The sequence below is a fragment of the Domibacillus sp. A3M-37 genome, from assembly GCF_024213455.1.
GTDB lineage: Bacteria > Bacillota > Bacilli > Bacillales > Domibacillaceae > Domibacillus > Domibacillus tundrae.
The window spans coordinates 1-57,185 of sequence record NZ_JANAVL010000016.1 but is presented as its reverse complement, the minus strand read 5'-3'; the positions used below and the strand labels follow the sequence as shown (position 1 = coordinate 57,185).

The window sequence follows — 57,185 nt, the reverse complement described above, 5'->3', positions numbered from 1 at the left end:
GAGGCAAAACAAATATCTTCAATCAGCCGGAATTTCGTGATGTGGAAAAAGTGCGTCTTGTCATGGATATGATGGAAAAAGAACATGATATGTATGAGTTGATCCGTCCGACTGAATCCGGTGTGCAAGTTAAAATCGGTACGGAAAATGCAGAGCAGGCAATGGAAGACTGCAGTTTAATTACGGCGTCCTATTCTGTCGGCAATGAACCGGTTGGTACTATTGCCATTCTCGGTCCAAAACGAATGGAGTATTCTCGTGTCATTACACTTGTTGATTTTTTAAGTCATGACATGACCAATGTACTGACACGTCTTTACAATACGCGAACTTAAATTGATGACTAGAAATGTTGGAGGTGGCATCAGTGGCAGAAGAGCAAAAGCCATTGACGGAAGAAAAGCCGATTGATCAAACGGCTTCTTCCGAAGAAGAAAACGGATCCATTGAAATGGAAGAAACGATTATTGAAGAAGTAATTGAGGAATCGAAAGAAGAACAGCTTCAAAAGCAGCTGGATGAATCAGAAAACCGCTATTTGCGCTTGCTAGCGGATTTTGATAATTTCCGGCGCCGGGCAAACCTGGACCGGGAAGCGCTGGAAAAATATCGCGCACAAAAATTAGTAACCGAACTTTTGCCGGTGCTTGATAATTTTGAGCGGGCGCTGCAAGTAACGCCTGAACACGATGAAACAAAATCAGTGCTTCAAGGCATGGAAATGGTCTACAAAACACTCGTAACGGCTCTTGAAGGAGAAGGGGTGGAAACAATTGAAACGGTGGGTAAGCCGTTTGATCCGACAGTCCATCAAGCAGTTATGACAGACAGTGATGAATCGGCAGAACCTAATTCGGTTTTAGCTGAGCTTCAAAAAGGATATAAGCTAAAAGACCGGGTGATCCGCCCATCTATGGTAAAAGTGAATCAATAATATTTTGATAAGCAATGATTTCAGGAGGGAATTTTAAAGATGAGTAAAATTATCGGTATCGACCTTGGAACAACAAACTCTTGCGTAGCAGTACTTGAAGGCGGAGAAGCAAAAGTCATCCCAAATCCGGAAGGCAACCGTACAACGCCATCTGTTGTCGCATTTAAAAATGAAGAGCGCCAAGTAGGGGAAGTAGCAAAACGCCAGGCAATTACAAACCCGAATACAATTATTTCGATTAAGCGCCATATGGGGACAAACCATAAAGAAACAATCGAAGGCAAAGACTATTCACCGCAAGAAATTTCTGCAATGATTTTGCAACATTTAAAAGCGTATGCGGAAGATTATCTTGGGGAAAAAGTCGACAAAGCGGTTATTACAGTACCTGCTTATTTTAATGATGCAGAACGCCAAGCAACAAAAGATGCTGGTAAAATTGCCGGTCTTGAAGTAGAGCGCATCATTAATGAGCCAACGGCAGCAGCGCTTGCATATGGAATGGATAAAACAGACCAAGATCAAACGATTCTCGTGTACGACCTTGGCGGCGGTACATTTGACGTGTCTATTCTTGAGCTTGGCGATGGTGTCTTTGAAGTGCTTTCAACTGCCGGTGACAACCGTCTGGGCGGGGATGACTTTGATGAAGTGATCATTGATTATCTTGTCAATGAATTCAAAAAGGACAACGGCATCGACTTGTCAAAAGACAAAATGGCCATGCAGCGTTTGAAAGATGCGGCTGAAAAAGCGAAAAAAGATTTGTCTGGCGTGACATCGACGCAAATTTCGCTTCCATTTATTACAGCAGGAGAAGCAGGACCGCTCCATCTTGAAACAACATTATCACGCGCAAAGTTTGATGAATTGTCATCAAGCCTTGTCGAACGTACAATGGGTCCTGTCCGCCAAGCGCTACAAGATGCGGGCAAATCAAATGCGGAAATTGATAAAGTGATTCTTGTTGGGGGCTCTACACGGATTCCAGCTGTACAAGAAGCAATTAAAAAGCAAACTGGCCAAGAACCGCATAGAGGCGTGAATCCAGATGAAGTCGTTGCGATGGGTGCAGCGATTCAAGGCGGCGTACTTACAGGCGATGTGAAAGACGTTGTTCTTCTTGACGTTACACCACTTTCACTCGGTATTGAAACAATGGGCGGCGTGTTTACGAAGCTGATTGACCGTAACACAACGATTCCAACTTCGAAGTCGCAAGTGTTCTCAACAGCTGCAGATAACCAGCCTGCTGTCGACATTCATGTGCTTCAAGGGGAACGCCCAATGTCAGCAGACAACAAAACACTTGGCCGTTTCCAGCTTTCAGACATTCCACCGGCGCCACGCGGCATTCCGCAAATCGAAGTAACGTTTGATATCGATAAAAACGGAATCGTGAATGTAAAAGCAAAAGACCTTGGCACACAAAAAGAACAAAATATTACGATCCAGTCTTCTTCAGGCTTGTCAGATGAAGAAATCGACCGCATGGTAAAAGAAGCGGAAGAAAATGCGGATGCCGATAAGCAGCGCAAAGAAGAAGTAGAACTTCGCAACGAAGCGGACCAGCTTGTTTTCACAACAGAAAAAACAGTGAAAGAGCTTGAAGGAAAAGTTGATGAAGCAGAACTTCAAAAAGCGATGGAAGCGAAAGATGCCTTGAAAGAAGCGATTGAAAAAGGCGATCTTGAGGACATCCGTGCAAAACGGGATGCGTTAAACGAAATCGTGCAGGCTTTATCTATGAAACTGTATGAAGAAGCGGCGAAAGCAGCCCAGGAACAGCAAGGAGCAGAAGGCGCACCAAAAGATGACGGTGTGGTTGATGCGGAATTTGAAGAAGTCGACGATTCAAAAGATAAAAACTAAGCGCCAGCTACACGAAAAAGTCAAAGTCAGCGGTTTTCCGGCTTTGGCTTTTTTCGTGAAACAATTTACCATCTAAAGGCCGATGTATGTTAAAATAGCGGTTATGTGAATGAAACGGGAGTGAAAACGGTGAGCAAACGGGATTATTATGAGGTATTAGGTATTGAGAAAAGTGCGCCTAAAGATGAAATTAAAAAAGCATATCGGAAGCTGTCAAAAAAATTTCATCCAGATATTAATAAAGAGCCAGGTGCAGACGAAAAATTCAAAGAAATCTCTGAAGCATATGAAGTGTTAAGTGACGATTCAAAAAAAGCCCAATATGATCAATTTGGCCACGCAGGTCCTCAGCAGGGCGGTTTTGGCGGCGGTGGATTCTCTGGCTTTGGCGGCGGATTTGATGATATTTTCAGCACATTTTTTGGCGGCGGCGGCGGTGGACGCAGACGCGATCCGAATGCGCCGCGTCAAGGAGATGATCTTCAATATACGATGGCATTGTCATTTGAAGAAGCGGTTTTTGGCGTGGAAAAAGATATTACGATTCCAAAAGAAGAAGAGTGCGGAACATGCCATGGCAGCGGTGCAAAACCAGGAACGTCTCCTGAAACGTGCTCGCATTGTGGCGGTGTGGGCCAGGTAAATGTGGAACAAAACACGCCATTTGGCCGTGTAGCGACACGCCGCACATGTCATCATTGCAGCGGTACAGGCAAAATGATCAAAGAAAAATGTTCAACATGCGGCGGTGACGGCCGTGTAACAAAAAACAAGACGATTAATGTAAAAGTTCCAGCAGGTATTGATGAAGGACAGCAAATTCGTTTATCCGGACAAGGTGAAGCCGGCATAAATGGTGGACCAGCAGGTGATTTGTACGTTGTTTTCCGTGTGCGGGAACATGAATTGTTTGAGCGGGATGGCGATGATATCTATTGTGAAATGCCAATCACATTCGTCCAGGCAGCGCTTGGTGATGAAATTGAAGTACCGACCGTTCACGGCAAAGTGAAGCTGAAAGTGCCTGCGGGTACACAAAGCGGAACGAGATTCCGTCTTCGCGGCAAAGGCGTGGCAAACGTCAGAGGTTTCGGAACAGGCGATCAGCACGTTCATGTCAAAGTAATCACACCGGTTAAATTAAATGAAAAGCAAAAGCAGCTTCTTCGTGAGTTTGCGGAAGTAAGCGGTGAACAGCCAAGCGAAGAAGATGGCTTTTTCGATAAAGTCAAACGCGCGCTCAAGCGTGACTAAATGGCATGATGGGAGCTGACACAAATGAAGTGGTCAGAAATTTGCATTGAAACCGTAAACGATGCAGTCGAGCCGATTTCGAATATTTTACATGAAGCGGGTGCAAGCGGCGTTGTCATTGAAGACCGTGCTGAACTGGACAAAAAACGAGAAAGCGGCCTTTTTGGCGAATTGTACGAACTGAATCCCAGTGATTATCCGGATGAAGGCGTGGCCGTTAAAGCGTATTTGCCGGTAAATAGCTTTTTACAGGAAACTGTTGATGATATTACAGCGGCTGTGAAAAATTTATCTGTTTATCAAATTGATACGGGAAAGCTGGGTGTATCAGTCAGTGAAGTGCATGAAGAAGACTGGGCAACCGCGTGGAAACAATATTACAATCCGGTTAAAATTTCTGAAAAATTCACGATTGTTCCAACATGGGAAGATTATGAACCTTTTTCAACGGACGAACTGATTATTGAACTAGACCCAGGCATGGCGTTTGGGACGGGCACTCATCCAACAACGGTTATGTGCTTGCAGGCACTTGAGCGGTTTGTACAGCCGAATCAACATATTGTAGATGTCGGAACCGGCTCCGGTGTGTTAGCCATTGGCGCCGCGCTGCTGGGTGCTTCTCGTGTCACAGCGCTTGATTTAGATGAAGTAGCGGTATCGGCGGCTCGTCAAAACGTTGCGTTAAATCATGTAGAAAATATTGTATCTGTTTCTAAAAATAATTTAATTGACGGAATTGATGAGCAGCCGGACGTGATTGTATCGAATATTTTGGCGGAAGTGATCATTTCTTTTACAGATGATGTTGCCTCTATTTTGCGGCCGGGTGGATTCTTCATTGCATCAGGGATCATCGGGCAGAAAAAAGACGACGTCCGTAAAGCGATGACAGCTGCCGGCTTGGTTATCGAAGAAACCGTCGTGATGGAAGACTGGGTATGCATCGTCGGCAAAAAAGCGGAATAATTGAGGTGCAAACATGCAGCGATATTTTTTAACAAACGAGCAGGATGAACAAAATATCCTATTTTCAAAAGAAGATATCCACCACATCCGCCGCGTTATGCGCATGGAAGAAGGCGATCATGTTTATACCGTGTTTCCAGATGGCAGGGCGGCTGTGGCTGTGCTGACAAATGTAACGGATACGTCTATTGTTGCGAAAGTGGAAGAGTGGCTGGCACACTCGGCTGAATTGCCGGTAGAAGTTGTTCTGGCGTGCGGTCTTGTGAAAGGCGATAAATTCGATTATATTATACAGAAAGGAACAGAACTCGGCGCTGCCGGGTTTGTTCCATTTGAAGCCGAACGTTCGATTGTAAAGTGGGACCTTAAAAAAGGAGCCAAAAAAATAGAACGATGGCAAAAGATTGCTAAAGAAGCAGCTGAACAGTCTCATCGAAATCGGATTCCGGCTGTGGCAGAGCCGATGTCAGTTACACAAATTATTGAGCATGGAAACATGTTTGATGTAAAACTATTTGCTTATGAAGAAACTGCTAAATCCGGGGAAATGCCTGCTTTTTATGAGGCAGTCAGCGGCTTGAAATCCGGCAGGCGCATGCTCGCTGTTACCGGTCCGGAAGGCGGATTTTCTGAAAAAGAAGCCGCTCGGCTGCAGGGAGCGGGATTTATTCCATGCGCACTTGGGCCGAGAATTTTGCGGGCGGAAACCGCTCCTTTATATGTGCTGTCAGCAGTTTCTTTTTACTTAGAATTGAAGAGGTGATTTACATGCCAACAGTGGCATTTCATACGTTAGGCTGCAAAGTAAACCATTATGAGACAGAAGCAATCTGGCAGCTGTTCGAGCAAAATGGCTACGAGCGGACGGATTTTGAAAAAACATCGGATGTATATGTCATTAATACATGTACGGTGACAAATACAGGAGATAAAAAAAGCCGGCAGGTTATTCGCCGTGCTGTGCGCAAAAATCCGGATGCGGTCATTTGTGTAACAGGCTGTTATGCGCAGACGTCTCCAGCTGAAATTATGGCGATTCCGGGTGTAGATGTCGTCGTCGGCACACAGGACCGAATCAAAATGCTTGAGTATATTGAGCAGTTTAAACAAGTGCGCCAGCCGATCAATGCAGTGGGCAATATTATGAAAAACCGTGTGTATGAAGAATTAGATGTTCCTGCATTTACAGACCGGACACGGGCTTCACTGAAAATTCAGGAAGGCTGCAACAACTTCTGCACATTTTGCATCATTCCTTGGGCGCGCGGCTTAATGCGGTCGCGTGATCCGGAAGAAGTCATCCGCCAGGCGAACCAGCTTGTTCGGTCCGGTTATCAGGAAATTGTCCTGACAGGCATTCATACAGGCGGTTATGGATCTGACTTTAAAGATTATAATCTGGCCATGCTGCTTCGTGACCTGGAAACAAAAGTGCCGGGTTTAAAACGGATTCGTATTTCATCGATCGAAGCGAGTCAGTTAACGGATGAAGTCATTGACGTCATCGACAAGTCCAATATTGTTGTCCGCCATATGCATATTCCGCTTCAATCTGGATCGGATACCGTTTTAAAACGTATGCGCCGTAAATATACAATGGCTGCCTTTGCAGACCGGATCAATCGCTTAAAAGAAGCACTGCCAGGTCTTGCTGTCACGTCAGATGTCATTGTTGGATTCCCTGGTGAAACGGAAGAAGAATTTATGGAAACGTACAATTTCATTAAGGAGCATCAATTTTCCGAGTTGCACGTATTCCCTTATTCCAAACGGACAGGCACACCAGCAGCCCGGATGGACGATCAGGTTCATGAAGAAATCAAAAATGAACGTGTCCACAAACTAATTGCGTTATCAGACCAGCTTGCGAAAGAGTACGCGGCACAATTCGAAAATGAAGTGCTTGAAGTTATTCCGGAGGAACCTTTTAAAGAAGGCGGCGAAGGGCTTTACAGTGGTTATACTGATAACTATTTAAAAGTGGTTTTCCCGGCAACAGAAGACATGATTGGGAAAATTGTAAAAGTGAAAGTAACAAAAGCAGGCTACCCATATAATGAAGGGCAGTTTGTTCGCGTGCTTGAAGCAGCAATAGTGTAAAACCGGCGAATCCGCCGGTTTTTTTCGTCTATTTTCTCGCATACCGCTTTGAATGGTGGTAAAATGAAGAGGTACGGACAACTAACTGAAAGGGGATCATTTTAATGATTACCGATACATTTGGAAATATCGCAAAAACAATTGATCATACACTCTTAAAAGCAGATGCAACAAAAGAAGAAGTAGCAAAATTATGCGAAGAAGCAAACCGGCACGGATTTGCTTCTGTCTGCATCAATCCGGCCCGCGTTAAGCAAGCGGCAGAATTGCTTCGTGGATCTGAAGTAAAAGTTTGTACGGTCATTGGGTTTCCGCTGGGTGCAACGATTACCGAAGTAAAGGCGTTTGAAACAAAAACGGCCATTGAGCATGGCGCGACAGAGGTCGACATGGTCATCAACATCGGTGCGTTAAAAGATGGCGCTATAGAAGTGGTTGAAAAAGATATTAAAGCGGTTGTTGCCTCCGCACAGGGAAAAGCACTGGTGAAAGTTATTATTGAAACGAGCCTTCTCACAGAGAAGGAAAAGAAAACAGCTTGTGAATTAGCAGTAGCAGCAGGTGCGGATTATGTAAAGACATCTACAGGTTTTTCATCTGGCGGTGCAACTGAAAGTGACATTCGTTTAATGCGTGAAACAGTCGGACCAAAAATCGGTGTAAAAGCATCAGGCGGTGTCCGCACACAGCAGGATGCGATGACAATGGTTAAAGCGGGCGCAACACGAATTGGTGCAAGCTCCGGTATTGCGATTGTGACAGGAGTTGAAGGAGAAGCAGGCTACTAATTGTGTATCTTTTGTAAAGAAAGTTTCTTGACCGGGCTGGGAGCATGTATTATAATAGTTCAGTACATGGAATTTCCATCGTAATGTGTTCGGAGGGAGGGAAAAAGAAATGTCAAAAACTGTTGTTCGCAAAAACGAATCGCTTGAGGATGCTCTTCGCCGTTTCAAGAAAACTGTTTCTAAAACTGGCACCCTGCAGGAGTACAGAAAGCGCGAATTTTATGATAAACCAAGCGTGAAACGCAAAAAGAAATCTGAAGCAGCTCGTAAACGTAAGTTCTAAGAGGAGGTTTTTTATGAGTCTTCTCGGACGTCTTAATGACGAGATGAAGCAAGCGATGAAGAACAAAGAGAAAGAAAAACTGACAGTCATCCGCATGCTGAAAGCTGCATTGCAAAATGAAAGCATTAAAGCAGGCGGCCGCGACCTGACGGAAGAGGAAGAACTGACAGTCCTTTCTCGCGAAGTGAAACAGCGCAAAGACTCCCTCCATGAGTTTGAAAAAGCCGGCCGTGAGGATCTTGTGGCCAAAATTCAGACTGAACTGACTTACGTGAACGAATATATGCCGGAACAGCTTTCAGAAGAAGATGTGTCGGCCATTGTTGATGAAACAATCGCTGAAACCGGTGCTTCTGCGAAAGCGGACATGGGAAAAGTGATGGCTTCGCTTATGCCGAAAGTAAAAGGCAAAGCGGATGGATCGCTTGTAAACCGTCTTGTCCAGCAAAAGCTTTCTTAAAAAACTGCCGTCCAATTAGGACGGCAGTTTTTTATTTTAAATTAACAAAGTACATATTTTTGGACAATATTCAGCTCCAGGCGCCTTACGCTTTAATTATTATGAAACTTTTTGCCTGTTTATTCCGTATAAATGAGAAAGAACCTGCAGAAAGGCGGTGAGACATATTCCAATGAAAAAATGGGCGGGATTGCTTGCAGGCGTTCCATTCCTATTCGCATTTGATGGCAGTGGAAGATTTGTCGATTTTGCCACAAACCCAATTGTTGTTATGATTCTTTTATCGGCTATGCTGACAGGATTTATTTTAGAATTGTTTACGCCGGGCTTTGGAATACCCGGGGCTGTCGGCACGCTTGCATTGATCATTTTTACTGCAGGTCACTTCATGTCAGGGGATGCCGGTATTTTGACAGTGCTGCTCATTGTGACTGGGGTCGTCTTTATCTTGGCAGAAGTTATTTTGCCGGGTGGAATCGTTGGCTTTATTGGCTTCTTGCTTTTTGCGGCAGGCGTTCTTTTTGCTGGAGCAAGTTTGCTTTGGACAGCCATTTCCCTTTTGATCGCCTTTATGATCGCAACAGCAGCACTGATTTTAATGGTAAAGGTGTTGGGGAAAGAAATGAAATTTTTCAAGAAATTCATTTTAAGCGATTCGACGGATACAGAACGCGGATATGTATCAAACGTTACACGGACAGACTTAATTGGGAAAGTAGGAAGAGCTAAAACGGCACTGCGCCCATCTGGAACGGTTGTGATTGATGGAGAGCGTGTTGATGCTGTCGCAGAAGGTGTTTTCATCGCAGGTGGGAAAGAAGTAGCTGTCGTTAAAACAGAAGGCGTCCGAGTTGTTGTAAGAGAGATTGAATCATAAAGGAGGAATTATTGTATGTTTGCAGGTAATACCATTCTTTTGATTGCAGCCATTGCCGGCGCGATCATTTTACTAAGTATTTTGTTAACTCTCGTCCCGGTTGCGCTTTGGATTTCAGCGCTCGCGGCTGGCGTTAAAATCAGTATTTTCACGTTAATCGGTATGCGTCTTCGCCGTGTTATACCAAATCGAATTGTGAATCCGCTTATTAAAGCATCTAAAGCAGGACTTGGTTTAAATATTAATCAGCTTGAAAGTCATTATTTAGCCGGAGGAAATGTTGACCGTGTTGTCAATGCTTTGATTGCGGCGCACCGTGCAAATATTGAGCTGTCATTTGAACGTGCCGCTGCGATTGACCTTGCAGGCCGTGACGTGTTGGAAGCTGTTCAAATGAGTGTAAATCCGAAAGTGATCGAAACGCCATTTATTGCGGGTGTGGCGATGAACGGAATTGAAGTAAAAGCAAAAGCGCGGATTACTGTAAGGGCCAATATTGACCGCCTTGTCGGTGGTGCAGGTGAAGAAACAATCGTTGCGCGTGTCGGCGAAGGGATCATTAGTACAATTGGTTCCAGCGAACATCATAAAAAAGTACTTGAAAATCCAGATATGATTTCACAAACTGTCTTAAATAAAGGTCTTGATTCCGGAACGGCTTTTGAAATTTTATCCATTGATATTGCAGACGTGGATATCGGCAAAAATATCGGCGCAGAACTTCAGACGGAACAAGCGGAAGCGGATAAAAACATCGCTCAGGCGAAAGCGGAAGAGCGTCGTGCGATGGCTGTTGCGAAAGAGCAGGAAATGAGAGCGCGCGTTGAAGAAATGCGGGCGAAAGTTGTTGAAGCGGAAGCGGATGTCCCGCTTGCAATGGGTGAAGCGCTTCGTGCCGGAAATATCGGAGTCATGGATTACTTGAACATTCAAAACTTATCCGCGGATACGGACATGCGTGGTGCGATCAGCAGTCTTGGCGACAAGAAAAAAGACCATAAGAATGACTAATTTAACCGTAAGGGGGTCATTGCAATAGAAGCGCTAATATTTGCCGTTATTGCCGGTTTGATCTCGATGTTTCTTAATAAAAATGAGAAGCAGGAAAAATCTAAAAAAAACAAACAAAAAGTAGAGCGGAAAATAAAAGAAATGGCCGGACAAATGGAGCGTAAACCGGCAGAAAAAGCTTCAACTGTTATGTCCTCCATAGAACAAAAGGAGCCATTAGGACCGAAATCCGCAAAGAATGAAGAAAAGCCCACTCGGTCTACACGACCGAAAAGAATAAAGAAAAAAGAACCGATATCTGTTATTGACACGTGGACGGGTGAAGACATGATTAAAGGAATTGTATTGTCAGAAGTGCTTAGACCACCGAAGTCAAAACGCAAAAAGTGATGAGTGCCCCTTTTTTTTCATACATATATGAAAAAGAAAGGGGCGTTTTTTATGAAGTGGATGGGAAAGATGGCCGGTCTGCCGGAAGACGCTGTCGGACGGATTCCGAGGGTTGTCATGATTGGTAATAGCAAAGTAGTTGTTTATAATGCCGAGAAACTAGAACAGTTTACCAATCAGTTCGTACGCATTCAACTGTCGAATGCCACGCTTGAAATACAGGGGAAATCACTGGAAGTATTAGAACTAATGCCTGCTGAAGTGGTGATTGAAGGGGAAATTACGTCGGTTTGTATGAAGGAAAAGAAACGTGGCTGACTTTTTTTTCACTGGTGCAGTAACCGTGTTGATTAGAGGAGAAGAAGCCCCTTTATTTCCAGGCAGACTACATCAACGCGGTGTCACATTAAAAAATCTTCAATACAACCGCCAGAATGAGGTTCGATTTTGCCTGTCCATCCGGGATCTTGGACAGCTCAGGCAGGAAGCAAGGCATTTTTCCGGCACAATTCGATTTGAAGAACGGACAGGTTTTCCATTTTTAAAAAAGCGTCTTTTCCAATATGCCCCATTTTTTTTGGCGAGTATCTGCTTTTTTATTATAATGATTCTTTTGTCTGCGATGATCATTCGAATTGATATACAAGGAGCAGATGCGGAATTGAAAGAGGACGTTCGAGTATTTTTGAAAAAAGAAGGTATTCGTGAAGGGGCAATTCGTTTAAATGATTTAGATGCGGAACAGATTTCCAGGCGTGCCGTTCAAGAAATCCCTGGAATCGTGCGTTTTACAATTGAAAAAAAAGGTGTCGTTTATATCGTTGATGTTTCTGCTGAGAAAAAAGCGGAAAATTCTTTAGCTGGAAGCCGTCATTTAAAAGCATCAAAATCGGGTGTTGTGCATGATTTATTTGTAGAGTACGGGGTATCGAAGATTCGGCGAGGAGATTTTGTGGAGGCTGGGAGCCGATTGATCACGGGGACAAAAAAGAAACCGGCTGCTGGAACAGTAACAGCAGAAACGTGGTACAAGGCAACCGTTACCCTTGGAAACAAGTCATTGAAAACACGAAATGGGGAAAAAAGAAAAAGTATCTTTTTTTCATTTGGAGAAAAAGAATTTAGTTTTTGGACAGCTTCTCCGTTCCAAAAGCCTGTTCAGTCAGAAGAAAACCGTTATTCCCTTCATTTTTTTTCTTATCGATTGCCGGTTTCTTTGCGGACCGAAACATTTTATCCATTAAAGTCAGTTACAACCATTGAATCTGAGGCAGAACAAGAGAAAAGAGCGATTCAGGCAGCGAAAGCCGCCTTAATGGCCAAACTGCCTAAAAAGGCAGTCATAATAGGCGAAAACGTTTTACAGAAGCGGGTTGAAAGTGGTAAAGTAAAGGTGATTATACACTTCCAAGTACTAGAAAATATTGCAATTAACTAATCGTGGCAGCTAAGGAGAATGATTGAATGCAGGAAGAATTGAAGTCAGCAGCCGTCGCTCTTGGCGACCAAAACGAAGCCGTCTTATTATTCGGCGTTTCTGATCGCCATTTAACGATCTTGGAAGAAGAGTTCCACGTATCAATGGTTACACGGGGAGAAGCAGTCCATATATCCGGATCTGCCCAAAACGTTGGAAAAGCACGTGTTGTGGTGGAGCAGCTGCTTGGGGTCATTCGCAAGCAAATCAACATAAGTGAACGCGATGTCATTAATGCGGTTCAAATGGCTAAAAATGGCACGATCGAATATTTAGATGAATTATATGAAGAAGAAATAACAAAAAATGCTAAAGGCAAGTCCATCCGTATTAAAACGCTTGGTCAGCGGGACTATATTGAAGCAATTCGAAGCAAAGACCTCGTTTTTGGTATTGGACCGGCAGGAACTGGTAAAACATATCTTGCTGTTGTGATGGCAGTGCGCGCGTTAAAAAACAGTCGGGTCAAGCGTATTATTTTAACACGTCCGGCAGTTGAAGCAGGCGAAAGCCTTGGGTTTTTGCCAGGAGATTTGAAGGAAAAAGTGGATCCTTATTTGCGTCCGTTATATGATGCACTCCATGACGTTCTCGGGGCAGAGCATACGGACCGGATGATCGAACGCGGAACAATTGAGATCGCGCCGCTCGCCTACATGCGCGGCCGTACACTGGATGATGCTTTTGTTATTTTAGATGAGGCACAAAATACGACCAAAGCACAAATGAAAATGTTTTTAACACGTCTCGGTTTTGGTTCCAAAATGGTTATCACCGGTGACCGGACACAAATTGATTTGCCTAAAGGGGCTGTTTCAGGTCTCGTTTCAGCCGAGCGAATCCTTGAAAATACGCATGGGATTTCGTTTGTACATTTAAATCAAACTGATGTCGTCCGTCATCCACTTGTGGCAAAAATGATTACAGCATATGAAAAAGCAGAAAAAGGAGATGACGGGAATGGTACTCGTCGTTGATTTTTTAGACGAAACAAACCAGCTTGACGAAGGAGCGGAAAAGCTTTCGGGAGAATTGCTGCAGCTTGCGGCAGCGAAAGAATTGGTGCCCGATGGCAGTGAAGTGTCTGTTACGTTTGTGACAAACGACCGGATTCAGGAAATGAACCGAGACTACCGGGAAAAAGATGCACCGACTGACGTCATTTCATTCGCACTTGAGGAAATGGGTGAAGATGAAGTAGTCATTACCGGGGCAGATTCGCCGAGGATTTTAGGCGACATTATCATTTCGATTGATCGGGCAAAAGAGCAGGCAGAAGAGTACGGTCATTCCTTTGAGCGGGAACTCGGTTTTTTAACGGTTCATGGCTTTTTGCACCTGCTTGGTTATGACCATATGAATGAGCAGGATGAAAAAGAAATGTTTGGCCGTCAAAAAGACATTTTGGATGCGTATGGACTTGAAAGATAATCAAACGTTTAATGTAAAAAGACTTTTCTCTTCATTAGGTTTTGCCGGAAATGGTTTGAAACTCGCGTTGCTTGAACCAAATATACGTGTTCACGCTGCTGCAGGTATTTTCGTATCTGCAGCTGGTTTTATTTTTGGGCTGACACGGCTCGAATGGTGTGTGCTTCTTTTAACAATAGCAGGCGTTATTACGCTTGAAATGATGAATACAGCCATTGAAAAAACGGTGGACCTGGTGACTGAGGAATACAGGCCGCTCGCTAAAATGGCGAAGGATCTTGCGGCAGGAGCAGTCCTTGTTTTTGCTTGTGCGGCGATTATAATTGGATGCATTTTATTTATTCCGAAATTTTAACGAGGTGGACAAGATGAATCAACAAAAGCTTATGGAAGCCGCAAAAGAGGCACGTGAAAGAGCGTATGTTCCATATTCGAACTTTAAAGTTGGCGCTGCGCTGTTAACGAAAGATGGACAAATCTTCGGCGGCTGCAACATTGAAAATGCAGCATACAGCGTTGTGAACTGTGCGGAGCGTACAGCCATTTTCAAAGCTTGGTCAGAAGGCGCGAATGAATTTGCGGCTATTGCCGTTGTAGCTGATACAAAGAGACCAGTGCCGCCGTGCGGTGCTTGCCGGCAAGTAATAGCCGAGCTCTGTCCGCCGGATATGCCCGTTATATTAACAAATTTACAAGGCGATGTGCAGATGCTGACAGTGTCAGAACTTCTGCCAGGTGCTTTTTCACCGGAGGATTTAAATGGAAAATAATAAATACAAATCAGGCTTTATTTCAATTATTGGCCGGCCAAATGTTGGGAAATCAACCTATTTAAATCGGGTGATCGGGCAAAAAATTGCCATTATGAGCGATAAGCCGCAGACGACGCGCAATAAAGTACAGGGTGTCCTGACGACAGATCATGCCCAAATGGTTTTTATCGATACACCAGGTATTCATAAACCGAAACATAAACTGGGCGACTTTATGATGAAAACGGCTGTAAACACGCTAAGAGAAGTAGACATTGTCCTTTTCATGATCAATGCGGAAGAAGGGTTTGGCGGGGGCGATGAGTTTATCATCGACAAGCTGAAAGATGTAAAAACACCGATTTTCCTGGTCATTAACAAAATCGATCGTATTCATCCGGATAAGCTGATGGAACTCATCGTGCAATATAAGGAATTTCTTGATTTTGCCGAAATTGTGCCAATTTCAGCTCTTGAAGGAAATAACGTGGACCGGCTTTTGGAGCAAATTCAAAAAATTCTTCCAGAAGGTCCGCAATACTATCCGGCTGACCAGGTAACCGATCATCCGGAGCGATTTATCGTTTCTGAATTAATCCGCGAAAAAGTATTGCATTTAACACGGGAAGAAGTGCCGCATTCGATTGCTGTAGTGATCGACAAGATTTCAAAGCGTGACGGGAAAGATATGATTGACGTTATGGCAACGATTGTGGTGGAACGTGACTCGCAAAAAGGGATTGTGATTGGAAAACAAGGTGCATTGTTAAAAGAAGTAGGCAAACGCTCACGTCAGGATATTGAGCATTTACTCGGCTCAAAAGTATTTTTGGAGCTGTGGGTAAAAGTTCAAAAAGATTGGCGCAACAAAGCAGCCAATCTACGCGACTTCGGATTTAAAGAAGACGAATATTAATGTCCTGATAAGGAGTGGGCGGCATGCTTGAAAAATGGGAAGGCATCGTGCTCCGGACAAATGATTATGGTGAAACAAACAAAATTGTAACGATGCTGACACGTGAAAAAGGAAAAAAAGCAGCAGTTGCAAGGGGTGCGAAAAAAATGAACAGCCGCTTGTCAGGCGTCACACAGCCATTTACACATGGCTATTTTCTCGTGCAGGGCGGTAAAGGTCTCGGCACGATGCAGCAGGGAGAGGCGCTTGACTCCATGCGCTACATACGGGAAGATTTATTAAAGACGGCCTACGCGGCATATATTGCTGAGCTGACAGACCGGACAACGGAGGACGGAGAAACGGGTGCCCCGTTATTCGAGCTCGTTCGAAAAAGTCTTGCGTACATTAACGATGGAATGGACCCGGCCATTGTTACGAACATTTTTGAAATGAAAATGCTTGTGCAGGTAGGATTGCGGCCGGAACTGTCAGCGTGCACGGTCTGCGGGGAAACAGAAGGCCAATTTGGTTTTTCCATTCGAGAAAACGGCTTAATATGCCATCGTTGTTTTGAAAAAGACCCGTATTACCTGCCGCTGTCGCCGGCTGCGATTCGCTTGCTGCGGCTTTTTTACTTTTTCGATCTTGACCGCCTCGGCTCAATTGATGTAAAAGAATCAACGAAAAAAGAGCTTCGGGCAGCTATTTCCATGTATTACGATGAATACGCCGGTTTGTATTTGAAATCCCGCCGTTTTTTGGAACAGATGGAGCGGTTTGAAGATGTCTTTAAAAAAGACGAAGTGGATGATTGACAAAAGAATGTTTTTGCATTACGTTTTAATAGACAAAAGCAAATAATGAAGTGCAGTGAAGGAAACAAGTAGGTATCATTCTCTTTTAAAGCGAGCCTGGGGCAGTGGGAGCCGGGTAAAGAGTAAATGCCGAACAGGCACTCCGGAGCACGTTTACAAGAAAGCGGCCATTTGGCAAATAGGGTGGAACCGCGGGTGATAAACCCGTCCCTATGTACACAATTTTGTGCTACATAGAGACGGGTTTTTTTGTTTTTTATATTGTCCAGCTTCAGGCGCCATTGAGACCCGCACGATGTGGGTTACAAAAGCGTTACGACGATCCGATCCAGATGATCCACAGGGACGTGGCGGCTTTGAAGCGTTGCGGCACGATGCCGCGTTCTTAGCTTTTGTTCCATAAGTCCATAAATAGGCGCCTTACGCTTTTCTTACAAAAAAGGAGGAATTAGAGTGAATATTCAAGAGATGATTTTAACGCTCCAGAAGCATTGGTCCGATCAGGGATGTATTTTAATGCAGGCATATGATGTGGAAAAAGGAGCCGGTACGATGAGTCCCTACACATTTTTACGGGCGATTGGACCGGAGCCTTGGAATGTGGCGTATGTAGAGCCGTCGCGCCGCCCGGCAGATGGCCGTTACGGTGACAACCCAAACCGATTATATCAGCATCATCAATTTCAAGTTATTATGAAACCGTCGCCGGACAATATTCAAGAATTATACTTGGATTCATTAAAAGCGCTTGGCATTGATCCGCTTGAGCATGACATCCGATTTGTTGAAGACAACTGGGAAAATCCATCGCTCGGCTGTGCAGGCCTTGGCTGGGAAGTATGGCTTGATGGAATGGAAATCACTCAGTTTACGTACTTCCAGCAAGTGGGGGGTCTTGAGTGCAAGCCGGTATCTGTTGAAATTACATACGGCATTGAGCGCCTGGCGTCGTACATTCAAGATAAAGAAAATGTATTTGAACTGGAGTGGACGAACGGGTTCACAGTTCATGATATTTTTTATCAGGCGGAGTTTGAGCATTCAAAGTATACATTTGAAACATCTGATCCGGACATGCTGTTTAACTTATTTGGCGTGTATGAAAAAGAAGCAAAACGTCAAATGGATGAAGGGCTTGTACATCCGGCGTATGATTACGTTTTAAAATGTTCGCACGTATTTAATCTTCTCGATGCCCGGGGAGCGATTTCAGTTACGGAACGGACCGCTTATATCGGCCGGATGCGGAACCTTGCCCGCCAGGTTGCGAAAACATTTTATGATGAAAGGGAAAAGTTAGGCTTCCCAATTTTAAACCGGAAAGGAGATGCAGCTCATGAGTAAAGATCTTTTATTGGAAATCGGTCTGGAGGAAATGCCGGCACGATTTGTCACCCAATCAATGAAGCAGCTCGGTGAAAAAGTGAGCACTTATTTAACGGAATTAAACATTGAATTTGGAGAGGTTCACACTTTTTCAACACCAAGAAGGCTGGCGGTCATTGTTAAAAATGTATCAGAAGCGCAAGCAGATATTGATGAAGAAGCAAAAGGCCCAGCGAAAAAAATCGCGCAGACAGAAGACGGGGAATGGTCAAAAGCAGCCGCCGGTTTTGCAAAAGGCCAAGGTATGACAACGGATGATATTTATTTTAAAGAAATAAAAGGCATTGAGTATGCACATGTAAAGAAATTTATAAAAGGACAAGAAACAGCAGCATTGCTTTCTGGTCTTGAACATGTCATTTTGGCGTTAACATTTGGCAAAAATATGCGCTGGGGCTCAAGCGATATTCGCTACGTGCGCCCGATTAAGTGGGTCACCGCTTTATTCGGTCAAAATGTCATTCCGTTCAGCGTCGCAGACGTACAAACAGGAACTGAAACAGCCGGGCACCGGTTTTTAGGGGAACGGGCGAGCATTAAGGAAGCGTCTGCCTATGTGGATACATTAAAGCAGCAGTTTGTTGTTGCTGATCCGACTGAACGCCGTGACATGATTTTAGCGGGACTAAAGCAGCTGGAACAAAAAAACAACTGGATGATTCCTGTCGATGAATCACTGTTAGAAGAAGTTAACAACTTGGTTGAGTATCCGACAGCCCTGTCCGGTTCCTTTAACGAAGAGTTTCTGGCATTGCCGGAAGAAGTACTGATCACATCAATGAAAGAGCACCAGCGCTATTTCCCGGTGAAAAAAGCAGATGGTACACTGCTTCCGCATTTCATTACGATCCGAAATGGAAACAGCCATGCGATAGACAAAGTATCACGCGGCAATGAAAAAGTATTGCGCGCCCGTCTGGCAGATGCGGATTTCTTCTACAAAGAAGATCAAAAAACGCCAATCGCCGATTCTCTTCAAAAGCTTGAAAAAATTGTATATCACGAAAAAATTGGTACCCTATCCGAAAAAGTCACCCGTATTCGCCGAATTACAGCGAATATAGCTGAGTTGATGAACGAAACGAACGAGATCAAATTGCTTGCAGACCGCACAGCAGAAATTTGTAAATTTGACCTAGTGACACAAATGGTTTATGAATTTCCAGAATTGCAAGGTATTATGGGAGAGAAATATGCCCGTCAAAAAGGTGAAAAAGAAGAAGTGGCTGTGGCGGTGAACGAACACTACATGCCACGCTCAGCGGATGACTCTGTTCCCTCAACAAAAACAGGCGCACTTGTCAGCATAGCGGACAAACTTGACACGATTACGGCTTGTTTTGCGGTGGGTATCATTCCAACAGGCTCGCAGGATCCATATGCGCTTCGCCGTCAGGCAGCGGGCATTGTGCAGACAATGATGAGGCGCAACTGGAATGTGACGCTTTCAGATATCATTTCCTCTGCCATTGCAGAAGTGCTGGCAGACAATATTGGTGATAAAGATGCTGAGACGTTACAAGCGGAAATCAGTTCATTCTTTGCACTTCGTGTAAAGCATATTTTACAGGAAAAAGGAATTCGTTATGATATCATCGATGCAGTTTTGACAAAAACAGGTACGCTGTCTGACATGGAAGAAACAGCTGCTGTTTTAATGAATCATAAAGATGATATAGACTTTAAAGAAACAATGGAAGCATTAAGCCGTATCGTCAATATTTCGAAAAAAGCGGATGGCGAACGTGACGTGAATCCGGCGTTATTCCAAAATGATCAGGAAACAGAGCTGTACAGTGAATATGTAAAGCTGCAAAGCGAGTGGGATAAAACGGCAGCAGCAGACGACCGCTATCAGCAGCTTGCCATGCTTAAGCCCGCCATTGAACGTTATTTCGACAATACAATGGTAATGGCAGAAGAAGAAACATTGAAGCAAAACCGCCTTGCTGTTATGCAGCATCTTGCCCGCATTATTCTTGAGTTTGCGGAAGTGACGGCCGTCCTCGTAAAATAAACCGGTCCATCCTGCACTGCCCGCTGTTTATTCGGTGAAAATGAGCTATAATAATGAGATGAGATAAAACATCGGGGTTTATTTTGACGGGGTGGTGAGGACAATCGAATTAAATAAACGGCAGAAAAAAATTGTGGAAATTGTAAAAGAAAACGGTCCGATTACCGGAGAACATATTGCCGATCAGCTAAGCTTAACCCGCGCGACGCTGCGTCCAGATCTGGCTATCTTAACAATGTCTGGATTTTTGGATGCGCGTCCGCGTGTCGGTTATTTTTATACGGGGAAATCAGGAACACAGCTGTTAACAGAAAGCCTAATGAAGCTGTACGTTCGTGATTTTCAGGCAGTCCCGGTCGCTGTCAAAGAACAGTCAACGGTCTATGATGCCATTGTTACGATGTTTCTTGAAGACGTCGGAACTTTATTTGTTGTAGATGAATCATTTTGCTTGTCTGGTGTTTTGTCGAGAAAGGATCTGCTTCGCGCAAGCATTGGCAAGCAGGATTTAAATTCTCTTCCAGTAAACATCATTATGACACGTATGCCAAACATTGCCGTCTGTGAACGGGATGATTTGCTGCTCGATGTCGCCAGAACACTTCTTGAAAAGCAAATTGATTGTGTACCGGTTATTAAGAAAACAAGCAAAGGGCTAGAAGTGACCGGCCGTGTAACGAAAACAACGATTACGCGGGCATTTGTATCATTAACTGATGATGATCATTAAAAGAAAGGCGGCTACGATACGTGAACGATCCGATCATTTATATCGTGTCTGATTCCGTCGGTGAAACAGCGGAACTCGTCACAAAAGCAGCTCTAAGCCAGTTCAGCGGCCCACATGCCGTCATTAAACGGTTTCCATATGTGGAAGACCCTGCTCATATCGATGAAGTAATCAGCCTCGCTAAGGAAGATCAAGGCATTATTATATATACGCTCGTAAAGCCGGACATCCGGAGATACATGATTGAGTCTGCCGAAGCGAATAATATAAAGGTATTTGATTTAATCGGCCCATTGATGGATCAGCTTGAATCCATGTATACGATGCAGCCATTATTTGAGCCAGGGCTCGTTCGTCGTCTAGATGAAGATTATTTCAAAAAAGTAGACGCGATCGAATTCGCCGTTAAATATGATGATGGCCGTGATCCGCGAGGATTGTTAAAAGCAGATATCATTTTAATTGGTGTTTCTCGTACGTCGAAAACACCGTTATCGCAATTTTTGGCGCATAAACGGGTGAAAGTGGCCAATGTACCGATTGTACCGGAAGTGGATCCGCCGCAGGAATTGTTTTCTGTTCCGAAAGAAAAATGCATCGGCTTAAAAATCAGTCCAGAAAAATTAAATTCGATCCGCCGCGAACGACTTATTTCTTTAGGACTTGATGACAGCGCAAGCTATGCAGATGTGGAACGGATAAAAAAAGAATTAATGTATTTTGAAGAAATTACAGCGAAAATTGGCTGTGATGTCATTGATGTAACAAACAAAGCGGTTGAAGAAACAGCGAATATTATTATGAGCCTGTATCGAAGCCGGAAAAGTACATAATCGACTGATTATGTACTTTTCATTTTTGTGAAAATGTTCTATAATAGAATATTGTGATAAAAAGTATTCGAAAAAGGTTTAGACCCCCCTTCAAAAGAATAAACTAAGTATGTAACCTCTCTTTTGATCGCATTTATACAACAAGGTGTTCTTTTTAACGAACTTTTGTGCGAAAAGAAGGATTCTATTCACGTGTGTAGAATAAATACAAAATACGATTTTACAGCTGGTGATGTCACATGTCTGGAAGAATTCCTGAAGCAACGATTCAACAGATTAAACAGGGCGTTGATATCGCCGATGTGATCGGGGATTATGTTCAGCTAAAAAAACAGGGTCGAAATTATTTCGGCTTATGCCCATTTCACGGTGAAAACTCGCCGTCCTTCTCCGTGTCACCCGAGAAGCAAATTTACCATTGTTTCGGTTGTGGCGCTGGAGGTAACGCGTTTACTTTTTTAATGGAAATGGATCAGCTCCCTTTCCAGGAAGCCGCCGTCAGACTTGCCGATCGTGCAGGCGTGGCACTTGATATTTCTCCATCAGAAAGCGAACAGCCAACAAAAACAGACGAAAATGCCGATCTGTATGAAGCGCATGAACTGATGGCGAAATTTTACCGGCATGTATTGCTAAACACTGAAGAAGGAAACGAAGCACTTCGTTATTTGCACGAACGTGGATTTACGGATGAGGACATTGACCGTTTCCAAATTGGCTGGGCTTTGCCGCAGCCTGAATTTGCACTGAACATCCTGAAAAAACGCGGTTTTTCCATTGAACGGATGGAACGAGCCGGGCTATTGATCAAAAACGACGAAACGGGCCGTTATTTCGACCGGTTTCGAAGCAGGATCATGTTCCCGCTTCATGATCAGAAAGGGCGTGTGGCTGGATTTTCAGGCCGTGATCTTCATAACGGACAGCCAAAATATTTAAATTCACCTGAAACACCTATTTTTCATAAGAGCAGCCTTCTGTACCATTTCAATGCAGCACGGACTGCGATCAAAAAACAAAAACAATTCGTCCTTTTTGAAGGGTTCGCAGATGTCGTTGCTGCAGTCAGAGCTGGTTTCGGGCAGTCCGTTGCGGTCATGGGTACAGCCTTGACAGAAGAACATATTAAGCAGTTAAAGCGTGTTTCCGATCAGGCGATTATTTGTTATGACGGAGACAATGCCGGTTTAAATGCCGCTTATAAAGCAGCAAATATGCTGGTGAGTCACGATATGTCTGTAAAAGTGACCGTTCTTCCAGAACAGCTCGATCCGGATGAATTTATTAAGCAAAAAGGAGCGGATGCTTTTTCCGCTTACGTGAAAGACTCGTCGCTCACATTCATGGCGTTTAAAATGGATTATTTAAAACGCGGAAAAAACATGCGGGATGATGAGCAAAAGTTTCGATACATTGAAGAAGTACTTGCAGAAATCGCGGGCTTGAAAAAAGCAGTAGAGCGTGATCATTATTTGCGCCGTCTCGCTGATGAATTTTCACTTTCGCTGCAGGCATTGCAGGAGCAGGAAAAAACGCTCTTTTTAAAAAAGCGCCCTCCAAAAGCAACGCTTCCTAAAAAAGAAACATCAACCAGTGCTTTTTCACAGCGAGAACGGTCGATCCGACAATATCCGCGTCATGAAACAGCGGAAAGAAGACTGTTGGCGCATATGCTCGTCAATCCAGACCTTACAGAACGACTTCGGGCGATGCTGGAAGGTGATCCGTTTTCAATTGATGAGCATCAAGCGCTTTTTACGTATTTACTTGGGTATTATGAACAAACCGAAGAACCGGATATGGCATCTTTTTTATCTGTGCTGCAAGATGATCAGCTTCGGCGTCTAGCCGTGGATATTAGCTTAACAACCATAAATCATGAACCCGGAGAAGAAGAGCTGCGTGATTATGTTAAAGAAATTCAAAAGCAGCATCGCCGTTTTGAGATTGAAGAGAAAAAAAGAGAGCGCATTGAAGCAGAGAAACGCCACGATTACGTAGGTGCTGCACGCATTTTGCACGAAATTATTTCGCTCGAAAAATTACTTACCCGCTAGTTACGTCCAGGAAGTTGGAAGGAGGGGGACTAATGACTGAAAAGTCAACACGTTCCAAAGAAACTGAATTAACACTCGAAAAAGCAAAAGAACTCATTATTGAAACAGGTAAAAAAAGAGGGGAATTAACATATAATTATGTGGCGGATAAACTTGCCTCATTTGAAGTGGATTCCGGACAAATTGATGAATTTTACGAATCCCTGACAGAACAAGGGGTCGAGCTTGTCGATGAAGAGGAAAGCAATGGTGAAAACGATCCGAACATCCAAGAGCTTGAAAAAGAAAGTGAAGAGTTTGATTTAAACGACTTGAGCGTTCCTCCGGGTGTGAAAATTAATGACCCGGTGCGCATGTACTTGAAAGAAATTGGCCGTGTCGATCTTTTATCCGCCCAGGAAGAAATTGAGCTTGCCCACCGCATTGAAGAAGGGGACGAAGAAGCAAAGCGCCGTCTTGCAGAAGCGAACTTGCGGCTTGTTGTCAGTATCGCCAAACGTTATGTAGGACGCGGAATGCTGTTTCTTGACTTGATTCAAGAAGGGAACATGGGACTTATCAAGGCAGTTGAAAAATTTGATTACCGCAAAGGATTTAAATTCAGTACGTATGCTACTTGGTGGATTCGTCAGGCGATTACTCGTGCGATTGCAGATCAGGCACGGACAATCCGAATTCCCGTTCATATGGTTGAAACGATTAACAAATTGATCCGCGTTCAGCGCCAGCTTTTGCAGGATCTCGGTCGGGAGCCTGCACCGGAAGAAATTGCCGAAGAAATGGACTTAACCCCAGAAAAAGTCCGTGAAATTTTGAAAATTGCACAAGAGCCTGTTTCACTTGAAACACCGATTGGTGAAGAAGATGATTCACACCTTGGTGATTTTATTGAAGATCAGGAAGCGACATCTCCGTCTGAGCACGCGGCCTATGAACTGCTGAAAGAGCAGCTTGAAGACGTTCTTGATACGTTAACAGACCGAGAAGAAAATGTACTTCGTCTTCGCTTTGGACTTGATGACGGCCGGACCCGTACACTTGAAGAAGTAGGCAAAGTATTCGGCGTGACACGTGAGCGTATTCGCCAAATTGAAGCAAAAGCCCTCCGAAAGCTTCGTCACCCGAGTCGCAGTAAGCGTCTTAAAGATTTCTTAGAATAAAATGCATTGCTTGCCGGGTTTTCCCGGCTTTTTTCATGCGGGAAAGCAGGATAATTGTATCTCGTCACGAATAGTATTGTTTATTGGGGTGTGACGCAGGATGAAACAAGATAAAAAAGATATTATTATTCATGAAATACTTCTTTGGAAAGAAAATCATATGCTGCCGCCGCATTATTGTGACTATTTACTGGCTCTTTATATGCAGGGAGAAGAATTTACAGAATCGGGCAGGCGAGCCAAAATTAGACGCGTTCATATGACGTCAGCATTGCTCGCTTTTTTGCTTTTGCCAGTTGCTGTATTTATTCTTTATTTTACGGAATTGTCTTTTCTTTTGCAAACAGTGATTTTGACAAGTTTTGTCGGAAGCTTGCTGCTGCTTGCTCTCTTCTTTTCGAGGCAAAAAGTACTTGCTCCGCTGTTGTTTTTAGGAGCGGCCATATTAATGCTTTTGCTTTCATTAGAGCTGCATACGCGCCTGTTTCATGACAATCCTTACTCTTTATACGGCCTGCTGTCTTTAAATTGTCTGCTCTGGATCTATACAGGCATCAAGCTGCGGCTTCTTTATTTTACGATTTCAGGCGGTCTTGGCTTTCTAGTCATCCTTTTTTTCTTGGCAAGAGGTTAAAATGTGTCAGAATTGCGAAATGACGAAAAAATCTTTTACGTAAGCCTTTTCCACAGAATGATTTTCAAGTAAAATGATAGGTGTTTGTACTTTTTGATTAACACGTATACATAAAAGGGAGGGGTAAACAACATGAATCGCAATCCGTTAATTCCATTTTTATTGATCGCAGTATTCGGACTTGGATTGATGTTCTTCTTGTCATTAGACGGAATCGACAATGCAGAAGAAATTGCAAGTGAAGAAGAAGCGGAAAAAGAAGGCGGCGGTGACACAGCTGCAGGCGGCGAATTTGATCCGGAAGCGCACTACCAGTCATCTTGTATCGGCTGTCACGGCAGCAGCTACGAAGGCGGCGCTGGTCCATCACTTAAAGGTGTAGGTGAGAAGCTTTCACAAGAAGAAATCCAGGATATCGTTGTAAACGGTAAAGGCGGTATGCCGCCAGGACTTGTTCCAGAGGAAAATGCTGAAGCAATGGCTGCTTGGCTTGCTGAAATTAAATAATGAATTAGAACGAGGCCTTTGTATTATGCAAAGGCCTTTTTCTTTTTGAAAATATGATAAAATAGAAAAGAATTTTAATAAAAAGCGGTGAATGTATATGAATAGCAATCAATTATCAAAACGATTAGAAATGGTCGCGTCTTTTATTCAACCTGCTAGAACTTTTGCGGATATCGGCTCAGATCATGCATATCTTCCTTGTTACGCAGTGAAAAAAAGACTAGTGGACCAAGCTGTGGCTGGAGAAGTGGTGGAGGGTCCCTTTCAGTCTGCCAGACGACAAGTATTGTTAGAAGGGTTATCAGGACAGATTGATGTCCGTAAAGGAAGCGGTCTAGCTGTTTTAATGGCTGGAGAAGTAGAGTGTATTGCCATTGCGGGAATGGGCGGACCGCTCATTGCCTCGATCTTGGAAGATGGAAAGGAAAAGCTGCCGGGTGTAAAAAAACTTGTCTTGCAGCCGAATATAGCCGGGCATGCGGTCCGAGAATGGCTTGATGCGAATAACTGGACGATTGAGCAAGAAGAGATTTTGGAAGAAGACGGCCAGCTCTATGAAGTAATCAGTGCCGTGGCGGGTTCTTCACGGCGTTTATCTCAGAAAGAAATTTATTTTGGTCCCGTATTAATGAAACGGCAAAATGAGGCGTTTAAGTTAAAATGGAACCGGGAACTTGAGCAAATCAAACGAGTGTTCAGCCAGCTGTCAGCTGCACAAAATAATGAAAGTACGCAAAAGAAAAAACATGAATTGGAACAAAAAAAGCAGTGGATTAAGGATGTGGTGATCGATGAAAATGCCTAATGGACATGAAATTATTCAGATGTTTGAACGATTTTCACCGAAATCATATGCGATGGATGGCGATAAAGTTGGATTGCAGATTGGCCGCTTAAACAAACCGTGCGGGCGGGTTATGATTGCGCTTGATGTACTTGAAAGTGTAGTGGATGAAGCGATTGAAGAAAACATTGATTTGATCATCGCCCATCACCCAATGATTTATCGTCCGCTCGGTTCCATTCAAACAGAACAAACAGCAGGACGGGTCATTGAAAAGCTAATCAAGCATGACATCGCTGTTTATGCGGCTCATACAAACCTGGATGTGGCCAGAGGCGGCGTCAATGATTTATTAGCAAGTGCGCTTGGCCTCATTGATACAGAGGTACTCGTGCCAACAGTGACAGAAGAGCTTCGTAAGCTCGCCGTTTTTGTGCCAATAGATCATGCAGAAGCCGTAAGAGCCGCTCTTGGAGGAGCGGGAGCAGGTTTTATTGGGAAATACAGTGAATGTTCATTTTCTCAAGCAGGAACAGGTCGTTTTCAGCCGGAAGAGGGTGCGGATCCGTTTATTGGTCATTCCGGTCAATTACAAGCAGTGCAGGAAGAAAAAATTGAGACGATTTATCCTGCGCAATTGGAGAAAAAAGTGCTGGGAGCCATGTTTAAAGCACACCCATATGAAGAGGTAGCTTATGACATCTATTCTCTTGAAAACAAGGGAGAATCGCTCGGTCTTGGCCGGATTGGCCTGCTGCCAGAAGAGATGACCCTTGAGCAATTTGCGGAGCAGGCAAAGAAATCTCTTGAGTCTGGCGGTGTCCGTGTCGTTGGAGATATGACGCGCATTGTCCGGAAAGTGGCGGTGCTTGGCGGAGATGGAAACAAATATTGGCAGACCGCGCTTCGCAAAGGAGCAGATGTGTATGTGACAGGTGACTTTTATTACCATACGGCACATGACGCGGATGCGGAAGGACTGGCCGTTGTTGATCCGGGCCATAACGTAGAAAAAGTAATGAAAAAAGGCGTTGCGGCTATACTTCACGAGCAGGCTTCTAAACAAAAATGGGATGTTGCATTTGTCGCTTCTGCTGTAGACACGGACCCGTTTCAATTTTTATAAAAAAAAGCAGCTCCGGGAAAATCGGAGCTGCTTTTTAACGTGAGGTTAGCGTGGATTTTTTGACTTTCGGTAAAATTTTCTCAAGCGGTACTTTCCGTTCGCGTATCCAAGTCGATTCATCTTCTGGATCAAACGCTTCTAAAAATCGAATTACTTCTTTAACGATGGGGGTTGGTGTGGAAGCACCTGCTGTAATGGCAGCTGTTTTGGCGTTTTTCAGCCACTCGATATCAATTTCGGATACATCAGATACACGGTACGCATTCGTGCCGGCAATTTCAATCGATACTTGTGCTAGACGGTTTGAGTTGTTGCTTTTTGGGTCGCCAACCACAATGAGCACGTCTGCAGCACCGGCTTGTTCGGCTACCGCTTCCTGGCGAACTTGTGTAGCGAGGCATATTTCTTTATGCATTTCAGCGTGTGGATATTTTTCTTTAATGGCATCCATAATATCCACAACGTCCCACTGGCTCATCGTTGTTTGGTTAGTGACAATAATTTTATCGTTTTTTATGTGAAGCGCGTTGACATCATCCGCATTTTCAACCAGGTGAACGATTTCAGGTGCGACGCCAACAGCGCCTTCCGGTTCCGGGTGTCCTTTTTTTCCAATGTAAATGACATGATAGCCCTCTGATTTTTTGGCTCGGATCAAATCATGAGTAACCGTCACGTCCGGACAAGTTGCATCTATCGTCGTTAAATTCTTTTGCCGGGCGATTTCGCGTACTTCCGGCGACACGCCGTGAGCAGTGTAAATGATAGTTCCTTCTGTCACTTGCTCAATAATTTCTTTCCTGTTTTTTCCGTCTAGCGTAATGATGCCGTCCGCTTCAAATGCATCTGTCACATGTTTATTGTGGACAATCATGCCTAAAATATAAATAGGGCGCGGCAATGTTTTATCGAGAGCGGCGTTGCGGGCGATGACCATCGCATCAACTACACCGTAACAATAACCGCGGGGTGAAATTTTAATAATTTCCATACAGCAGCCTCCTCATTCTTCTCTTTCCTATTATAAATGAGAAAGCACTGAAAACAAAGCATTCAACTATATCGTCCTGGAAACCATGGTACGGATTCAGCGGGTCGAATTGGTTCTTTCTTCACTTGTTCTTTCTCCACTTTTTCTTTCTTCAAGAGTTCCTTCTTTTGAGCTTCCACTTTCAATGGTTCTGTCTTTTTTTCTTCCGGGCTATCCGGATCTGGCATGGAATTGACAGCCCTGTAGAGCTTCCACATTTGAGGCAGGTTTTTAACCATCGGACCATATTGATCAATGAGCGGCCGCACTTGCTCTGCGGTTGCCATAAACTGCTGTGCCTGTTGAAGCCAATTGCCTGTTTTTGCGGTGAAACCGGGGACAGAAGGATTAGCTCGAATAGGCGGAGCGGGAGGATGTGGATTAAAAAAATTGCGGCCTGGATTTGAATAAAAAGAACTGCGGCCTGGATTTGGCGCATATCGATGCAGCAAAACAGTCACCCTTTCCTTTTTCTCTATCATATTCATTTTGGAACAGGCATGTGCGTAAACGTTCCTTTGCTTTCTACGCGCTTTTAGTATATCATCGTAACGTGCATAAACTTTGAACGTGAAAGGAATTTGATGCCATATGGCAAACCATACATTTGAACACTACGGGCTAAAACCGTTTATTTATAAAGGAATTGAAGCATTGCGCTTTAAAGAGCCCACGCCGATTCAGCGAAACATGATTCCGCTTATTTTAAAAGGGGAAAGTGCGATTGGCCAATCCCAAACCGGCACAGGAAAAACACATTCGTATGTGCTTCCGATTTTAAACCGTATTCAAACAGATAAAAAAGAAGTACAAGCGGTAATTACAGCCCCGACACGTGAACTCGCTACTCAGCTTTATCAGGCGTTTCAAAAAGTAGCGAAAGAATCGGAAGAAGAAATTGTTGTTCGGAATTTTGTAGGCGGAACGGATAAGAAAAGAGACGTGGAACGTTTAAAAACCCCCCCGCACATTATGGTCGGAACTCCAGGAAGAATCGCTGACCTCATTGGCGATAATGCGATTTCTGTTCACAAAGCGGAGATGCTCGTCGTAGACGAAGCCGATTTAATGCTTGATATGGGTTTTATTAATGATGTTGACCGAATTGCATCTGGTATGCCTGAACAGCTTGGCATGTTTGTTTTTTCTGCAACAATCCCACAAAAATTAAAGCCATTTTTAAAGAAATATATGGAAAACCCAGAATATGTGCACATTGAGCCAAAACGGACATCCGCTGCAAACATTGAGCACTTGCTGATTCCAGCGAAAAGCCGCGACAAAGTAGATGTTGTGTACGATTTATTAAAAGCATTCAATCCGTATTTGGCGGTTATTTTTACAAATACAAAACAAAAAGCGGATGAAGTGGCGGATAAGCTTTCGGAAAAAGGATTGAAAACCGGCCGCATTCACGGGGATTTGCCGCCGCGTGAACGGAAAAAGATGATGAAGCAGGTTCATGACCTCGAGTATCGATATATCGTCGCAACAGATCTTGCGGCCCGTGGCATTGATATTGAAGGCGTCAGCCATGTGATCAATTATGAGCTGCCAGCTGATCTCGATTTTTATATTCACCGGGCAGGCCGGACGGCTCGTGCCGGCGCATCAGGTATTTGTGCGACGGTTTATTTGCCGGCGGATGAAGATGCGATTGCCAAGCTTGAAAAGCGTGACATCACATTTTCGAACGGTGATGTTCGTGGCGGAGAAGTAGTAGAAACAGCTGATCGGAACCGCCGGAAAAAGCGGGAGAAAAAAGAAGAAAACGTCAACCCGCAAGTAAGAGCAGTGACAAGCCGTCCGCAAAAAGTAAAGCCGGGTTATAAAAAGAAACGGAAAATGGAAGTTGCAAAAATTGAAAAACGGCAGCGCCGTATTGATGCTCGTAATAAAAAGTAACAGGGAGTTTGAAGAATGTTGAAAATTGGATCGCATGTTTCAATGAGCGGCAAGAGAATGCTGCTCGGTGCCAGTGAGGAAGCTGTTTCTTACGGTGCATCTACTTTTATGGTCTATACAGGCGCACCACAAAATACACGCCGCAAGCCGATTGAAGACTTGAACATTGAAGCGGGCCGCCGCCATATGGAGCAAAATGGAATCGATGAGATCGTTGTCCACGCTCCTTATATTATTAATCTGGGCAATACGATTAAGCCGGAAACATTTCAGCTTGGCGTCGATTTTCTTCGGATGGAAATTGACCGGTCCACGGCCATCGGTGCCAGCCAGATTGTTCTTCATCCCGGTGCTCACGTCGGCGCAGGTACAGAAGCGGGATTGAAAAAAATTGCGGAAGGCTTGAATGAAGTAATAGAGCAAAATCAGACAGTTCAAATTGCGCTGGAAACAATGGCGGGAAAAGGGACTGAGTGCGGGCGGCAATTTGAAGAAATTGCGATAATTATGGACATGGTGAATCAAAATGATAAGCTGTCGGTTTGCTTTGATACATGCCATACACATGACGCAGGTTATAATATCCGAGAAGACTTTGACGGTGTACTCGAACAATTTGATCGAATTATTGGGATCGATCGTTTAAACGTACTTCATATCAATGACAGTAAAAATGAACGCGGTGCTGGAAAAGACCGTCATGAAAACATTGGCTTCGGCTACATCGGCTTTGATGCGCTTTCTTATATCGTGCATCACCCGCAGCTAATTAACGTGCCGAAGATTTTAGAAACGCCTTACATTGGCGAAGATAAGAACACAAAAAAACCGCCATACCTTCAAGAAATTGCGATGCTTCGCGCAAAGCAGTTTGATGAAAGCGTGCGGGATAAAGTTACAGAGAGCGTTATAATTTAAGGAAATGCATATACGGATGGAGCATCATTTCAAGGGCTGCTGCTTCTCGTTTACCGAGAATTGTTTCAGCTGCTTGAAACAGCTCGGTCCTTTTTTTTTCGGAAAACAAATCCACTTCATGATTCGCAAGCCATTCAATAAACTGATCGGCTTGTTTTTCCGTTAACGCCACTTGGAATTTTTTCGATTGTTCCATGAGTTCGGCTTTGGTAATAGACTGAACGCGTCGGTTGACGATTTGATGAAGAGGCTGCATAATCTACTCCTTTCCTGGGGTCACTTCGTTTACTTGAAAGCGGTCATACTGTATACTGTATAGTGTTTAAATCGTAATCATTCTTACTGTTAAAGGAGTTCTATATATGAAGGAAAAACCGCCTGTCATTGATATACGCGATGTGAACTTCCGTTATGACCGCGAAAATGTACTCGAGCATATCAATTTATCGATTCCAAAAGGTGCCTTCGTCGGCCTGGTCGGGCCAAATGGATCCGGAAAATCAACACTGTTAAAAATTATTTTAGGTTTGTTAAAAGCGAAAGAAGGGAATGTTGAGCTTTTTGGCATACCCCAGAACAAATTTAAAGAATGGGACCGGATCGGTTTTGTTTCACAAAAAGCAAATTCATTTAACACAGGTTTCCCGGCAACGGTTTTTGAAGTAGTCATGGGCGGATTAACAAAAAAAATCGGCTTATTCCGTCGGCCTGGCCAAAAAGAAAAAGAGGCAGTAGCACAGGCTATCCGGGCTGTCGGCATGGAAACATTTTTAACGCGGAATATTGGAGACTTATCCGGCGGCCAGCAGCAGCGTGTTTTTATTGCGAGAGCCATCGTTTCCAATCCATCCATTTTAATTTTAGATGAGCCGACTGTTGGGGTAGACAGCCAAAATGTCGATTCATTCTATCGTATGCTCACGCATTTAAATCAAGAACTCGGGATGACACTTTTGCTCGTTACGCATGATATCGGCACTATTACCGATAAAGTTACCCATGTGGCCTGTCTGAATAAATATTTGCATTTTCACGGCAGTATGAAACAATTTGTGGAGTTAGATGAACAAGAGCTGTCTGATTTATACGGACACGGCATTCGCCTGCTTGATCATCACCACGATCATTGAAGGGAAGACCATTATGATAGAAGCCATTTTTACGTATGAATTTTTGCAAAATGCTTTTCTTTCCGGCGCTATTATCGGTGTTATCGCACCGCTGCTAGGTGCTTTTATCGTTGTCCGGCGTTTATCCCTTATTGCAGACGCGCTTAGCCATGTAACACTGTCTGGCATCGCTGCCGGCTTGTTTCTCGGACAGACGATCCCTGCGTTTACGGCAGTAAACCCTCTTTATTTCGGGATGGCTTTCTCTGTTGGCGGTTCATTACTAATTGAGCGGCTGCGAAGTGTGTACAAGCATTATCAAGAACTGGCGATCCCGATTATGATGTCAGGAGGCATTGGGATTGGCGTCATTTTTATTTCACTTGCTGACGGATTTAATACGGATTTATTCAGCTATTTATTCGGCAGCGTTAGCGCGGTCAGCAGAGAGGATCTTTATGCGGTGATCGGTATTAGCGCCATTGTCTTGATTACCGTGTACTTTCTCTATAAAGAATTGTTTATTTTGTCGTTCGATGAAGAGTATGCTAAAGCGTCAGGAATTCCCGCAAAAGCCGTTCATATGGCGTTTATTATTTTAACAGCACTTGTCATTGCTGTTTCAATGCGGATTGTAGGGGTATTGCTTGTATCAGCCCTGATGACACTTCCAGTTGCGGCAGCGATGCGTGTCGCGAAAGGATTTAAACAAACAATTTGGCTATCTGTTTTATTTGGGGAAATATCTGTGCTTACCGGTCTCATCAGTGCTTTCTATCTTGATCTTGCGCCAGGTGGGACGATCGTTGTAACCTCGATTCTTATATTACTTGGCGTGATTATTTGGAAAAAGGAGAAAAACTAATGGAAGGGGGTCCATCATGAATGTAACAAAAGCAATGGAAATTATGAAAGAAAAAGGCTACAAGCAAACGGGAAAGCGTGAAGAAATGCTGGCGCTTTTTGCCCGCCATGATAAATATTTGACTGCTAAAGATGTGCTTGAAGAAATGAAGGAAGGCTATCCAGGACTGAGCTTTGATACGATTTACCGGAACCTTGCTCTTTTCGCAGAAATGGATGTTCTTGAAGAAACGGAATTATCAGGTGAGCGCCACTTTCGCTTTGCCTGCGCACACAATCACCACCACCATCATTTTATATGTATGGACTGTGGAAAGACAAAGGAAATTCATATGTGTCCGATGAATGAAGTAGAGGAGCTGGCTGGCTGTGAAATAACCGGGCATAAGTTTGAAGTCTATGGAAAATGTGAAGTGTGTACAAAAAAAGCGTGACTCGGAGATTCCCTGAGTCACGCTTTTTTACGTACGCAGCAACGGACTGATTTTACACCCTACTGAAGCCACTGCTGTACCCATAGATCTGCTTCATGCCAGTTATCAACGCGTATAACATCATTTGGCACCGTATCTTGATTATAAGGGGTATTGAATAGGACAACAGGAATGTTAAGCTCTTCAGCCAGCATTACCGCATTATCATGCTTGTCTTCAAAAAAGATATCGACTCCATGGCGTTTTGCTGCTGCCACTTTGTCATGTGAGCCGATCAATTCGATATGATCATAATGAATCTCCTGATCATGAAACCATTGTTCGGTAATATCGAAAAGATGCTGGCGCCTCGCGCTGATAAAAAGCAAATGAAACGTTTTTTGCCATTTTGCTAAAACTTTGTCCGCTCCTTCCGCAAGAGGAGAAGCGGCGTAAATAGCCGGCTCTGTTTGATCAAACCAGTCACGCATTTTATCAGGACAAATGTTTAGCGCTGCGGAAAGATCATATTGCTTGATGTCCTGCAAAGTAATGTTTAATGAAAACGAATCATTAATAAAGGGAACGAGGCTGGCCGGACATGTAACTGTCCCATCGATATCAATGCCAAAACGCTTTTCTTTCATTTTTTTCACTGTTCGACCGCAAGCGCTTGTTTACGATAATGTTCTTCCGCAATTAAATCGATTTCTTTTTTCAATTCTTCGACCATCGTTTCTTCCGGCACTTTTCGCACCGTTTTGCCGTGGCGGAATAAAAGACCTTCACCGCGGGCACCCGCGATGCCGATATCTGCTTCACGCGCTTCTCCCGGACCGTTTACCGCACAGCCTAAAACAGCGACTTTAATTGGGGCTTTAATCGTTGAAATGTACTCTTCTACTTCATTGGCGATGGCAATCAAATCAATTTCAATACGTCCGCATGTTGGGCATGAAATAAGTGTAGCGGCATTAGCAGCGAGGCCAAATGATTTCAACAGTTCACGAGCCACTTTTACTTCCTCAACAGGATCAGCACTTAATGAAATGCGAAGCGTATTGCCAATGCCTTTGCTTAAAATCGCACCGAGACCGGCCGCACTTTTCACTGTGCCGGCAAAAAGTGTACCAGACTCAGTAATCCCTAAATGAAGGGGATAATCAAACGCTTTAGACGCTTTTTCGTACGCTTCAATCGCCAGGTTGACATCAGATGCTTTCATCGAAACGATAATATCATGGAAATCAAGGTCTTCCAAAATTTTGATGTGATGCAGTGCACTTTCAACCATGCCGTCTGCAGTCGGATAGCCATATTTCTCAAGAATTTTTCGCTCAAGGCTTCCTGCGTTGACGCCAATTCGAATAGGGATGCCTTTAGCTTTCGCTGCATTTACGACAGCTTCTACTTTTTCACGGCGGCCGATATTGCCGGGATTGATACGGATTTTGTCAACGCCTGCTTCAATTGCTTTCAGCGCCAATTTATAGTCAAAATGAATATCAGCAACGAGCGGAAGATTGATCTGGCTTTTGATGGAGGCAAGTGCGTCTGCAGCGCGTTCATCCGGAACGGCGACACGGACAACTTGGCAGCCTGCTTCTTCAAGACGGTTAATTTCTGCAACAGTTGCTTCTACATCGTGTGTTTTCGTTGTGGTCATGCTTTGAATAACGATTTGATCGTTGCCGCCAATCGTCAAATTGCCGACTTTAACTGGACGGGTTTTCGTGCGGTGGGTGATTTCACTCAATGGTGATTCGCTCCTTTAAAAGTTAATCTAAATATCATTTCAGTTCCATTCTATCAGAGGGACGCCTGTTCAGACAACAATTGCGTTTACTTCGGTGCGCCAGGCAGATAGCGGATCGAAAGAAAGAGCATACCGGCAATCAACAGCCAATCAACTGCGTAGGCATAAGGAAATGTCCAATGTGCCAATTCAGCTAGCGTTGTCAGTAGAGCTGACAGACTGAGTGCATAAGCGGCCATTCTAAATAAATGTCGATATTCACCACGTTTTTTTAAGCGGGAAACGACAACAAGACCAACTCCTGCAAAGATCGATGCTTTTAAAAACAACATGAATGATAACAAAATATAATAGAAAAAAAGAGCAACGGGAATAAAGATAAACGTATTTTGATCCATCATTAATAATGGCAGCACTTCTTCAACCGTTTTTTTAGCTGATTCCTTACCCGCGGTCATGTAAACGAATGCAGCAATGAAGGCAGGCAAGCTCATAACGAGTGCCAATGCAAAAAGATACTGAATGGTTTTTCCAATTCCTTGCAGTCGGAAAGCAGCGATATGTTTTGGCGAGTACAGGCTTTTAATGAATTGTTTATATAACGGCATAAAGGTGAGATCCTTTCTGAAAGCAAAATCAAACTTATTATATAGCAGGTAACGGAACGAATCTATGTCATTTTTTAAAATAATTATTATTTGTAATATAGTAGTAACATTTTCAGCTTATTATTAATAAAATGTAAATTTTAAGTGTAGGTCTTTACTTTATTTATATATTCTCTTCATAATTGGGGAGGATTTTGCTGAAAACAATTGACTGGAGCTGGAAAAATGGAGATTGATATCCAAGAAATGCTGTTCCAATTTTTGGGCGGACTTGGGATATTTTTGTATGGCATTAAACAGATGGGTGATGGATTGCAGGCTTCGGCAGGCGACCGTCTTCGGGAAATCCTGGACCGGTTCACGACGAATCCGTTAATGGGGGTGCTTGCCGGAGTATTAGTTACCGTTTTGATTCAAAGCAGTTCGGGCACAACCGTTATCACCGTTGGATTGGTCAGTGCCGGTTTTATGACGCTGCGACAAGCGATTGGTGTTATTATGGGAGCAAATATTGGGACGACTATTACGGCATTTATTATTGGAATCGATATTGGAGAGTACTCCTTGCCGATTCTTGCTTTTGGCTCGATGCTGATTTTTTTCTTTACTAGTAAAAAATTGAATAATATTGGCCGGATTGTTTTCGGATTTGGTTCACTTTTCTACGGACTTGAATTAATGAGCGGCGGAATGAAACCGCTCCAGCAGCTTGATTCTTTCCGCGAATTAACATTGAATATGGCTTCAAGTCCGATTTTGGGCGTATTTGTCGGCACCGTTTTTACAATGGTCATTCAAAGTTCCAGTGCGACGATTGGGATTTTGCAGGGGCTTTTTGCTGAAGGACTTCTTGAACTTGATGCTGCACTTCCGGTTCTATTCGGGGACAACATTGGGACAACGATTACAGCAGTTCTTGCTTCGATTGGTGCTTCTGTAGCGGCAAGACGCGCTGCCGCAACGCATGTGTTATTCAATATCATTGGCACAGTCATTTTCTTAATTATTTTGCCGCTCTACACGGCCTTTATCAGTTATTTGCAGCAATTAATGGGGCTTAATCCGGAAATGACAATTGCTTTTGCACATGGCACCTTCAATGTGACGAATACATTCATTCAACTGCCGTTTGTTGCGGTTCTTGCGATGATCGTAACAAAGCTGATTCCAGGTGAGGATTCATTTATTGAATATAAACCAAAACATCTTGATCCGATTTTTATTGAACAGTCGTCTTCTATAGCCTTAAGCCAGGCAAAAGAAGAAGTGGTCCGTATGGGCGACTATGCGATTAAGGCAATGGAAGAAACGCATCAATACTTAAAAACAAAACATCAAAAGCATGCTTCAACAGCGGAACAGCTTGAAGAAGCAATTGATAACCTTGATCAAAAAATTACAGATTATCTTGTAAAAGTGGGTTCTAAGCAAATGAGCGCGGCAGAATCAGAACGCCATTCGACGCTGCTAGATGCTGTTCGCGATATTGAGCGGATTGGAGACCATGCAGAAAATGTATGCGAATTAGTAGAATACCAGCAAGCAAATAAAGTCTTAATTTCAGATCAGGCATCTGCGGATTTAGATGAAATGTTTAAATTAACGATTGAAACAGTATCAAAATCAATCCGTTCGCTTGATTCTAATGATATGGATCTTGCCCGACAAGTGGTTGAACAAGAAGAGTTGATCGACAAAATGGAAAGAAAGCTTCGTAAGCAGCACATTTTACGCTTAAATGATGGAAAATGTACAGGTCAGGCGGGTATGGTTTTTGTCGATATCATTTCGAACTTAGAGCGTATGGGAGACCATGCGGTAAATATAGCGGAAGCCGTTCTCGGCATCCGTGACTTATAAGAGAAAGCAGCCGTTATGGCTGTTTCCAGGCTGTCGGCAAAGTCGTCAGTCTTTTTTTGAAGGGGCCGATAGGTGAAGCAAAAAGGACTTCGCTTTCCGCGGGCAGTGCGTGAGCCTCCTAGTCGCTCCCGCTCCTGCGGGGTCTCACGTTCACCGCTGTTCCCGCAGGAGTCTGCATCCTTTTTGCTTCACACCGTTTTTTAAAAGAGCTGCGAATGTTCGTGCCGTTTTTTGGCTGGCTTTTATTCACGAAAACGAATGGGGCATCGTAACGGTCCCATTTTGGCGCTGTCGCCAGAGGAGCATGTCCCCATGAACCAGCTCTTTTATGCGCTGCTTTTATAGAAACAGCGGCGGCGGGCTTGCGGTGAAGACTCCTGCGGGACTAGCAGGCCAGGTGAGATCGGTAGAGGCGCGCAGCGACGGAAACGAGCTCACCTGGCCTGCCCGCGGAACGCGAAGTCGCGAGCCCGCCGCATGTCGGCTCCAATCAGAAAGCTATACACCGCCATCACCAAAGAACAAGGATGAAGAAGAAAAATCAAATGTGCTGACAAAAGGTTTTATTTGTCTACACTCTGAAAGCAGCCGTTATGGCTGCTTCTTTTTTTATGGGCATAATCGTTGCACCATATTCATAATTTTGTTAATCTTGTTATGTTAAGTAAATCACTTTATTTTTGGGAGGAATTTTACAATGGCTTTTGAACTACCACAACTACCTTACGCGTATGACGCACTAGAGCCCCACATCGACAAAGAAACGATGAACATCCATCACACTAAACATCACAACACGTATGTTACGAACTTAAATGCTGCTCTTGAAGGCAACGAAGAGCTTCTTTCTAAATCAGTAGAAGAAGTAATTGCTAATTTAGACGCAGTTCCTGAATCTGCACGTACTGCAGTCCGCAACAACGGCGGCGGGCATGCGAACCACTCTCTTTTCTGGCAGCTTCTTTCTCCAAATGGCGGCGGCGCTCCATCAGGTAAATTGGCGGAAGCCATTGACGCAAAATTCGGAAGCTTTGATTCATTTAAAGAAGAGTTTGCAAAAGCAGGCGCAACACGTTTCGGTTCTGGCTGGGCATGGCTGTCTGTTGCAAACGGTGAAATTGAGCTTTCAAGCACACCGAATCAAGACTCACCAATTATGGAAGGCAAAACGCCAATTCTAGGTCTTGATGTTTGGGAGCACGCGTATTACTTAAACTATCAAAATCGCCGTCCTGACTACATTGCTGCATTCTGGAATGTTGTCAACTGGGATGAAGTATCAAAACGGTACGAAGCAGCTCTTTAATAGAAAGTGCTGGATGAAAGCCGGTCCGATTATCGGGCCGGTTTTTTGGTGGAAAAAAGTATTTAGTTTCGGTACAATGGATAATAAAGTATAAGAAGCATAGAAAGGGTTAGGCGGTTGAAAAAAGTGAACAAAAAGAAAAAAACGCACGTGCCGTTTCGGATGAACATGCTGTTTTTTGTAGTGTTTCTATTATTTTCGGCACTCATTTTCCGGCTTGGCATTGTTCAAATTGTTCAAGGAGAAGATTTTCAGCGCAAAATTGAGCGGACAGAAGACGTGACAGTCAATACGAGCGTTCCACGCGGAAAAATATATGACCGTGACGGTGAAATTGTCGTGGATAATGTTCCACAAAACGCAATAACGTATACCCGCTCATCAAGTCCAGATACAGAAGAAATGATGCAGACAGCGGAGAAGCTTGCCCAGTTGATCGAAAAAGAAACAGATCAAGTAACAGAGCGGGACATGAAAGACTTTTGGATTGGAAAAAACGAAGAAAAAGCAAAAGCGAAAGTGACAGAGGCTGAATGGACCGCATATGAAAATGACGAGCTGCTAGAAGAGGATATTTATGATCTGCAGCTTGAGCGCATTACTGAAGGTGATTTGAAAGGGTTGTCAGCTGCAGAACTTGAAGTGCTGGCTATTTATCGGGAATTTACATCCGGTTACGCACAGACCCCGCAAATTGTAAAAAATGAAAATGTAACAGACGTGGAGTATGCAGTGGTCAGCGAGAATTTATCATCACTCCCAGGAGTGAATACAACAACGGACTGGGAACGATCCTATTCTTATGAAAACACATTAAAAACGGTTCTGGGAAATATTTCTTCTTCTAAAGAAGGATTGCCGAAAGAAATGGTCGATTATTATTTAGCCCATGATTACAGCCGCAATGACCGTGTCGGCAAAAGTTATTTAGAATATCAATATGAAAATGTGCTGCGCGGCCAGAAAACAAAAATGAAAAACATTACTGATAAATCCGGAAATGTGCTGGATTCCGAAATTATTACAGAAGGACAAAGAGGAAAAGACCTTGTCCTGACAATTGATATGGACCTCCAGACAGCCTTAGAACAAATTATTGAAGAGGAACTTAAAAAAGCTAAATCGGGCTATCATCCGTTTTTAGACCGGGCATTTGTTACAATGATGGATCCGAATACAGGTGAAGTCCTGGCTATGGCTGGTAAAAAATACGAGGTGGTTGACGGCAAAGCGGAAATTTTTGACTTCGCCCTGGGTAATATGACAACGTCTTATGCGATGGGATCGGCTGTTAAAGGCGCTACCGTGTTAACTGGTTATATGACTGGTGTAAACGAGCCAGGTGAGTATATGGTAGACGAACCGTTGAAGTTTGCTGGGACAAACCCGAAAAGCTCCTGGTTTAACCGTGGCGGTGCTTTTGGCATTAGTGACACGTATGCGCTAATGCGGTCATCGAATGTATATATGTTTAAAACAGCAATGAAGATTGGCGGCGCGAGCTATGTTCCAAATAGAAGCTTGGACATTGATATTGACGCTTTTACGACAATGCGTAATTACTTCAGTCAGTTTGGCCTTGGTGTAAAAACGGGAATTGATTTGCCCGGCGAACAAGCAGGCTATAAGGGGATAATTGATAAAACTGAACCGGGTAAACTGCTTGACTTCGCTATTGGTCAATTCGATACGTACACGCCCCTTCAACTTGCGCAGTATGTATCCACAATCGCAAATGGTGGCTATCGTATGCAGCCGCGCCTTGTAAAGGAGATTAGGGAGCCTATTTCGGAAACAAACAAAATTGGTCCAATTGCGAAAGAAATTCAGCCAACTGTATTGAATACACTGGATCTTGAACCAGGATGGATTGAACGTGTTCAAGAAGGATTCCGGCTCGTTGCGCAGGCGTCTGAAGGAACAGCATCAAGCTATTTTGGCGATGCGCCCTATAAAATGGCTGCTAAAACGGGTACGGCAGAAGGCGTGTATGACGGTCCATTAAAAGAGCCGAATAAACATGAAATGACCTGGAATGTAACACTTGTTGGATATGCTCCATACGACAATCCGGAAGTTGCCATGGCAGTCGTCGTTCCATGGGCGTATGAAGACAGTTCCAGCTCCATTCCAATTAACCATTATATCGGCCGGCGGGCCATGGACAAATATTTTGAACTGAAGGAACAAAAAGTAAATGAAAAACCAACTGAAGCGGTAATCGATCAAGATATTGTTACAAAAACAGAAACGACTAAGTTAGAAAATGAGTAAAAAATGGTCTTTCCGTCAAACGGAAAGGCCGTTTTTTTTTTACAAAAGGATCGTTTTGCACAATTATTTGATCTTTTTCATAAAAAAAATGAATTTTTTTTAGTTATTTGCAAAAACTATAAAAGCTGTCTATTCAGCAGTCGTAATCGCTTTCAATATAAAAAAGCAAGGTGCATTTCTCATAATTATGTGGGATTTACAAAACCTTAACATTTTATTAAAACCTTATTAATACTCATCCTTTATTGTATTTAGTGTAGCGAATAACAAAAAAACAAACTTGCAGGGGGAAATGAAGAAATGAAACCAGTCAAAGTTCTCACGTTATCAGCACTAGTAGGATCGGCGCTCGTATTAGGCGCATGCGGCGGCAACGCTGATACAGGAACAAAAACAGAAGATGGCGCAGGAGATCAAGCTGGCGCAGGCGATGCACAGCTTCAAGGCGAAATCTCAATCGATGGTTCATCAACTGTTTATCCAATTGCTGAAGCAGTGGCAGAAGAGTTCATGCTTGAACAGCCCGATGTGAAAGTAACAGTTGGATTGTCTGGAACAGGCGGCGGCTTTGAGAAATTCATCGCTGGCGAAACACAATTGACCAATGCATCACGCCCGATCAAAGAGGAAGAAGCAAAAGCTCTTGCAGACGCGGGTATTGAATATACTGAACTGGAACTTGCTTATGACGGATTATCCGTTGTTGTAAATAAAGACAATGACTGGGTTGACCAGTTAACAGTAGATGAATTGAAAAAGCTGTGGTTAGATAATGGTTCAACAAAAAAATGGTCAGACATTCGTGAAGGCTGGCCGGAAGAAGAAATTAAGTTTTATTCACCAGGAACGGATTCTGGAACATTTGATTATTTCGATGAAGTAATACTTGACGGTGGTCAAATTGACAAATCAGCCACTCTTTCGGAAGACGATAATGTTCTTGTCCAAGGTGTGACAGGTGACGCCAATGCAATCGGGTACTTTGGTTACGCATACTACCTTGAAAATAAAGACAATGTGAAAGTAGTGCCAATCGTAAACGAAGCAGGCGATGCAGTTGAACCAAATCACGAAACAATCGAAAGCGGTGAATACGCTCCACTTTCACGCCCATTGTTCACATATGTAAGCAATGCAGCATTCGCAGATGACGAAGCTGTTGCAGCTTATACGCAATTTACACTTGAAAATGCATCAGTTCTTGCGGAAGATGTTGGCTATGTTTCACTTCCAGAAGAAAAATACACAGAACAGCTTGAAACACTTGAAGGCTTAAAGTAATTACCACTGGATTAAAAAGCGGATAAAGATTAAAATATACACCAATAGAGGGCGATGCCCTCTATTGGTGTACGTGGGTTGAAAGGAGCAGGCGGGTTGAAAACAACAAATAAAGACCTTAGTCCGGTTCAGCAGCTGCTTGAAAAAAAATATAATGGCGGCTTTTTGAACAGAAGTGAAAAAGTTATTCCTGCGGTCTTGTTTATTATGGCTGCGGTCTCTGTCTTAACAACATTAGGGATTGTCTTAACATTAATTTTTGAAACAATTACGTTTTTCCGTGATGTATCGATTGTTGAATTTTTCACATCAACAGAGTGGTATCCATTCTCGAATACAGATCCTGTTTATGGTATTTGGCCGCTTGTATTGGGTACACTGAAAATCACGTTGATCGCTTCTGTTTTTGCTATCCCAATCGGCCTTGCTGTTGCGCTATACTTGAGTGAGTATGCAGGTACACGTACACGCAAAATTATGAAACCGATTCTTGAAGTGCTTGCTGGTGTTCCAACGATTGTATACGGATTTTTCGCCCTAACGTTCGTAACACCTGTTCTGCGCGAAGTATTTCCCTCATTGGAATTGTTTAATGCTATCAGTCCAGGGATCGTTGTGGGAATTATGATCATTCCAACGATTGTTTCGTTATCTGAAGATGCTCTTTCTTCTGTCCCAGAGCCTGTTCGCCACGGCGCGCTTGCAATGGGATCAACCAAATGGGAAACAGCTTCAAAAGTTATTTTTCCAGCAGCTCTATCCGGTATTCTTGCGTCGATCGTTCTTGGCGTATCCCGTGCAATCGGTGAAACGATGATTGTATCCATTGCAGCAGGCTCAACGCCGTCTGCCGCGCTGGACTTAACGTCATCATTACAAACAATGACTTCCTACATCGTGCAGGTTACAACTGGAGATGCAGGATTTGGCACGACAATTTATTACAGTATTTATGCAGTCGGCTTTACATTGTTTGTATTCACTTTACTGATGAACATGCTCGCTCAGTTCATTTCGAAGCGTTTCAGGGAGGAATACTGATGGGAAATACAACTCGAGTTAAATCAGAAGAAATGATTGGTCGTATTGATGGCCGGCTTATGAAAAACAAAGTGATCAAAGGAATCTTTTTAGCTGCAACTGTGTTTACATCGATTATTTTGATCATATTGCTTTACCGTATTATTTCACAAGGTGCTCCTTATTTATCGTGGGACTTTTTCCAAAACTTTGCTTCACGCCGTCCGGAACAGGCAGGAATTAAAGCAGCTGTCGTCGGTACGCTTTGGATGATGAGTGTTGTTATTCCAACAGCGGCTATTCTCGGTGTCGGCACAGCCATTTATCTGGAGGAATACGCAAAGAAAAATGCGCTGACACGCTGGATTCAAATGAATATTTCAAACTTGGCTGGTGTGCCGTCTGTTGTGTTTGGTTTACTCGGACTGACGATTTTTGTCCGCGTTCTTGGATTTGGAAACAGTGTTTTGGCTGCCGGTTTTACAATGGCTTTGCTTGTTTTGCCTGTTGTTATCGTGGCATCTCAAGAAGCTATCCGTGCCGTTCCAAATGAATTAAAAGAAGCTTCATTTGGCCTTGGTGCGACAAAATGGCAGACAATATACCGTGTCGTACTTCCTTATGCGATTCCTGGTATTGCAACCGGGAGCATTTTAGCCTTTTCTCGCGCTATCGGGGAAACGGCTCCATTGATTGTTGTCGGGATCCCGACATTTGTAGCTTTTTTGCCGTCCGGGTACTTGGATTCATTTACAGCACTTCCGATGCAGATTTACAACTGGACAAGCCGGCCGCAAGTTGATTTTCACAATCTTGCTGCTGCCGGGATTATCATCTTGCTCGGTGTGCTCATTTTAATGAATTCTATTGCCGTCTGGATTCGAAATCGTTACCAGGCGAGATAACGGACTTTTGGAAATAGTGATTGAAAATTTGGAGGTAATCTTACATGGCGTTAACTGCGGTAAACTCAACGAAAAATAATCAAACGGTACAACAGGAAGAAGTACTCGTTTACAATACAAAAAACTTGAATTTGTGGTATGGTGATCACCATGCGCTTAAAAATATTAACCTGGGCATTAAAGAAAAAGATGTAACGGCGATTATCGGCCCATCCGGCTGCGGAAAATCAACGTATATCAAGACATTAAATCGAATGATTGATCTTGTGCCAGGCGTTAAAACAAACGGGACAATTGAATATCGCGAGCGTGACATTTTCAGCAAAGGCTTTCTTGTCGAAGAATTGCGCACGCGTGTCGGAATGGTTTTTCAAAAGCCAAATCCATTTCCGAAATCGATTTATGAAAACATCGCGTTCGGGTTGAAAATTCATGGTATTAAAAACAAACAAATCATTACTGAAACTGTTGAAAAGAGTTTGCGTGGCGCAGCATTATGGGATGAAGTAAAAGACCGGATCCATGAACCTGCCTACGGCTTGTCAGGCGGACAACAGCAGCGTCTTTGTATTGCACGCTGCCTGGCTCTTGAGCCAGACGTCATTTTAATGGATGAACCAACGTCTGCACTTGACCCTGTTTCAACATTAAAGGTAGAAGAACTTATTCAAGAGCTCAAAGAAAAATATTCGATTATTATTGTGACACACAACATGCAGCAAGCTGCCCGGATTTCAGATAAAACGGCTTTCTTCTTAAATGGGGAAGTGGTGGAGTTTGATGCAACCGACACGATTTTCAACAGCCCTGCAGACAGCCGTACAGATGATTACATCTCAGGACGGTTTGGATAATGAAAAAGAAGCCGGCGCAATTGCGCCGGCTTTTATTATGGAACGGTTATTTGGTTAACACTTCTGCGATCTCTTGCTGGGTCATCCCATTCTGAAAAGTAAACGATCCAACCTGCAGCTTGTCTGCATATCCGTTTTCTATTAAATATTGATTAAAAGAGGATTCGTCTTCAAGGATACCTGATTGTTTTAGTTTAGCCGCTGCTTCATTGGAAGAACTGCCCTGTTCGATCAAAACTGTCACAGACTCAGTGGCAGGTTCTTCGGTTTGATTTTGCGCTTCATTACTTTCTATCGGGGCAGCAGCCTGCTGTGAGGCCTCTTTGGAATCTACTTTTTGAACGGTGTAATTTTCTTCTGTTAACACTTGAATCATTTCTTCCGTTGATAATTCAGCGGGCTTATTTGTTTCAGTTTCATTAAAGATAAAGAGGGAAGCCGAGGCAGCCAGCAGACCAAAACCGAAGGAGCGAATGGATTGTTTTTTCATTTTTGATTCTCCATTCGCTTTCTCGCAGCCAGAATAGTTTTCACTTGATCTATCGAAAGAGAAGATTGACTCGCAATTTGCAGAAGTGATGTTCCTTGCTGATAAAGGGCGATTACTTGGCTTTGAATAATTTCATTTACCATGACCGGTTTTCTCACCGTTATAGAAGGAGCATCCCCAATAAGTAGTTCTTCCTCAAGCACTTTTAGTTTTTTATTGAATTGATAATGTTCCTGCAGCATTTTCATTGACAGCTCTTCAAGTTCTTTTTCAAGATGCCGTTGTTTATCTTGTATAAAAAACGACAATAAAATAAAGAAGGCACCGGCACATGCCAATCCGATTATAAGTCCGTTCATACAAAATCTCCTTTCATCCTTCTTTTGTTATTGTATCATATCAGGCAGTCGAGTAGAGCGGTGCGCTGGTGATTGCCGCATACTATTGAACATGATACCATAATGGTATAATCAGTTTAGGAAAACTGCCGGACCGGGGTGATACATATTGATTGAAGAAATTGTCAGGCTGAAAAGCCAAAATTTTTCATGGGAGCAAATTGCGTTAAAACTTTCGATTCCAAAACAGCAAGTAAAACAAAAATGGCGTCGTTTTATGACGAAAAAAATGAAACTGGACGTGAAAAATGAACTTCATACCGTTTTTTTATCAAAAGAACGTCTTTATTGTAAATGGCACATTCATCCTCTGCTGTTAAAAGCGGCCTTTTATTGTGAGAAGCCGTTAAATACAGAGGTGCTCGATCTCCGTATTTTTGATGTAACAGATATTTATTTTAATGGAACGAATGCTCATTCCGTTACATGTATAAAAGTAAATATACAAGATCACTGTTGGACCATCAAAGGATTAAAACAAAATCGCTCTTATGTTTGTGAAATCGGCTATTTAACAAAAAATTATATATTTTGGCCGATTTTGCGGTCACATCCGGTTCATGCTTCATATGAACGAAATACAGATTATATATTTAAGCTAAGAGCAGCGGAAGAATTTTATCATCATCCTTTTAGTGGACCGAGTTGGATTGAGCATCCAGATTGCTTGCGATAAGGCTACAATAGGTGAAGGAGGTAAGGGAAAATGAAATTTTCTTTTTCAAATATTATGATGGTAGATCATCCCTTTCGGCCTCTTGCCCTGGCCGGGTCGACGATGGACAGTAAAGAAATAGTGGAAATGATGAACGTATATGGCTATTTGTTGGCAGCGGCAAACCGCGCGGAACCCGGCAAGCCAGTGACAGCTGTTGTTAATTTGTTTGCGTTAGGCTGGTTAAATGGCGTTCGCGGGAAAATGGCAGTCAACTCCTTTATTAACCACCATGCTAATCACATATCAGCTGATCTACTGCGTACGCATAATGGATCGTTCATTCAAGCATTTCGGGCATTGATTGCTGACGAAAAACTTCTGTTGCTGCCAGTATCGCTTAGTCATTTTCCATTAACTGCGTATATGATAAAAGGAGCGGCAGCGGAAGATTTAAAGCGGACTGCTGCTATATGGAAAGAATTATTTGGCACTCCACCGCCGTCTATCTGGCTTCCGCGTGGTGCCTACATGCCCGGAATGGATGAACTTCTTCAGCAAGAAGGCTGTCAATTTGTTTTTCTTCCTAATGATGCCTTCCCGCCTGATGAACAACATCATGTTCAATGGATGTCGCCACGCGGACTCGATATTTTTCCTTATCAGTATGAAGGTAAACAAAATGATAAAGAATCAACTGTCATTCTTTACTCGTTGACCGGAGATAATGCATGTCGACGATTTAAGGATATCGATGAAGAACGAGTACCAAAATTAGACATTTCTTCTGTCAAACGAATGATTCATTTTCCATTCGTGTACGAAAACATGAATAAGGGGCAAGCATTGATTACAGCTGAAGAAATTCAGCGCTGTGACCCTATTTTTTATTTAAAAGAAGAGTGGGATGAAAAATATGTGTCTGCCATTTTTGAGGCAGGAGGAGTCTTCGATCTTGAATGGACGTATTGTGTGTATGCCTCCATCTACGGGCTTGAGGAGGAATTAACAAGTGCTGTGGATTCGCTTCGATATTTACTTGACGGGGCACGTAAAGAATTTCCGGATTTAGATTATGCGCACCAGCGCATGCGGCTGCATTACGGGGTGACGATGTTGTCTAAGAAGCCTAGTGAAAGTGTGGAGGAAATGGAAGGGGCCATCCTACTGTTGACGTGGGAATATCCACCAAATATTGTTGGCGGAATGGCCCGTCATGTGCACGGTCTCGCTGAGTCGCTTGTTGCTTCTGGACGTGAAGTGATTGTGCTGACAGCTTCTCATCATGAAACACCTCAATATGAAGTTGTAAGCGGTGTTCATATTTATCGAACAGGTCCGCTTCATAAAGGCGAACATGACTTTTTAAAGCAAACGTCTGACTTAAATTTATGTCTTTTCCAAAAAGGAACAGAGCTGATTCGTGACTATGATATTGCTCTTATCCATACACATGATTGGCTGACAGGAGACGCCGCGGTTTTATTGGCTGAACAACAGCAACTGCCGCTTGTGTCTACGATCCATGCAACTGAGCATGGGCGTAATAATGGCTTGCATAATGAATTGCAGCATACGATCGCTTCAAAAGAAAAAGCGCTTATTGCGGCATCTAATACCGTGATTGTCTGCAGCCAGCCGATGAAAGAAGAATTACGGGTTTTTTACGAAGCTGGCGAGAAAGATATTTATGTTATTCCAAATGGTGTTGAGTTTGAAGCGAATGTCTCAACCCATACACGGTTTAGTCATATAAAGCCCTTTATTTTCTCGATTGGAAGAATGGTATTTGAAAAAGGTTTTCAAACATTTTTTAATATCCATTTAAAAGACTTGAAAAAAGAAAATATTCAGTTTATTATTGCGGGTAAGGGTCCTTTACTTGAAACATGGCGTGAAGAGGTCAAAAAACGTGGACTTGAAAATAAGATTCATTTTGTCGGATATGTCAGTGATGAAGAGAGGAAAGCGTTATTCCAAACATGTGAAGCAGCTGTGTTTCCAAGCTTGTACGAACCGTTTGGAATTGTAGCTCTTGAAGCGATGGCATTTCAAAAGCCCGTCATTGCAGCCGCAACAGGGGGATTAAAATCGTTTGTTTTGCATAAACAAACCGGTCTTTTATTCGAGCCTGGAAATGCGGAAGATTTATCAACAAAACTAGCTGCTATTCTTGATCAGCCTGAATATGCAAATGAACTTGGTATAAATGGGCATGAAATGGCAAAAGAGCTTTACAGCTGGAATCACATCAGTGCACAAACAGAAAAGGTATATGATCAAACCGTTTTCATCAAAAAAATGGAAGGGGTTCGCACATGATAGGCATCTTGCTTGCTGGGGGGCGGGGAAAGCGATTGCGCCCGATTACCGACCGCATACCAAAGCCAATGGTCCCTTTACTGAATAAACCTCTTTTGGATTACAACTTAAACGTTTTTAAAATGAATGGCATTTCTCGGGTCATCATGACAGTTTGCTACAAAAAGGAAATTATTCAGCAGCACGCAGGATTTGGACAGCAAAATGGACTGGACATTCAATATATTGAAGAACATAAGCCGCTCGGTACGGCAGGAAGTTTATTTGCTTCAAGTGGATTGTTCAAAGAAACATTGGCAGTTTTAAGCGGGGATGCATTAACAAATGTACCGCTTCGTCATGTGTATGATTTTCATAAGGAGAAAGGGGCGCGTATTACAATTGTCACAGCGATGGCTGAGCGCCCTGAACAATTTGGTGTTTGTTTGACTGATCAAAAAGGCAGACTGTTGTCGCTTTTAGAAAAACCTTCTGAGGCTCATTTGTGGACAAATCAGGTGAGCACAGGCATTTATTTAATTGAACCATCTCTTTTTGAAGAATATTTTTTTCAAGGAGAAGTAGATTTTGCGAAAGATGTTTTTCCGGCACTTCTTGCCAATCAGGAACCGATTTATGTATATGAAACAAATGCGTACTGGCAGGATATTGGCACGCATCGCGCATATAAGCTGGCTGAAAAGCGGTTGAAGCGAGGAATCCCTGGAATTACAAGCCGATTGACGCCATTTTATCCGTTGTCTAACACATTTTCTGCTTCTGTTTTGCAAGAAAAAAGCGGGCATTTGGAGCGGTCGGATTCTTATTCGTCAATGTTGAAAAAACAGGCTGGTATTTCTGACGAAAAGGTGCTATTATAGTAAAGTCGCAAATGACTTGAAAATAAGCGAGACAAGTTTGGAGGGAAAAACATGCGTGTAAACATTACATTAGCTTGCACTGAGAGCGGTGACCGTAACTATGCTACAACTAAAAACAAACGTAACAACCCGGATCGTCTCGAGTTGAAAAAATACAGCCCGCGATTGAAAAAAGTGACAGTGCACCGCGAAACGAAGTAAGCAGCAGGAGACTTTCCTGCTGTTTTTTCTGTTGAGGAGGAGCAAATGGACAAAAAAGAAATGAGGAAAATGATCAAGCAGCGGCTTGCTGCAATGGATCGGCCGGTATATGAGCAAAAAAGTTTCGATATAGCTGCAAAAATGTATGCGCTTGCGGAATGGAAACATGCCAAAACGATTGCCATTACAGTTTCAGCTGACTTTGAAGTAGATACATGGCAGCTGATTCGCTTCGCTTGGCTGACTGGCAAAATTGTTTGTGTGCCAAAATGCAGCCCGGACACCAAGAGCATGCAGTTTTACCGATTAGAGAAGTTCTCGGATCTCGAAAAAGTTTATGCGGGTCTTTATGAGCCAAATCCTGAAAAAGCAACACCCATTTTTTCGAATCAATTAGATTTAGTCATAGTACCTGGACTTCTTTTTGATCAAAAAGGATTTCGAATTGGTTTTGGCGGCGGTTACTATGATCGCTTTTTATCTTCGTATGAAGGGCAAACAATTTCATTGGCATTTTCCATTCAATTGCTTGAGACACTTCCGGTTGAAAAGTACGATTTGCCTGTTCAGAAAATTGTGACGGATGAAGAAATCATCATTTGCTAAAAACTGTCCTTCTTTCTTTACCGTCCGAATTAGTTCCGTTATAGTGGTATCAACAGGATGGACGAAAGTAGTGATGAAATGACAACGCAAATAGATGTGATTTTTTGGCGGCTGGCTTATTTTCTCGTAGTGGAACAGGAGTATACGCTAGTCAGACTGAGCCAGGATCGAAGTGAAATACTGCTTGAGAATCGTTCGATCAAAGAAGCGGCCATTATCAGGCTGTCCCGGCAAAATCTTGGATGGGCAGCCGGTCTCAGACGGGATATTGAGAAAACACTATGGATCGGCGAACGACTTCGAAAGCAAATAGGAACAAGAAAACTCACTATGTTAAATATCATTGTGTCTCCCAATAAACCGGTTGATGAGTTTTCACAATTCATCAGACCAGCTGAAAGTGGGAAAACAAAAGCATCAACGTTGCTGTTTACCGAAGATGAAGTAACAGGGCCGCTTCAAGAGCTGGAAGCCATTTTATCGCCGGTTCCGGAACTGAGAGATTTTGATGGGGCGGAAGACGAAGCAACGGCATATGAGCGGGCAGTATTATCACATGAAGTAAAGAGAAAAGAAGAAGAAAAGCGGTTTTTTCATTATGGGAAGCCTTTTTTCACCTATGCTTTTACCGCCGTTAACATCATCATGTTTTTACTTATGACACTCGCTGGTGGAAGTACCAATACAGAAGTGCTCATCCAATTTGGTGCAAAGTTTAATCTACTCATTTTAGAAGGGGAATGGTGGCGCTTTGTTACACCGATCTTTTTGCATATTGGGCTGCTGCACCTTTTAATGAACTCATTGGCTTTATATTATTTAGGAATAGCAGTTGAGCAAATATATGGCCGATTACGGTTTCTCTGGATTTATCTATTTTCTGGTTTCACAGGAAGCTTGCTAAGCTTTTTGCTGACGCCAAATTTATCTGCGGGCGCAAGCGGTGCTATTTTTGGTTTGTTTGGTGCTCTTCTTTATTTTGGTGTCACGAAACCAAAGCTATTCTTTCGGACAATGGGAATGAATGTGCTCGGCGTCATTGGTATTAATCTTGTTTTTGGGTTTACCATACCCGGAATCGATAATGCGGGCCATATTGGTGGCTTGATTGGCGGGTTTTTAGCGACGGGCATTGTTCACTTTCCAAAAAAGCGGCGTCGGCTTCAGCAAATGGCGTTTTCAGCAGTGGCGTTGGCCTCAGTCGGCGCTGGTTTGTTTTTTGGATTTCAGCATGGATATGCAGCGGTTGATGCTCAATCAATTAACATACGAGCAGCGGAAGAACTTGATGCTGGAAATGAGCAGGAAGCAGAACGTATTTTATCAAACTTTATCAAAAATGACGGCAAACCTTCTGCTGAAACGTATTTTTATCTGGGTTTTATTGAAGTGGGTGATGGGCGCCTGACACAAGCAGAAAAACACTTTAAGCAAGCGGTCGCTTTGCGAAACGATTTTCATGAAGCACATTACAATTTAGCACTTATTTATTCCGAACAAGGCAGTCGGAACGAAGCTGCAAAATCTGCGGCAGCAGCGATGAAGTATGCACCAGATGAGCAAGTGTACAAAGATCTTGCGGGTAAATTGACCAATGAATAAAAGCAGGGTGAAAATATGAGAACAATTTTTGATGTTCAGCAGCTGCTAAAACGCTACGGTGTGTTTGTGTATATCGGCAACCGGGTGGCGGATTTGCAGTTGATGGAGCTGGAGCTAAAAGAGCTGTACCGGTCCCAGCTAGTGGAACCGAAAGAATACCAAATGGCGCTGCTTTTATTGCGCCAGCAGATTGTAATTGAAAAAGAGAAAGAACAGGAGAAGTGATTATGGCAGAAAAACGGCTTGCTGCTTTTGACATTGGCGGAACATCTATTAAAATGGCTTTTTTAACGACAGAAGGGGACATTATTCGCAAGTGGTCTATTCCGACTGATCGGTCAGATAGTGGCGCTCGTATTGTTGGTGACATCGCCCGCTCTTTTTACGCAGAATTAGCGGCAGATGGGCTGACTACTGTAGACGTTTTGGCAGCGGGTGTCGGCGCTCCGGGTCCTGCTGATCCGGTAGAAGGGACAATTTCGGGGGCTGTTAACATCGGCTGGCCGAATGGATATCCATTAAAGAACTTGCTTGAAGAAGCTATTGAACTGCCTGTCTTTATTGAAAATGATGCAAACTGTGCGGCACTTGGTGAGATGTGGCGGGGCGCAGGAAGCGGTACAGGAGACGTTGTATGTGTGACGCTTGGCACAGGGGTTGGCGGCGGCGTGGTATCAAAAGGGATGATTATCACAGGCGTTAACGGGGCAGCAGGAGAAATTGGTCATATAACCGTTGAGCCGGAAAATGGATTCCTTTGTAATTGCGGCAAGCACGGCTGCCTTGAAACGGTTGCTTCGGCTACGGGAATTGTTAACTTGTACAAACAAGAAGGAAAAGAGGCCCCAGATGCCCGAACCGTATTCGAACAAGCTGCAGCGGGTGATGAAGCAGCAAAACGTGTTATTGATCGCTGTGCCTTTTATTTAGGTCTTGCGATTGGCAATATTGCTAACATTGTAAACCCGGCTAAAATTGTTTTAGGCGGCGGTGTATCAGAGGCGGGAGCTGCTTTGTTAACACCGCTGGAAGGGTATGTTAGACAGTATACATTCCCGCGTGCAATGGATGTGCTGTCAATAGAAAAAGCACAGCTCGGTAATGATGCCGGTGTGATCGGTGCGGCCTACTTGGCAAAAGTCATGACGGTTTAACATGGAAAGAGACTGTCCCATGGTTTGGGGGCAGCCTCTTTTTTTTATGAAACTTTTTTGTTTTTTATACGTATGATTGAACAAGCGGAATCGTCATGAAACTATTATATAGAGCTATTTTGGCATTCTGTTTGATTTTTTGTAAAAAAAGTATTAAGATTGGAAAAGGCAATTTACAAAAGGTTAAAAATTTTTAACCCCTGAACGGTTTTGTTACAGATGTAACGAGGAGGCTGGAAAAATGACAAGAACAATACGCAGCAACATTTCGCTTATTGCTGTCGCTGTTTTGTTCTTATGGATGAAAACATATATCGTCTATAAAACAAGCTTTAACATGGATATTGAAAACACGCTGCAAGAATTTATTTTACTGATTAACCCGCTCAGCTTTATTATGCTGGCAATGGGTGTCGGATTTTTCTTTAAAAGCGATAAAACACGTAATCGTTACCTACTGGGTATGAGCTTTTTCTTGAGTTTCCTGCTGTTTGCCAATGTTGTCTTTTACCGCTTTTTCAACGATTTTATTACGATGCCGCTTTTATTTCAAACGAGTAACTTTGCCGATCTTGGCAATAGTGTAACAGAAGAGTTTAACGTAGCTGACATTTTGTATTTTGCAGATGTCATTATTTTATTTCTTCTGCTTAAATTTAAACCATCGTTTGTGAAATTTCGCCCAATGTCAAAAATGAATCGCCGTGCTTACTTTTTGTCAGCTGCTGCGATTATGTTTTTAAATCTTGGATTGGCGGAAATTGAACGGCCCCAGTTGTTAACAAGAACGTTTGACCGGGAAATGCTTGTGAAAAATATTGGTACATTTAACTATCATATTTATGACATTTTCCTTCAGTCTAAATCGTCCGCTCAGCGTGCACTGGCTGACAGCAGTGAATTAACAGAAATCGGAAACTTCTCTGATGCAAATTATGCAGCGCCAAACGATGAATTGTTCGGTGCCGCAAAAGGGAAAAATTTAATTATGGTATCTGTTGAATCAACACAGGCTTTTGTAATGAACAATAAAGTCAATGACCAGGAAATTACACCATTTTTAAATGATTTTGCGAAAGAAAGCTTAAACTTCACGAATTTCTATCATCAAACCGGACAAGGAAAAACGGCTGATGCTGAGTTTTTAACTGAAAACTCTCTTTATCCGCTGAGCCGTGGAGCAGTTTTCTTTACACATTCAGGCAATGAGTTTAATTCAATGGCTGAAAAGCTTAAAGAAAACGGCTATTTTCCAAATGCAATGCATGCTAATAACAAAAGCTTCTGGAACCGCGATATTATGTATGATGCGATCGGATATGAACGTTTTTATGATGTAAATGATTATGACGTTAATGAAGACAACAGTGTGAACTGGGGAATGAAAGATGAACCGTTTTTTGAACAGTCGGTGGGCTTAATGAAAGAAATGCCGCAGCCGTTCTATTCAAAAATGATCACATTAACGAATCATCATCCGTTTTATTATGATGAAGAAGATAAAATGATCGATGAATTTAATTCTAACAGCGGCACGTTAAACCGCTATTTCGTCACTGTCCGTTATACGGATGAAGCATTGAAAACCTTTGTAGAAGATTTAAAAGAAGCAGGTCTGTATGAAAACTCTGTCATTGTCCTGTACGGTGACCATTACGGTATTTCTGAGAATCATAATGAAGCGATGGCTCAATACCTTGGCAAGGAAGTAACGCCTTACGTATCAGCAGAGCTTCAAAAGGTACCATTTCTGATTCATATTCCAGGTGTGGATGGACAAGAAATCTCAACGGTAGGCGGACAAGTAGATGTACGCCCAACGCTATTGCACCTTCTTGGAATCGACACGAAGGGTGACATCCAGTTTGGACAAGATTTGCTGTCTGAAGACCATGAAAACTTCGCAGCATTCCGTGACGGCCGTTTTGTCACTGAGGATTACGTATATGCCGGCGATGCATGCTGGGATAAAGCAACAGGTGAACAAACAGATGCAACCTACTGTGCACCTTATATCGAAAAAGCTGCAACAGAATTAAATTATTCGGATCGGGTGATCTATGGCGATTTGCTTCGCTTCTATGATCCGGATTCTGCGATAAAAGAACAATAAAAACTGCCTTTCGAGGCAGTTTTTTTGCATGAAAAAAGCACCCGATCAAAGTCAGGTGCTTTTTTTAATGGGCTGCTGGATAGCCATGATTTAAAATGGTCATGATGGTGAACCAGCCGATAACACCAGCTGTACCAAGTCCAAAGAAAATACCGAGCGGGTTTTTGTTTTTCAACGCACTGATTGTGCTGAATACTGCAAGAATGGCAATAAGCGCAAAAATGATTGTTAAACCGTTCATCGTACCAAACCCCTTTCTATAATGAATCAATAAAAAGAACTATGTAATTGCAAAACACACCCCTATTGTATAAGTTTTTTTAGTATTTGTCGAGAGTGAAAACGGATAATTCTTTTATCAGCGGTGATTTCCTGTTACGATACAAAAGGATAATGAGAAAGGTGGAGATCATATGGATTGGACTCAATTGCCGCTTGGCCCGCTGCAAACTAATTGCTACGTGCTTTCCCACGAGTCTAAATGTATTATTTTTGATCCGGGGTCAGAGGGAGATCAGCTCGTTAGCTGGCTGCAAGAAAATAAATTGGAGCCATTGGCTATCTTGCTGACACATGCTCACTTTGACCATATTGGCGCTGTCGGTTCGCTTAAACAAACGTTCAACATTCCTGTCTACCTTCATAAGGAAGAAGAAGCATGGCTTGAGAATCCAAAGTTGAACGGTTCAAGCCGTTTTGGCATGGGGGTCATTACCGCTCCTTCGGCAGATGTCCTCATTGACAAGGAAAAAGAGCTCACTGTTGGCTCGTTCACGTTTAAACTGCTGCATACGCCCGGCCATTCGCCAGGAAGCGTTTCATATTATTTTGAAGAAGGCGGCGCCTTATTTGCAGGGGATACACTGTTCATGGGCAGTATCGGGCGTACAGACCTTGCTGGTGGCAATCACCAGGTCTTGATTGACAGTATCAATGAAAAAATTATGTCCCTGCCTGAAGAAACGATTGTGCTCCCTGGACATGGACCAGCAACGTCCATTATTACAGAAATGGACAGCAATCCATTTTTAAACGGATTTTAAAAAAGAGAACGCCGCCAGGTAGTGACCCCTTAAAGTTAGAGTTTCAATTATGCAGCTAATTGGCTGGCATGAGTCCGGTATTGCACCGGGCTC

62 protein-coding genes (1 of these 62 running past the window's edge) are annotated in these 57,185 nt (G+C 43.3%); 53 read left to right on the top strand and 9 right to left on the bottom strand.

The features are described from left to right. From hrcA to NLX67_RS18075, 31 genes are all read left to right on the top strand, one after another. Positions 1–335: the 3' portion of a heat-inducible transcriptional repressor HrcA gene (gene hrcA / locus NLX67_RS18225; protein ID WP_254312859.1), read on the top strand. The gene continues 700 nt to the left of window position 1, outside the view; the window shows 335 of its 1,035 coding nt (coding positions 701–1,035); its start codon lies off the left edge, out of view; its stop codon occupies positions 333–335. A 14-nt stretch (positions 336–349) separates the two neighbouring features. Then, the gene (gene grpE, locus NLX67_RS18220; RefSeq protein WP_254312848.1) at positions 350–934 is read left to right on the top strand and encodes a nucleotide exchange factor GrpE; all 585 of its coding nucleotides are present in this window, start codon (positions 350–352) and stop codon (positions 932–934) included. Between the two features lie 39 nt (positions 935–973). Further along, positions 974–2,806 (top strand): molecular chaperone DnaK, encoded by a 1,833-nt coding sequence (gene dnaK / locus NLX67_RS18215; RefSeq protein ID WP_254312847.1) that lies wholly within the window; start codon positions 974–976, stop codon positions 2,804–2,806. A gap of 129 nt (positions 2,807–2,935) precedes the next feature. After that, positions 2,936–4,060, top strand: a complete 1,125-nt coding sequence (gene dnaJ, locus NLX67_RS18210; protein ID WP_046178752.1) for a molecular chaperone DnaJ — start codon at positions 2,936–2,938, stop codon at positions 4,058–4,060. Positions 4,061–4,084: 24 nt separating this feature from the next. After that, a complete protein-coding gene (gene prmA / locus NLX67_RS18205; protein WP_254312846.1) occupies positions 4,085–5,029 on the top strand; it encodes a 50S ribosomal protein L11 methyltransferase in 945 nt (314 codons plus the stop codon). A gap of 13 nt (positions 5,030–5,042) precedes the next feature. After that, the gene (locus NLX67_RS18200; protein ID WP_254312845.1) at positions 5,043–5,792 is read left to right on the top strand and encodes a 16S rRNA (uracil(1498)-N(3))-methyltransferase; all 750 of its coding nucleotides are present in this window, start codon (positions 5,043–5,045) and stop codon (positions 5,790–5,792) included. Between the two features lie 5 nt (positions 5,793–5,797). Continuing rightward, positions 5,798–7,129, top strand: coding sequence for a tRNA (N(6)-L-threonylcarbamoyladenosine(37)-C(2))-methylthiotransferase MtaB (mtaB, locus tag NLX67_RS18195; protein WP_254312844.1), 1,332 nt, complete (start codon positions 5,798–5,800; stop codon positions 7,127–7,129). Positions 7,130–7,233: 104 nt separating this feature from the next. Further along, entirely contained in the window at positions 7,234–7,917 is a 684-nt protein-coding gene (gene deoC, locus NLX67_RS18190; RefSeq protein WP_254312843.1) for a deoxyribose-phosphate aldolase, read from the top strand. Between the two features lie 109 nt (positions 7,918–8,026). After that, positions 8,027–8,200 carry a 30S ribosomal protein S21 gene (rpsU, locus tag NLX67_RS18185; protein ID WP_046178757.1) on the top strand — a complete coding sequence of 58 codons (174 nt, stop codon included), beginning with the start codon at positions 8,027–8,029 and terminating at the stop codon, positions 8,198–8,200. 13 nt (positions 8,201–8,213) lie between these two features. Beyond that, on the top strand, positions 8,214–8,660 hold the full coding sequence (locus NLX67_RS18180) for a GatB/YqeY domain-containing protein (protein WP_046178758.1): 447 nt from the start codon (positions 8,214–8,216) through the stop codon (positions 8,658–8,660). 172 nt (positions 8,661–8,832) lie between these two features. After that, positions 8,833–9,537, top strand: a complete 705-nt coding sequence (locus NLX67_RS18175; RefSeq protein WP_254312842.1) for an NfeD family protein — start codon at positions 8,833–8,835, stop codon at positions 9,535–9,537. Between the two features lie 15 nt (positions 9,538–9,552). Beyond that, complete coding sequence (gene floA, locus NLX67_RS18170) at positions 9,553–10,548, top strand: flotillin-like protein FloA (RefSeq protein ID WP_046178760.1); 996 nt, start codon at positions 9,553–9,555, stop codon at positions 10,546–10,548. A 66-nt stretch (positions 10,549–10,614) separates the two neighbouring features. Further along, on the top strand, positions 10,615–10,938 hold the full coding sequence (locus NLX67_RS18165) for a hypothetical protein (protein ID WP_254312841.1): 324 nt from the start codon (positions 10,615–10,617) through the stop codon (positions 10,936–10,938). Between the two features lie 51 nt (positions 10,939–10,989). Further along, positions 10,990–11,256 carry a YabP/YqfC family sporulation protein gene (locus NLX67_RS18160; protein ID WP_046178762.1) on the top strand — a complete coding sequence of 89 codons (267 nt, stop codon included), beginning with the start codon at positions 10,990–10,992 and terminating at the stop codon, positions 11,254–11,256. Continuing rightward, entirely contained in the window at positions 11,249–12,376 is a 1,128-nt protein-coding gene (locus tag NLX67_RS18155; protein WP_046178763.1) for a sporulation protein YqfD, read from the top strand. Before NLX67_RS18160 ends, NLX67_RS18155 begins: the two co-directional genes overlap by 8 nt. 26 nt (positions 12,377–12,402) lie before the next feature. Further along, entirely contained in the window at positions 12,403–13,392 is a 990-nt protein-coding gene (locus tag NLX67_RS18150) for a PhoH family protein (protein WP_046178764.1), read from the top strand. Continuing rightward, complete coding sequence (gene ybeY / locus NLX67_RS18145; protein WP_046178765.1) at positions 13,376–13,846, top strand: rRNA maturation RNase YbeY; 471 nt, start codon at positions 13,376–13,378, stop codon at positions 13,844–13,846. Before NLX67_RS18150 ends, ybeY begins: the two co-directional genes overlap by 17 nt. Further along, complete coding sequence (locus NLX67_RS18140; RefSeq protein ID WP_254312840.1) at positions 13,830–14,201, top strand: diacylglycerol kinase family protein; 372 nt, start codon at positions 13,830–13,832, stop codon at positions 14,199–14,201. The genes ybeY and NLX67_RS18140 overlap by 17 nt, the downstream gene beginning before the upstream one ends. Before the next feature lie 13 nt (positions 14,202–14,214). Then, a complete protein-coding gene (locus NLX67_RS18135) occupies positions 14,215–14,616 on the top strand; it encodes a cytidine deaminase (RefSeq protein ID WP_046178766.1) in 402 nt (133 codons plus the stop codon). Continuing rightward, a complete protein-coding gene (gene era, locus NLX67_RS18130; protein ID WP_046178767.1) occupies positions 14,606–15,514 on the top strand; it encodes a GTPase Era in 909 nt (302 codons plus the stop codon). The genes NLX67_RS18135 and era overlap by 11 nt, the downstream gene beginning before the upstream one ends. 23 nt (positions 15,515–15,537) lie before the next feature. After that, positions 15,538–16,311 (top strand): DNA repair protein RecO, encoded by a 774-nt coding sequence (gene recO, locus NLX67_RS18125; RefSeq protein WP_046178768.1) that lies wholly within the window; start codon positions 15,538–15,540, stop codon positions 16,309–16,311. Between the two features lie 453 nt (positions 16,312–16,764). After that, the gene (gene glyQ, locus NLX67_RS18120; protein WP_046178769.1) at positions 16,765–17,655 is read left to right on the top strand and encodes a glycine--tRNA ligase subunit alpha; all 891 of its coding nucleotides are present in this window, start codon (positions 16,765–16,767) and stop codon (positions 17,653–17,655) included. After that, positions 17,648–19,714: a glycine--tRNA ligase subunit beta gene (gene glyS, locus NLX67_RS18115; RefSeq protein WP_254312839.1), complete on the top strand. Its 2,067-nt coding sequence runs from the start codon at positions 17,648–17,650 to the stop codon at positions 19,712–19,714. The genes glyQ and glyS overlap by 8 nt, the downstream gene beginning before the upstream one ends. A 91-nt stretch (positions 19,715–19,805) precedes the next feature. Next, positions 19,806–20,444 carry a transcriptional regulator CcpN gene (ccpN, locus tag NLX67_RS18110; RefSeq protein WP_046178771.1) on the top strand — a complete coding sequence of 213 codons (639 nt, stop codon included), beginning with the start codon at positions 19,806–19,808 and terminating at the stop codon, positions 20,442–20,444. A 20-nt stretch (positions 20,445–20,464) separates the two neighbouring features. Then, the gene (locus NLX67_RS18105; protein WP_254312838.1) at positions 20,465–21,277 is read left to right on the top strand and encodes a pyruvate, water dikinase regulatory protein; all 813 of its coding nucleotides are present in this window, start codon (positions 20,465–20,467) and stop codon (positions 21,275–21,277) included. Between the two features lie 239 nt (positions 21,278–21,516). Continuing rightward, the gene (gene dnaG, locus NLX67_RS18100) at positions 21,517–23,334 is read left to right on the top strand and encodes a DNA primase (RefSeq protein ID WP_254312837.1); all 1,818 of its coding nucleotides are present in this window, start codon (positions 21,517–21,519) and stop codon (positions 23,332–23,334) included. Positions 23,335–23,366: 32 nt separating this feature from the next. Continuing rightward, entirely contained in the window at positions 23,367–24,494 is a 1,128-nt protein-coding gene (gene rpoD, locus NLX67_RS18095) for an RNA polymerase sigma factor RpoD (RefSeq protein ID WP_046178774.1), read from the top strand. Positions 24,495–24,594: 100 nt separating this feature from the next. Next, entirely contained in the window at positions 24,595–25,128 is a 534-nt protein-coding gene (locus NLX67_RS18090) for a hypothetical protein (RefSeq protein WP_254312836.1), read from the top strand. A gap of 132 nt (positions 25,129–25,260) precedes the next feature. Then, positions 25,261–25,635 carry a cytochrome c550 gene (gene cccA / locus NLX67_RS18085; protein WP_046178776.1) on the top strand — a complete coding sequence of 125 codons (375 nt, stop codon included), beginning with the start codon at positions 25,261–25,263 and terminating at the stop codon, positions 25,633–25,635. Positions 25,636–25,732: 97 nt separating this feature from the next. Beyond that, the gene (locus tag NLX67_RS18080) at positions 25,733–26,440 is read left to right on the top strand and encodes a tRNA (adenine(22)-N(1))-methyltransferase (protein ID WP_046178777.1); all 708 of its coding nucleotides are present in this window, start codon (positions 25,733–25,735) and stop codon (positions 26,438–26,440) included. Then, entirely contained in the window at positions 26,427–27,545 is a 1,119-nt protein-coding gene (locus NLX67_RS18075; protein WP_254312835.1) for a Nif3-like dinuclear metal center hexameric protein, read from the top strand. Before NLX67_RS18080 ends, NLX67_RS18075 begins: the two co-directional genes overlap by 14 nt. A gap of 34 nt (positions 27,546–27,579) precedes the next feature. Here the strand turns inward: NLX67_RS18075 and NLX67_RS18070 are convergent, their stop codons facing one another. Next, complete coding sequence (locus tag NLX67_RS18070; RefSeq protein WP_046178779.1) at positions 27,580–28,536, bottom strand: 4-hydroxy-3-methylbut-2-enyl diphosphate reductase; 957 nt, start codon at positions 28,534–28,536, stop codon at positions 27,580–27,582. A 62-nt stretch (positions 28,537–28,598) separates the two neighbouring features. Further along, positions 28,599–29,027 (bottom strand): YqfQ family protein, encoded by a 429-nt coding sequence (locus NLX67_RS18065; protein ID WP_254312834.1) that lies wholly within the window; start codon positions 29,025–29,027, stop codon positions 28,599–28,601. Positions 29,028–29,166: 139 nt separating this feature from the next. On the opposite strand from NLX67_RS18065, the gene NLX67_RS18060 reads away from it, so the two are divergent. Beyond that, positions 29,167–30,480 carry a DEAD/DEAH box helicase gene (locus NLX67_RS18060; RefSeq protein WP_254312833.1) on the top strand — a complete coding sequence of 438 codons (1,314 nt, stop codon included), beginning with the start codon at positions 29,167–29,169 and terminating at the stop codon, positions 30,478–30,480. 15 nt (positions 30,481–30,495) lie between these two features. Next, on the top strand, positions 30,496–31,398 hold the full coding sequence (locus NLX67_RS18055; protein WP_254312832.1) for a deoxyribonuclease IV: 903 nt from the start codon (positions 30,496–30,498) through the stop codon (positions 31,396–31,398). On the opposite strand, the gene NLX67_RS18050 is transcribed toward NLX67_RS18055, so the two are convergent. Continuing rightward, positions 31,388–31,654 carry a DUF2624 family protein gene (locus NLX67_RS18050; RefSeq protein WP_254312831.1) on the bottom strand — a complete coding sequence of 89 codons (267 nt, stop codon included), beginning with the start codon at positions 31,652–31,654 and terminating at the stop codon, positions 31,388–31,390. The genes NLX67_RS18055 and NLX67_RS18050 overlap by 11 nt on opposite strands. A 106-nt stretch (positions 31,655–31,760) precedes the next feature. Between NLX67_RS18050 and NLX67_RS18045 the strand changes: the two genes are divergently transcribed. From NLX67_RS18045 to NLX67_RS18035, 3 genes are read left to right on the top strand one after another with little or no spacing between them, the layout of a single operon-like run. Then, positions 31,761–32,528, top strand: coding sequence for a metal ABC transporter ATP-binding protein (locus NLX67_RS18045; RefSeq protein WP_254312830.1), 768 nt, complete (start codon positions 31,761–31,763; stop codon positions 32,526–32,528). A 13-nt stretch (positions 32,529–32,541) separates the two neighbouring features. Next, entirely contained in the window at positions 32,542–33,372 is an 831-nt protein-coding gene (locus NLX67_RS18040) for a metal ABC transporter permease (RefSeq protein ID WP_254312858.1), read from the top strand. Positions 33,373–33,388: 16 nt separating this feature from the next. Next, entirely contained in the window at positions 33,389–33,805 is a 417-nt protein-coding gene (locus NLX67_RS18035) for a Fur family transcriptional regulator (RefSeq protein WP_254312829.1), read from the top strand. A gap of 59 nt (positions 33,806–33,864) precedes the next feature. On the opposite strand, the gene NLX67_RS18030 is transcribed toward NLX67_RS18035, so the two are convergent. The 3 genes from NLX67_RS18030 to NLX67_RS18020 all read right to left on the bottom strand — a co-directional run bounded on the left by NLX67_RS18030 (position 33,865) and on the right by NLX67_RS18020 (position 36,148). Then, complete coding sequence (locus NLX67_RS18030; protein ID WP_254312857.1) at positions 33,865–34,431, bottom strand: hypothetical protein; 567 nt, start codon at positions 34,429–34,431, stop codon at positions 33,865–33,867. A gap of 5 nt (positions 34,432–34,436) precedes the next feature. Beyond that, positions 34,437–35,531, bottom strand: a complete 1,095-nt coding sequence (gene ispG, locus NLX67_RS18025; RefSeq protein WP_254312856.1) for a flavodoxin-dependent (E)-4-hydroxy-3-methylbut-2-enyl-diphosphate synthase — start codon at positions 35,529–35,531, stop codon at positions 34,437–34,439. 95 nt (positions 35,532–35,626) lie between these two features. Then, positions 35,627–36,148, bottom strand: a complete 522-nt coding sequence (locus tag NLX67_RS18020) for a DUF1189 family protein (RefSeq protein ID WP_254312828.1) — start codon at positions 36,146–36,148, stop codon at positions 35,627–35,629. 225 nt (positions 36,149–36,373) lie between these two features. On the opposite strand from NLX67_RS18020, the gene NLX67_RS18015 reads away from it, so the two are divergent. The 7 genes from NLX67_RS18015 to pstB all read left to right on the top strand — a co-directional run bounded on the left by NLX67_RS18015 (position 36,374) and on the right by pstB (position 45,648). Next, positions 36,374–38,008, top strand: a complete 1,635-nt coding sequence (locus tag NLX67_RS18015) for a Na/Pi cotransporter family protein (RefSeq protein WP_254312827.1) — start codon at positions 36,374–36,376, stop codon at positions 38,006–38,008. Positions 38,009–38,705: 697 nt separating this feature from the next. Beyond that, on the top strand, positions 38,706–39,314 hold the full coding sequence (locus tag NLX67_RS18010; RefSeq protein WP_046178792.1) for a superoxide dismutase: 609 nt from the start codon (positions 38,706–38,708) through the stop codon (positions 39,312–39,314). 162 nt (positions 39,315–39,476) lie between these two features. Then, positions 39,477–41,588 (top strand): peptidoglycan D,D-transpeptidase FtsI family protein, encoded by a 2,112-nt coding sequence (locus tag NLX67_RS18005; RefSeq protein WP_256519983.1) that lies wholly within the window; start codon positions 39,477–39,479, stop codon positions 41,586–41,588. A 300-nt stretch (positions 41,589–41,888) separates the two neighbouring features. Next, positions 41,889–42,869 carry a PstS family phosphate ABC transporter substrate-binding protein gene (locus tag NLX67_RS18000; RefSeq protein WP_254312826.1) on the top strand — a complete coding sequence of 327 codons (981 nt, stop codon included), beginning with the start codon at positions 41,889–41,891 and terminating at the stop codon, positions 42,867–42,869. A 96-nt stretch (positions 42,870–42,965) separates the two neighbouring features. Then, complete coding sequence (pstC, locus tag NLX67_RS17995; RefSeq protein WP_254312825.1) at positions 42,966–43,910, top strand: phosphate ABC transporter permease subunit PstC; 945 nt, start codon at positions 42,966–42,968, stop codon at positions 43,908–43,910. Then, positions 43,910–44,794, top strand: a complete 885-nt coding sequence (gene pstA, locus NLX67_RS17990) for a phosphate ABC transporter permease PstA (protein ID WP_046178795.1) — start codon at positions 43,910–43,912, stop codon at positions 44,792–44,794. The genes pstC and pstA overlap by 1 nt, the downstream gene beginning before the upstream one ends. 44 nt (positions 44,795–44,838) lie before the next feature. Next, a complete protein-coding gene (gene pstB / locus NLX67_RS17985) occupies positions 44,839–45,648 on the top strand; it encodes a phosphate ABC transporter ATP-binding protein PstB (RefSeq protein ID WP_254312824.1) in 810 nt (269 codons plus the stop codon). 46 nt (positions 45,649–45,694) lie between these two features. On the opposite strand, the gene NLX67_RS17980 is transcribed toward pstB, so the two are convergent. Then, positions 45,695–46,138 (bottom strand): endolytic transglycosylase MltG, encoded by a 444-nt coding sequence (locus tag NLX67_RS17980; protein WP_046178797.1) that lies wholly within the window; start codon positions 46,136–46,138, stop codon positions 45,695–45,697. Continuing rightward, a complete protein-coding gene (locus NLX67_RS17975) occupies positions 46,135–46,497 on the bottom strand; it encodes a helix-turn-helix domain-containing protein (RefSeq protein ID WP_046178798.1) in 363 nt (120 codons plus the stop codon). Before NLX67_RS17975 ends, NLX67_RS17980 begins: the two co-directional genes overlap by 4 nt. Positions 46,498–46,645: 148 nt before the next feature. Between NLX67_RS17975 and NLX67_RS17970 the strand changes: the two genes are divergently transcribed. The 9 genes from NLX67_RS17970 (at position 46,646) to NLX67_RS17930 (ending at position 56,049) form a co-directional block, all read left to right on the top strand. Next, positions 46,646–47,212, top strand: a complete 567-nt coding sequence (locus NLX67_RS17970) for a DUF4912 domain-containing protein (RefSeq protein ID WP_254312823.1) — start codon at positions 46,646–46,648, stop codon at positions 47,210–47,212. Positions 47,213–47,242: 30 nt separating this feature from the next. Then, entirely contained in the window at positions 47,243–49,513 is a 2,271-nt protein-coding gene (locus tag NLX67_RS17965; protein ID WP_254312822.1) for a glycosyltransferase, read from the top strand. After that, on the top strand, positions 49,510–50,373 hold the full coding sequence (locus NLX67_RS17960) for a nucleotidyltransferase family protein (RefSeq protein ID WP_254312821.1): 864 nt from the start codon (positions 49,510–49,512) through the stop codon (positions 50,371–50,373). Before NLX67_RS17965 ends, NLX67_RS17960 begins: the two co-directional genes overlap by 4 nt. A gap of 51 nt (positions 50,374–50,424) precedes the next feature. Next, positions 50,425–50,574: a 50S ribosomal protein L33 gene (gene rpmG / locus NLX67_RS17955; protein ID WP_046178801.1), complete on the top strand. Its 150-nt coding sequence runs from the start codon at positions 50,425–50,427 to the stop codon at positions 50,572–50,574. A 45-nt stretch (positions 50,575–50,619) separates the two neighbouring features. Beyond that, the gene (locus NLX67_RS17950) at positions 50,620–51,180 is read left to right on the top strand and encodes a 5-formyltetrahydrofolate cyclo-ligase (protein WP_254312820.1); all 561 of its coding nucleotides are present in this window, start codon (positions 50,620–50,622) and stop codon (positions 51,178–51,180) included. Positions 51,181–51,237: 57 nt separating this feature from the next. Further along, entirely contained in the window at positions 51,238–52,782 is a 1,545-nt protein-coding gene (locus NLX67_RS17945) for a rhomboid family intramembrane serine protease (RefSeq protein WP_254312819.1), read from the top strand. A 15-nt stretch (positions 52,783–52,797) separates the two neighbouring features. Next, positions 52,798–53,007 (top strand): YqgQ family protein, encoded by a 210-nt coding sequence (locus NLX67_RS17940; RefSeq protein ID WP_254312818.1) that lies wholly within the window; start codon positions 52,798–52,800, stop codon positions 53,005–53,007. A gap of 2 nt (positions 53,008–53,009) precedes the next feature. After that, positions 53,010–53,936, top strand: coding sequence for an ROK family glucokinase (locus NLX67_RS17935; RefSeq protein WP_254312817.1), 927 nt, complete (start codon positions 53,010–53,012; stop codon positions 53,934–53,936). A gap of 241 nt (positions 53,937–54,177) precedes the next feature. After that, positions 54,178–56,049: an LTA synthase family protein gene (locus NLX67_RS17930; RefSeq protein ID WP_254312816.1), complete on the top strand. Its 1,872-nt coding sequence runs from the start codon at positions 54,178–54,180 to the stop codon at positions 56,047–56,049. Between the two features lie 64 nt (positions 56,050–56,113). On the opposite strand, the gene NLX67_RS17925 is transcribed toward NLX67_RS17930, so the two are convergent. Continuing rightward, a complete protein-coding gene (locus tag NLX67_RS17925; protein WP_046178806.1) occupies positions 56,114–56,290 on the bottom strand; it encodes a DUF2759 domain-containing protein in 177 nt (58 codons plus the stop codon). A gap of 172 nt (positions 56,291–56,462) precedes the next feature. Between NLX67_RS17925 and NLX67_RS17920 the strand changes: the two genes are divergently transcribed. Further along, complete coding sequence (locus NLX67_RS17920; RefSeq protein WP_046178807.1) at positions 56,463–57,092, top strand: MBL fold metallo-hydrolase; 630 nt, start codon at positions 56,463–56,465, stop codon at positions 57,090–57,092. Positions 57,093–57,185 lie beyond the last annotated feature (93 nt).

Excerpts from the sequence above, each read along its gene's own strand:
- dnaK (WP_254312847.1), top strand. The coding sequence starts at position 974 with ATGAGTAAAATTATCGGTATCGACCTTGGAACAACAAACTCTTGCGTA.
- NLX67_RS18135 (WP_046178766.1), top strand. The coding sequence starts at position 14,215 with ATGAATCAACAAAAGCTTATGGAAGCCGCAAAAGAGGCACGTGAAAGA.
- NLX67_RS18165 (WP_254312841.1), top strand. The coding sequence starts at position 10,615 with ATGTTTCTTAATAAAAATGAGAAGCAGGAAAAATCTAAAAAAAACAAA.
- era (WP_046178767.1), top strand. The coding sequence starts at position 14,606 with ATGGAAAATAATAAATACAAATCAGGCTTTATTTCAATTATTGGCCGG.
- NLX67_RS17940 (WP_254312818.1), top strand. The coding sequence starts at position 52,798 with ATGAGAACAATTTTTGATGTTCAGCAGCTGCTAAAACGCTACGGTGTG.
- cccA (WP_046178776.1), top strand. The coding sequence starts at position 25,261 with ATGAATCGCAATCCGTTAATTCCATTTTTATTGATCGCAGTATTCGGA.
- NLX67_RS17960 (WP_254312821.1), top strand. The coding sequence starts at position 49,510 with ATGATAGGCATCTTGCTTGCTGGGGGGCGGGGAAAGCGATTGCGCCCG.
- deoC (WP_254312843.1), top strand. The coding sequence starts at position 7,234 with ATGATTACCGATACATTTGGAAATATCGCAAAAACAATTGATCATACA.
- NLX67_RS17975 (WP_046178798.1), bottom strand. The coding sequence starts at position 46,497 with ATGAACGGACTTATAATCGGATTGGCATGTGCCGGTGCCTTCTTTATT.
- NLX67_RS18050 (WP_254312831.1), bottom strand. The coding sequence starts at position 31,654 with ATGCAGCCTCTTCATCAAATCGTCAACCGACGCGTTCAGTCTATTACC.
- NLX67_RS17950 (WP_254312820.1), top strand. The coding sequence starts at position 50,620 with ATGGACAAAAAAGAAATGAGGAAAATGATCAAGCAGCGGCTTGCTGCA.
- NLX67_RS18080 (WP_046178777.1), top strand. The coding sequence starts at position 25,733 with ATGAATAGCAATCAATTATCAAAACGATTAGAAATGGTCGCGTCTTTT.
- NLX67_RS18160 (WP_046178762.1), top strand. The coding sequence starts at position 10,990 with ATGAAGTGGATGGGAAAGATGGCCGGTCTGCCGGAAGACGCTGTCGGA.
- ybeY (WP_046178765.1), top strand. The coding sequence starts at position 13,376 with ATGGTACTCGTCGTTGATTTTTTAGACGAAACAAACCAGCTTGACGAA.
- glyS (WP_254312839.1), top strand. The coding sequence starts at position 17,648 with ATGAGTAAAGATCTTTTATTGGAAATCGGTCTGGAGGAAATGCCGGCA.
- NLX67_RS18020 (WP_254312828.1), bottom strand. The coding sequence starts at position 36,148 with ATGCCGTTATATAAACAATTCATTAAAAGCCTGTACTCGCCAAAACAT.
- NLX67_RS18015 (WP_254312827.1), top strand. The coding sequence starts at position 36,374 with ATGGAGATTGATATCCAAGAAATGCTGTTCCAATTTTTGGGCGGACTT.
- NLX67_RS18055 (WP_254312832.1), top strand. The coding sequence starts at position 30,496 with ATGTTGAAAATTGGATCGCATGTTTCAATGAGCGGCAAGAGAATGCTG.
- NLX67_RS17980 (WP_046178797.1), bottom strand. The coding sequence starts at position 46,138 with ATGAAAAAACAATCCATTCGCTCCTTCGGTTTTGGTCTGCTGGCTGCC.
- NLX67_RS17925 (WP_046178806.1), bottom strand. The coding sequence starts at position 56,290 with ATGAACGGTTTAACAATCATTTTTGCGCTTATTGCCATTCTTGCAGTA.
- floA (WP_046178760.1), top strand. The coding sequence starts at position 9,553 with ATGTTTGCAGGTAATACCATTCTTTTGATTGCAGCCATTGCCGGCGCG.
- NLX67_RS18175 (WP_254312842.1), top strand. The coding sequence starts at position 8,833 with ATGAAAAAATGGGCGGGATTGCTTGCAGGCGTTCCATTCCTATTCGCA.
- NLX67_RS17930 (WP_254312816.1), top strand. The coding sequence starts at position 54,178 with ATGACAAGAACAATACGCAGCAACATTTCGCTTATTGCTGTCGCTGTT.
- NLX67_RS18000 (WP_254312826.1), top strand. The coding sequence starts at position 41,889 with ATGAAACCAGTCAAAGTTCTCACGTTATCAGCACTAGTAGGATCGGCG.
- grpE (WP_254312848.1), top strand. The coding sequence starts at position 350 with ATGTTGGAGGTGGCATCAGTGGCAGAAGAGCAAAAGCCATTGACGGAA.
- rpmG (WP_046178801.1), top strand. The coding sequence starts at position 50,425 with ATGCGTGTAAACATTACATTAGCTTGCACTGAGAGCGGTGACCGTAAC.
- NLX67_RS17945 (WP_254312819.1), top strand. The coding sequence starts at position 51,238 with ATGGACGAAAGTAGTGATGAAATGACAACGCAAATAGATGTGATTTTT.
- NLX67_RS17935 (WP_254312817.1), top strand. The coding sequence starts at position 53,010 with ATGGCAGAAAAACGGCTTGCTGCTTTTGACATTGGCGGAACATCTATT.
- pstB (WP_254312824.1), top strand. The coding sequence starts at position 44,839 with ATGGCGTTAACTGCGGTAAACTCAACGAAAAATAATCAAACGGTACAA.
- pstA (WP_046178795.1), top strand. The coding sequence starts at position 43,910 with ATGGGAAATACAACTCGAGTTAAATCAGAAGAAATGATTGGTCGTATT.
- prmA (WP_254312846.1), top strand. The coding sequence starts at position 4,085 with ATGAAGTGGTCAGAAATTTGCATTGAAACCGTAAACGATGCAGTCGAG.
- NLX67_RS18150 (WP_046178764.1), top strand. The coding sequence starts at position 12,403 with ATGCAGGAAGAATTGAAGTCAGCAGCCGTCGCTCTTGGCGACCAAAAC.
- NLX67_RS18010 (WP_046178792.1), top strand. The coding sequence starts at position 38,706 with ATGGCTTTTGAACTACCACAACTACCTTACGCGTATGACGCACTAGAG.
- NLX67_RS17920 (WP_046178807.1), top strand. The coding sequence starts at position 56,463 with ATGGATTGGACTCAATTGCCGCTTGGCCCGCTGCAAACTAATTGCTAC.
- NLX67_RS18040 (WP_254312858.1), top strand. The coding sequence starts at position 32,542 with ATGATAGAAGCCATTTTTACGTATGAATTTTTGCAAAATGCTTTTCTT.
- NLX67_RS18035 (WP_254312829.1), top strand. The coding sequence starts at position 33,389 with ATGAATGTAACAAAAGCAATGGAAATTATGAAAGAAAAAGGCTACAAG.
- rpoD (WP_046178774.1), top strand. The coding sequence starts at position 23,367 with ATGACTGAAAAGTCAACACGTTCCAAAGAAACTGAATTAACACTCGAA.
- NLX67_RS18030 (WP_254312857.1), bottom strand. The coding sequence starts at position 34,431 with ATGAAAGAAAAGCGTTTTGGCATTGATATCGATGGGACAGTTACATGT.
- recO (WP_046178768.1), top strand. The coding sequence starts at position 15,538 with ATGCTTGAAAAATGGGAAGGCATCGTGCTCCGGACAAATGATTATGGT.
- rpsU (WP_046178757.1), top strand. The coding sequence starts at position 8,027 with ATGTCAAAAACTGTTGTTCGCAAAAACGAATCGCTTGAGGATGCTCTT.
- NLX67_RS18200 (WP_254312845.1), top strand. The coding sequence starts at position 5,043 with ATGCAGCGATATTTTTTAACAAACGAGCAGGATGAACAAAATATCCTA.
- NLX67_RS18045 (WP_254312830.1), top strand. The coding sequence starts at position 31,761 with ATGAAGGAAAAACCGCCTGTCATTGATATACGCGATGTGAACTTCCGT.
- NLX67_RS18180 (WP_046178758.1), top strand. The coding sequence starts at position 8,214 with ATGAGTCTTCTCGGACGTCTTAATGACGAGATGAAGCAAGCGATGAAG.
- dnaG (WP_254312837.1), top strand. The coding sequence starts at position 21,517 with ATGTCTGGAAGAATTCCTGAAGCAACGATTCAACAGATTAAACAGGGC.
- NLX67_RS18075 (WP_254312835.1), top strand. The coding sequence starts at position 26,427 with ATGAAAATGCCTAATGGACATGAAATTATTCAGATGTTTGAACGATTT.
- NLX67_RS18005 (WP_256519983.1), top strand. The coding sequence starts at position 39,477 with ATGAACATGCTGTTTTTTGTAGTGTTTCTATTATTTTCGGCACTCATT.
- NLX67_RS18070 (WP_046178779.1), bottom strand. The coding sequence starts at position 28,536 with ATGGAAATTATTAAAATTTCACCCCGCGGTTATTGTTACGGTGTAGTT.
- mtaB (WP_254312844.1), top strand. The coding sequence starts at position 5,798 with ATGCCAACAGTGGCATTTCATACGTTAGGCTGCAAAGTAAACCATTAT.
- NLX67_RS17965 (WP_254312822.1), top strand. The coding sequence starts at position 47,243 with ATGAAATTTTCTTTTTCAAATATTATGATGGTAGATCATCCCTTTCGG.
- NLX67_RS18060 (WP_254312833.1), top strand. The coding sequence starts at position 29,167 with ATGGCAAACCATACATTTGAACACTACGGGCTAAAACCGTTTATTTAT.
- NLX67_RS18090 (WP_254312836.1), top strand. The coding sequence starts at position 24,595 with ATGAAACAAGATAAAAAAGATATTATTATTCATGAAATACTTCTTTGG.
- NLX67_RS18140 (WP_254312840.1), top strand. The coding sequence starts at position 13,830 with ATGGACTTGAAAGATAATCAAACGTTTAATGTAAAAAGACTTTTCTCT.